The following is a 56,812-nucleotide window of genomic DNA, read 5'->3' on the forward strand; positions in this document are numbered from 1 at the left end:
GCGCGGGGGGCCCCCCCGGCCCCCGTCCGCCCGTTGTCATGCTGCTGTCATGCCCCGCCGGCGGGCCGGCTGGTGCTGGTCAGCGCGCGGCTCAGGCCAGCTTCGCGATGATCGCGTTGAAGGTGACCGACGGCCGCATGATCGCCGAGGTCTTGTCGTCGTCGGGACGGTAGTAGCCGCCCAGGTCGACCGGGTGACCCTGGACCCCGATCAGCTCGGCATCGATCTGGTCGGCCGTGGCCGCCAGCTCCTCGGCGACCGGGGCGAAGGCGGCGGCCAGCTCGGCATCGTCGTCCTGCGCAGCGAGCTCCTGGGCCCAGAAGTTCGCCAGCCAGAAGTGGCTGCCGCGGTTGTCGATCTGGCCGACCTTGCGGGCCGGGCCCTTGTTCTGGTCGAGCAGGGTCTCGGTGGCCCTGTCCAGGGCCGCGGCGAGCACACCGGCCTTGGCATTGCCGTTGGTCGCCTCGTGGCGCAGCGACTCGGCCAGCGCCATGAACTCACCCAGGGAGTCCCAGCGCAGGTAGTTCTCGGTGAGCAGCTGCTGGACGTGCTTCGGGGCGGAGCCGCCGGCACCGGTCTCGAACAGGCCGCCGCCGCTCATCAGCGGGACGACCGAGAGCATCTTGGCCGAGGTGCCGACCTCGAGGATCGGGAACAGGTCGGTGTTGTAGTCACGCAGCACGTTGCCGGTCACCGAGATGGTGTCCTCGCCCTTGCGGATCCGCTCCACCGAGTACTTCGTGGCCTCGATCGGGGACATGATCTCGATCGTCAGGCCGTCGGTGTCGAACTCCGGCAGGTAGGCCTTGACCTTCTCGGCGATGTTGCGGTCGTGCGCGCGGGTCGGGTCGAGCCAGAAGACGGCCGGGGTCTGCGAGGCGCGGGCACGGGTGACGGCCAGCTTGACCCAGTCCTTGATCGGGGCGTCCTTGGCCTGGCAGCCGCGCCAGATGTCGCCGGCCTCGACGGCGTGCTCGATCAGCACGTCACCGGCGGCGTTGACGACCTGGACGGTGCCGGCGGTCGGGATCTCGAAGGTCTTGTCGTGGGAGCCGTACTCCTCGGCCTTCTGCGCCATCAGGCCGACGTTCGGGACCGATCCCATGGTCGTCGGGTCGTACGCACCGTGGGCCTTGCAGTCCTCGATCACGGCCTGGTAGACGCCGGCGTACGAGGAGTCGGGGATCACCGCGAGGGTGTCGGCCTCCTTGCCGTCCGGACCCCACATGTGGCCGCCGATCCGGATCATCGCCGGCATGGAGGCGTCGACGATGACGTCGGAGGGGACGTGCAGGTTGGTGATGCCCTTGTCGGAGTTCACCATGGCCAGGGTCGGGCCGTCGGCCAGCTCGGCGTCGAAGGAGGCCTTGATCTGCGCGCCGTTCGGCAGCGCGTCGAGACCGGCGAGGATCGCGCCCAGGCCGTTGTTGGCGGACAGGCCGGCGGCGGTGAGGTCGGCGCCGTACGTGGCGAAGGTCTTCGGGAAGAACGCCTTGACCACGTGACCGAAGATGATCGGGTCGGAGACCTTCATCATGGTGGCCTTGAGGTGCACCGAGAACAGCACGCCCTCGGCCTTGGCGGCGGCGACCTGGTCGGCCAGGAACGCGTCGAGCTTCGCCGCGCTGAGGAAGGTGCCGTCGACGACCTCACCGGCCAGGACCGGCAGCTTCTCCTTGAGGACGGTCTCGGTGCCGTCCGCCGCGACCAGCTTGATCTGCAGCGTGTCGTCGGCCGGCATGATGACGGACTTCTCGTTGGTCCGGAAGTCGTCGTGGCCCATGGTCGCGACGCGGGTCTTCGACTCCGGCGACCAGGCGCCCATCGAGTGCGGGTGCTTGCGGGCGTAGTTCTTCACCGCCAGCGGGGCACGCCGGTCGGAGTTGCCCTCGCGCAGCACCGGGTTGACCGCAGAACCCTTGATCCTGTCGTAGCGGGCGCGAGCGTCCTTCTCCGCGTCGGTGGCCGGCTCGTCGACGTAGTCGGGCAGACCGTAGCCGAGCGCCTGCAGCTCCTTGACGGCCGCCTTGAGCTGGGGGACCGAAGCCGAGATGTTCGGCAGCTTGATGATGTTGGCCTCGGGGGCCTTCACGAGCTCGCCGAGCTCGGCGAGTGTATCGGCCACCTGCTGGTCCGCGGGCAGCAGGTCGGCGAACGCGGCCAGGATGCGCCCGGCCAGCGAGATGTCACGCGTCTCGACCTCCACACCGGCGGTCGAGGCGAAGGCCTCGATGACCGGGAGGAAGGAGTACGTGGCCATCAAGGGCGCTTCGTCGGTGTGGGTGTAGATGATCTTTGCCATGTGCTGGGCATCTCCCTGGGTCGTACGGCTGCGTTGCGGACGCTCGTCGGCCCGCCCAGATTATCCGAAAGGCCCCGCACCGGCGGCGGCGTTCGGGCCCGGCGTGCCGTTCCTGGGCCGTACAGCGGTGTGACATTGGCGGCATCGGGGCGGCCGCGTCGGGTCAGCCCCGGGGCGCCAGCACCAGGTTGTCGATCAGCCGGGGAGTCCCGACCCGTACGGCCAGGGAGGCCAGCGCACCCACCGCCGGGTCGACGGTCGCCAGCTCGGCCAGGGTGTCGGGGTGGGCGACGCTGACGTAGTCGACCGTCGCCCGCGGCTCGGCGGCGAGGATCTGCCGCATGGTCGCCCGCAGTGCTTCGGCGTCGCGTTCCCCACCGTCCCAGGCCAGCTCGGCCGCGTGCAGGGCGCGGGACAGCACCAGCGCGGCGGGCCGGTCCTCGGCCGACAGGTAGGTGTTGCGGCTGCTCATCGCCAGCCCGTCGGGCTCGCGGATGATCGGGCCGGCGACGATCCCGACCGGCAGGCCCAGATCGCGCACCAGCTGGCGGATCACCGCCACCTGCTGGGCGTCCTTCTGGCCGAAGTACGCCCGCTGCGGGGCGACCAGGTGGAACAGGATGCTGATGATCGTCGCGACACCGCGGAAGTGTCCGGGCCGGCGGGCCCCCTCCAGCACGTCGGCGACGCCGCCGGGGGTGACGTACGTGTCGAAGCCGGCCGGGTAGACGTCCTCGACCCGCGGTGTCCAGACCAGATCCACCCCGGCGTCGGCCAGCAGCGCGAGGTCGTGGTCGAGGTCGCGCGGGTACGCCGCGAGGTCCTCGGTCGGGCCGAACTGGGTCGGGTTGACGAAGATCGACACCGCGGCGGCGTCGTTCTCCTGCTTGGCCCGGCGGACCAGGCTCAGGTGGCCGTCATGGAGGAAGCCCATCGTCGGCACCAGGCCGACCCCACCGCTCAGTCCCGCCCGGGCGACCCGGAGCTCCTCACGCGTGGTGACGACCTTCATCCCTGTGCCTCCTGCTGGTTCACGTGCCTGCTGGTCCGTCGGCCGATCCGGCGGGGTGCTCAGGCCGCCGGGGGCGCTCAGGCCTGGTGCCGGGCGGGCCGGTCCAGGCCGGCGAGGGCCTCGGCCAGCACCTCCGGGTCCATCCCGGCGCTGTTCGCCTCGGTCGGGAACACGCCGGATCGTACGTCCTCGGCGTAGGCCTGCAGGCCACCGACCACTTCCTCGCCGAGCGTGCGGTAGCGGCGGGTGTGCCGCGGGACGAAGTCGGTGAACAACCCGAGCAGGTCATGCCAGACCTGCACCTCACCGGAGCAGCCGGGGCCGGCACCGATCCCGATGGTCGGGATGTCGAGCCGCGCCGTCACCTCGGCGGCGAGCGGAGCGGGGATCAGCTCGAGGACCACGGCCCAGGCCCCGGCGTCCTGCAGGGCGAGCGCGTCCTCGACCAGGCCGCGGGCGGCGAGCGATTCCTTGGCCTGCACCCGCATGCCGATCTGGTTGACCGACTGCGGGGTGAAGCCGAGGTGACCCATCACCGGGAGCCCGGCGGCCACCAGCCGGCGGACCGTCGGGGCGACCGGCCGGCCGCCCTCCAGCTTGACCGAGGTCGCGCCGCCCTCGGCGAGCAGCCGGGCACCGTGGCGCAGCGCATCGGTCTCGGTGGCGTACGTCATGAACGGCAGGTCCGCCACGACCAGCGGCGTCGCGCAGCCCCGGACCACGGCCCGGGTGTGGTAGACCATGTCGTCCACCGTGACCGGCAGGGTCGAGTCGTGGCCCTGGACCACCATGCCGAGGGAGTCACCGACGAGGATCATCGGGACGCCGGCGCGCTCCACCAACTGCGCACTGGTGTAGTCGTACGCGGTGATCATCGGGACGCGCTCACCGCGCCGGTACGCCGCCCGGATGTCGGCGATCGAGGTGCGCATCGGTCAGGCCAGCGTCGCCGGCATCGGGCCGTGCAGGGCCATCGGGTCGTTGACGTCGGTGATGATCCGGGCGATCGAGTTGTCGTTCGCGTCGACCAGGACGACCTTCGGGTGCCAGCCCTCGGGGACGGGGTCGGCCACCTGCGTGTAGGCCATGATGATGACGAGGTCGCCGGGCTGTACGAGCCGGGCCGCCGCGCCGTTGAGCTGGATCTCGCCCGAGCCACGGGCGCCGGCGATGGTGTACGTCTCGAGACGCTCGCCGTTGTTCAGGTCGACGACCTGGACCCGCTCGAAGGGCAGGATGTCCGCTGCGTCGAGGAGATCCTCGTCGACGGTGATGCTGCCGACGTAGTCGAGATCGGCCGCTGTGACCCTCGCTCGGTGGATCTTGCCGCTGACCATCGTCCGGAACCGCACGTGTGTACCTCTCTGCCGTGTGGTGTTCGGCTCAAGTTTAGGTGATCGTCCCGGGGGTATCGAGCAGGTCCCGCTGGGCGGCATCGACAGGGGCTGCGGTGCCGTCACGGAATGCGCCGTCGACAGCGTCGTGGGCCGCGGCGTCGACAGGGACCGCGGGGTCGACGGGGCTGGGGAGCGCGGCGTCGACGGGGTCGAGGAGGGCGGCGTCGAGGGCGTCGGCGGTGGCCGGATCCATCCCGCGGGCGAGCAGCAGGGGGCGGGTCGCCCGGCCGGCCGCGCGGTAGAGGGCGGCGGTGTCCGGGCGGTCGGCGATCGCCTCGAGGTGGCGTCGGATCGTCCCGACGTCCCCGCGCGACAGCGGGCCGGTCAGCCCGGCCGGCAGCCCGGTCCGCTCCAGCCCGTCGAGACTGGTCCGGACCAGGGGGAGGAGGGCGTGCAGCGCGGCGTCCGGTTGCAGACCGCAGTCCTCCAGCAGCAGGGCCGCGTGGTGGATCAGCACGTCGGTGTAGTTGGAGGCCATCGCCGCGGCCGCATGGTAGCGGGCCCGGTCCTCGTCCCGCAGGACGAGTGGGTGCCCGCCGAGCGCGGCGGTCAGCTCGAGCAGCACCGGGGTGAGGGCGGGGTCGGCGGTGATCCCCCAGGTGACCCCGGCCCGGATCGGGGTGTCGGGGGCGGCGAACGCCTGCATCGGGTGCCAGGCTCCGGTGATCCAGCCGCGGTCGGCCAGCGGTGCCAGGACGGCGCGGTCCAGGGCGCCGGAGCAGTGGACGACGCCACGGCCCTGTCCTGTCAGGGCGGTCCCGGCCGCGAGGGCGGCGGCGACCGGCCCGATCGCGTCGTCGCTGACGGCCAGCACGGTCAGGTCGAGCGCCAGGACGTCGACAGCGGCGGAGTCACGGGCCGACATCCGGGTGACCGGCAGGTCCCGGGCGGTGAAGGCCCGCTCCAGGGCGTACGCGACCCGGCCCGACCCCAGGATGCCGAGGGACGTCATCGGGTCACCTCGGGCCGGTCCCACGAGCCGGTGATGGCCTGCCGGATGTACGCCGTCCCCGCGAGGATGTGCAGCAGCACGCCGACCCAGATGATCACCGTGCCCACGACGGCGAACCCGGGAGCGAAGGCCAGCGCGGCCACGAGCACCGCGATGCCGGTGAACAGCACGGCCGTCCGGGTCTTGCCCAGCCGGTGCACCACGATCCGGCCGCGGGCCGCCGCCCGCCCGGCGATCAGTGCGGTGGTCAGGTCGGTCGCCAGGACGATGCCGACCGCCCACCAGGACAGGTGCCCGGCCACCGCCAGGCAGACGACGACGGCCCCGATGCCCACCCGGTCGGCGATCGGGTCGAGCATCTGCCCGACCCGGCTGACCTGGTGCAGGCGCCGGGCCAGGAATCCGTCGATCCAGTCCGTGGATGCCCACAGGGCGAGCAGCACGACCGACAGTGGCCCCACCGAGGCGGATCGGACCAGCAGCCAGCAGACCGGGGCGAGGAGCACCAGCCGCAGCAGGGTGACCGCGTTGGGCACCGTCACCCACCCGGGGCGCCCGCCGGTGACGGGGGCGGGGGCATCCGACGTGGGGGGCAGGGGACGTTCCGGGGCGTTCATGGCACCTTCTCACACGCGTGGCTTGACCACAGTCAACCCAGCGGCACCGGGCGAATCAAGCGGACGGGTCAGGCCTCCGGGCTCACCTGCTCGAAGCGCTGCTGCCATTGCGCGTTCTCCCGCACCCACAGCGCGGTCCGTACGGTCGTGGTGGCCGACGGCTCGGTGGCACGGCTGAGCAGCAGCACCTCGTCCGCGCGCAGCTGGCGGGCCTCGAGGATGTCCAGGGTGCAGACGTCGGGGGAGAGCACCCCGCTGAGGACGTCGCCGCGGTGGTCGAGGGTGCCGTCGGTGCGCACCCGGTACCAGCCCGGATGCAGCAGCCCGGCCCACTGGGTCGGGTCCTCGGCGGGCTCGGGGCTGTGCAGCCAGCGCTCCAGTTCGGCGACCTGGTCGACCTCCGGCAGGTCGAGCTCGGGCTGCGCGCCGGAGAACAGATCGGGCTGCTGGTAGTCCTCGGCGAGCTCGGACTCCTCCACCTCGGGCTCGGCGACCTCGGGCGCTGTCACCGGGGCCTGGGCCGCCGAGCGCCGGCGTCGCGCCGGTCCGGTGGAGGGAGCGGCGGATCCGCCCCGCCGGGCACCGGTGCCGCCGGACGCGGCCGGGGCGGGCGGGCCGTCCGGGGTGTCCATGGCAGTCGTGGCGGGCGGGGTGGTCGGGGCGGGCGAACGCCCGATGGCCAGCGGGAACCCCGGCCCGGCATCCGGTTCGCGGCCCTGTTGGAAGGCCGTGGCGGCGGCCCGGGCGCGGAGGTCGGCCGCCTCGTTCATCGCGTGGCCGTTGTGTCCACGGACCCACTCGAAGGTGACGTCGCGGCCCTGCATCGCCTCGTCGAGGGCCTTGACCAGATCGACGTTCAGCACGGGCTTACCGTCGGACTTCTTCCAGCCCTTCCGCTTCCAGCCCTTGGTCCACTTGGAGATCACGTTGATCGCGTACTGGCTGTCGCACAGCACGTGCAGCGGCTCGCCGATGTGGGCGGTCTGCTGCAGCAGGTCCAGCACCGCCATCAGCTCGCCCATGTTGTTGGTGCCGTGCGGCCAGCCGCCGCTGGCCCAGCAGTCGTCGTCGACGTACCAGGCCCAGCCGGCCGGTCCTGGATTGCCGAGGGATGATCCGTCCGCCGCTGCTGTGATCGTCACGGGCCCGATTCTCACACACCCCACGGACAGTCCGGCCGCTCCGGGCCGCCAGCACGGTTCGGACCGTACGGGCTGTCCGGTGCGCCCGACGTCTGCCCCGCACGCCGGCCATGGGGCGACCCGATGGTCTCAGTCCTGCCCGAGGGTGCGGTGGAGCAGCAGGGCGGTGCCGACCTGGCTGACGGCGATGATGACCACCAGCAGCGGCAGTGCCGTGGCGTACAGACCACCGGCGAGAGCGCCGCCACCGATCGCGGCCGCGCCCTGGATGGCCGCGAACACGCCGTACGCGGTCGCCCGGCGGTCCTTGCCGACGAGGTCGGCCACCAGCGCCTTGACGGTGGAATCCTGCAGGCCGTTCGCCGCGCCCCAGGCGAGGACCCCGAGCACGGCCAGCCAGGCGGTCCGGGCGAAGGCCAGCAGCGGAACGAGTGTCACCAGGATCGGCAGGACGTACAGCACCCGCGCGCCCCACCGGTCGTAGCCATGACCGGTCGCCAGGGCGGCCAGCGCCGAGGCGCCCCGCCCCGCCCCGCCGGCCCCGGCCCGGGGGCCCTGTCCCTGCCCGGCCGGTCCCGCCCCGGTCCCGACCGGCCCTGGTGGCACCGGCCCTGGTCCGGTCCCGCCGAGGCTGACGCCGAGGCCGGTATCGTGAAGGACCGACCCGCGACGATCGGCCGGAGGAGACGTGATGGAGATTTCCAGCATCGCGGCCAGCAGGACCTGGCGCGGCGGGGTGGTCATCGACGACGACGTCCGCCCCGACGAGGTGGCCGAGGAGATCCGCGATCCGGACAACCTGGTCTGGATCGACCTGCTGGCGCCCGATCCCGGCGAGCTGGCCGCACTGATCCGGGAACTGGGGTTGCCGCCGACGGCCGTCGAGGATGCGCTGGCGCCGTTCGAGCGCCCCAAGGTCTCGCGCCACGAGGGCTACCTCTTCTTCACCGTGTACGCCACCCGGCTGCGGCCGCACGACCACCTGGACCCGACCAAGGGCCGGGTGGTCTCCAGCCGGATCTCGGGGATCGTCACGTCGCACGCCCTGGTGACGATCCGCCTGGACGACGACTTCGACATGTCGGCGGTCGAACGGGTCTGGCGCGACGACCCCGATCTGCTGGCGTACGGGGCCGGGGCGCTGGTCCACGGCCTGCTCGACGTCGTTGTCGACGGGCACTTCGGGACCATCCAGGCCCTCGACGACGAGACCGAGCGGCTCGAGGACATGCTCTTCGCCGAGGGACAGCTCAGGGCCGATTTCGTCCGCTTCGTCTACGGGCTGCGCAAGGACCTGGTCGATCTGCGCCGGATCGTCCTGCCGATGCGCGAGGTCGTCAACGGTGTGCTGCGGCACCGCACCGACACCCCGGGCGAGCTCGACTCCTGGTACGACGACCTCTACGACCACGTCCTGCGGGCCGCGGAGTGGACCGAGTCGCTCCGCGACATGGTGTCCACGATGTTCGAGACCCACCTGTCCCTGCAGGACTCCCGCCTCAACCAGATCATGAAGAAGCTCGCCGGCTGGGCCGCCATCATCGCCGTGCCGACCGCCATCACCGGGTGGTTCGGGCAGAACGTCCCGTACTGGGGCTTCGACCAGCCCTGGGGCGTCGGGCTGAGCATCGGGATGATCCTGGTGTCCTCCCTCGGACTGTACGTCCTGTTCCGGATCAACGACTGGGTGTAGCCCCGGGCCACACCGGTCCGGGAGGATGACCCTGTGGCCGGACACTTCTACGCGGACGGGGACATCGTCGACATCTACCGGTGGTTCGCCACCGAGGCGGCCGGCTCGTCCCCCACCTGGCAGGCAGTGTGCAGCTGGGTCGCGGACACCCCGGACGTCGCTGCGCGGCTCGACCGGCTGCCCGGCATGAAGCGCCAGCCCCAGCTGTTCCTCGCTGCGTTGCGCCACCTCGGCGCCCCGCTGGTCCCGGGGCCGGCCCTGGCCGACTGGGTCGACCGGCACTGGGAGCAGACGCAACGGACCATCCTCGGCCACTCCACCCAGACCAACGAGGTGGGCCGGTGCGCCGTGCACCTGCCACTGCTGGCCGGCCTCGGCGCCCAGGCCGGACCACTGGCCCTGGTCGAGGTGGGCTCCTCGGCCGGGCTGTGCCTGCTCCCCGACGCGTACGCCTACCGCTACCGGTTCACGGACCGGCCCGACCTGGTGGTGGGGGAGGGCCGCCCGGAGATCGGCTGCCGGATCGCGGGCGCCACCCCCGCTGAGGCGGCGTACGCCCTGCCCGACATCGCCTGGCGGTGCGGGATCGACACCGCACCGCTGGACCCGACCGATCCCGAGGTGGGCGCCTGGCTGCGGGCCCTGGTCTGGCCCGGTCAGCCCGAGCGGGAGGAACGCCTCGCCCGGGCCCTGGACACCGTCGCCCGGCTGCCCCGGGTGCCGGTGGTCACCGGCGACGCGCTGGAGGCGCTGCCGAGGGTGGTCGCCGAGGCCCGCCGACACGCCGACACCGTGGTGGTGATGCACACCGCGACCCTGTCGTACGTCCCGCGGGAGCGGCGTGCCCGGTTCGGGGACCTGGTCCGCGGCCTCGGGGCGCGCTGGATCTCCTGTGAGGGGGAACGGGTGGTGCCCGAGGTCCGCGACCAGCTGTCCCCGGGCCCGGACGGCGGGCCGGCCCGGTTCGTACTGGCGCTGGACGGCCGGCCGCTGGCCCGGGTCGGCCAGCACGGCGGCTGGATCGACTGGCTCTGATCAGCTGAACCGGCACCGTGACCGGGGCCACACTGGAACCATGACCACTTACGTTGTGAAGCGCATCCATGACTCCCCGGGCCCCGACGACGGGTTCCGGGTGCTCATCGACCGGCTCTGGCCACGGGGCATCTCCAAGGAACGTGCCGCCCTGGACGAGTGGGCCAAGGACCTCGCCCCGTCCCCGGACCTGCGCACCTGGTTCGACCACCGGGCGGACCGGTTCGAGGAGTTCGTCGCCCGGTACCGGGCCGAGCTCGACGCCAATCCGGAGGCCGCCCGCCGGGTGAAGGAGTGGGCCGATCTGCCCGAGGTCACCCTGCTGTACGCGGCGAAGGACCCCGCCCTCAACCAGGCGGTGGTGCTCCAGGAGTGGCTGACCGAGGCGGACACCGACCGCACCGACCCCGCCTGATCGACCGGATCGTCGACACACGGGTCGGTCGGATCAGCCGGACGGTCCGGCCCCCGGTCGGAGCGTCCGGGAGTCCTCGACTGGGTGATCGTCCCGGGGAACCCCTGAGTGCGTGAGCGGCCCCCGGCGGGAATGATGGGGGGCATGATCTGGCGCTGGTTGGTGAACTCTCTTGCCGTCGCTGCCGCGACCTATCTGGTGGCCGGCATCACGGTGACCGCTCCCGACACGACCGGGATGGTGCTCACCGTGGGCCTCGTCGCGTTGCTGCTCGGCGCGGTGAACACCGTCGTCAAGCCCATCCTCCAGACGCTGACCGGCTGCCTGGTGATCCTCACCTTCGGACTGTTCCTGCTGGTGATCAACGCCCTGATGCTGATGCTGACCTCCTGGCTGGCCGCACAGTTCGGGATCGGCTGGCACGTCGACGGGTTCGGCGCCGCCTTCTGGGGTGCGCTCGTCATCTCCATCGTCAGCTTCCTGCTGGGCGCCTCGCCCTGGCGCCGGCAGAACGCATGAACGGCCGACGGATGAATCGCCAACGGGTGAGTCACCGACAGATGAATCGCCGCTGCGTGCACCGCGGTGGCCCCGGCCACGAGCCGGTGGCGATCTGTCACCGGCACCGGCGGATCCTGCGGCGGTGGCCGAGAGCGGACGCCGAGTGGTCAGCGGAGCGCGGACGCCGCTAGGGTCGGTCCTGCCGGCCGCCTGGTCGGTGGGCGCCGAGGGAAGGCGCCGGATCAGCAGGAAGGTGTCGCCAACGTGCTCGTGCTGTTCGATTTCGGGGAAGTCCTCGGGCTGCCCCAGACACCGAAGGACCGGGTCCGCATGGCCGCGGTCGCGGGTGTCGAGCTCGAGGCGTTCAACCATCGCTACTGGGCCAAGCGCCAGGCGTACGACAAGGCCGACCTGTCGGACATCGACTACTGGCAGGCCATCGCCGGCCGCGGGCTGTCCACGGAGACGATCGAGGAACTGGTCCAGCGTGACCGGGCCAGCTGGCTGAACCTCGCCCCCGAGGTCCTCGCCCTGCACGCCGACCTCGTCGCCCGGGGGGTCGCCACCGCACTGTTCTCCAACGCCCCCGAGTCGATCGCCACCGCGATCGACGCGCTCCCCGAGCTGGCCACGATGAAGGGTCGTTTCTTCAGCTGCCGGCTCAAGCAGGCCAAGCCCGACCCCAAGGCCTACCTCACCGTCGCCCGCGAGCTCAAGGCCGACCCGGAGACGGTGATCATGATCGACGATCGTCCGGTCAACTGCGAGGGCGCCCGCAGCACCGGGATGCAGGCCATCCGGTTCCGCAACCCCACTCAGCTGCGCACCGACCTGGAGGCGATGCTCGCCGCCTGACCGCAGCGGGCCACGCGTGGAACACTCGTGGCCATGACCACTGCGGACATCGGCGGGGCACGCGTCCCGACCCGTACGGAGCGGCTCGACCGCCTGCCCTACACCCGGCAACACCATCGGCTGCTGGTCGCTTCGGGGATCGGCTGGGCCCTGGACGCCATGGACGTCGGGCTGATCTCCTTCGTGATGGCGGCTCTGGCCGTCGAATGGCACCTCGGGGCCTCCACCCTCTCGGTGATCGGGTCCATCGGCTTCGTCGGGATGACCATCGGAGCCAGCCTCGGCGGCCTGTTGGCCGACCGGATCGGGCGACGCCAGGTCTTCGCCCTCACCCTGCTGGTCTACGGGGTGGCGACCGGCGCAGCGGCGCTGTCCTGGTCGGTGGCCTCGCTGGTCGTCTTCCGGTTCATCGTCGGCATCGGGCTCGGGGCCGAGCTGCCGGTCGCCTCGACACTGGTCAGTGAGTTCGCGCCGCGCCGGATCCGGGGCCGGATGGTGGTCTTCCTCGAGGCGTTCTGGGCGGTCGGCTGGATCCTCGCCGCGCTGATCGGCTACTTCGTCATCCCGGCCTTCCCGAGCGGGTGGCGGTGGGCACTCGTGGTCGGCATCGTCCCCACCCTGTGGGCCGTCGTGGTACGCCTCGGCCTGCCGGAGTCGGTCCGCTTCCTCGAGCAGCAGGGACGTACGGACCGGGCCGAGGAGGCGGTCCGCAGGTTCGAGTCCTCCCCGCCGATGCTGACCCGGGTCCGGATGCCGCAGGACGTGCCGACCGGGGTCGAGGAGATCACCGCGGGGTCGATCTGGGCCCGCCCACTGGTCCGCCGGACGGTCGCCCTGTGGGTGGTCTGGTTCACCATCAACCTGTCCTACTACGGTGCCTTCACCTGGCTGCCGACGCTGCTGCTCGGCCGCGGCTTCACCCTGACCCGGTCCTTCGAGTACGTCCTGCTGATCACCCTCGCCCAGGTGCCCGGCTACCTCGTCGCGGCGTGGCTGATCGAGCGCTGGGGCCGCCGGCTCACCCTGGCGGTGTTCCTGCTCGGCTCGGCGGCCGGGGCGGTGACGTTCGGGCTCGTCTCCTCCGTTCCCGGCCGGCCCTCGGTCGGCGCGGTGATCGCCGCCGGCGCGATGCTGTCGTTCTTCAATCTGGGTGCCTGGGGAGCCCTCTACGCGATCGGCCCGGAGCTCTATCCCACCCGGCTGCGGGGGACCGGCACCGGGGCCGCGGCCGCCTTCGGGCGGATCGCCTCGATCCTGGCGCCGTTGTCGGTGCCGGTCCTCCTCCGCTGGGGCGGGCAGTCGTACGGCTACATCGTGACCTTCGCCGTGTTCGGCGTGGCCTTCCTGATCGGCGCGGTCGCCGCGTTGCTGCTGCCCGAGCAGCGCGGCCGGACGCTGCTCTAGGGTGGCCGGCCGGGCGGACCCATGCCCATGGGCCGCATCTCTCGAAGGGTTTGCGCGGCGATCGGGTAACGAAACGTGACCGAGGATCACAAGCCCTCGACCTCGGGGGATGGCAACGGTAACCTCCTGCTGGTTCGAGGGGTTCCGGCCGTGTACTACAGTCTGCGTACAGCCCTCGTGCCCGTCCGGTGGTCCATCAGGGAGGACCGTCGGACACGATGCAAGCAGAACGCCCGACCGACGGTCGGGGTGTGCGGACTCGGCGCCAAAGGGGGCGTCGAAACCAAGGAGGAAGTTCATGCGTCGAAATGTCCGTGTGGCCACACTCGCCACCGTGGCGGTCGTGTCCATGTTCGCCGCCGCCTGCAGTGGTGGCGGCACGAGTTCGGCCGGCGGCGGCGCCGGCGGGGCGATCACCGTCCGCGGGTGCACCCCGCAGGAGGCCCTCGTCCCGTCGAACACCACCGAGAGCTGCGGCCACATGGTCCTGCAGACCCTGTCGTCCCAGCTGGTGCACTACAACGTCGACACCGCGGCGCCGGAGATGGACATCGCCCAGTCGATCGAGACGCCTGACAACCAGAACTTCACCATCAAGCTGAAGCACGACCGGACGTTCCACGACGGCACCCCGGTGAAGGCGTCGAACTTCGTCGATGCCTGGAACTACGCGGCGTACGCTCCGAACGGCATGCAGGCGGGCTACTTCTTCGAGCCGGTGCAGGGCTATGACGACCTGCAGTGCCCCGACAAGAAGTGCACCACCAAGCCCAAGGCCGACAAGATGACCGGCCTGGCGGTGGTGGACGACTACACCTTCACCCTCAAGACCACCGCGCCGGTCTCGAACCTGCCGCTGCGGATGGGCTACACCGCGTTCGCGCCGCTGCCCGACTCCTTCTTCAAGGATCCCAAGGCCTACGAGGCCAAGCCGATCGGCGCCGGGCCGTACAAGTTCGTGTCGCAGGACGCCTCGAACATCGTGGTGGAGAAGGACCCGGCCTACAAGGGTCAGTGGCCCGGCCACACCGACAAGATCACCTACCGGATCTACCAGTCGACCGACGCGGCCTACGCCGATGCGGTGGCGAACAACCTGGACGCCACCGATGAGGTGCCGACCGGCATGCTGGTGAACGACCAGTGGAAGAGCGACGCCAACGGTCGCAACGCCGTCGCGAAGGAGGGCGTGATCCAGCTGGTCGCCTTCTCCCCGGTCGACGAGCAGCTGAAGAACCCGACCCTGCGCAAGGCGATCTCGATGGCGATCAACCGTCCGGAGATCACCAAGCAGGTCTTCATGGCGACCCGTACGCCGTCCGATTCCTGGGCCGCTCCGACCGTCGACGGCTACAAGGCCGGCGCCTGCGGCGACACCTGCACCTACAACGCCGAGCAGGCCAAGGCGCTCTACCAGCAGTCCGGTGGCTACAACGGCACCCTGACCCTGGCGATCAACGGTGACGGCAGCCACAAGCCGTGGGCCGACGCCACCTGCAACTCGATCAAGAACACCCTGGGTCTGGACTGCCAGGTCGTCGTGGCCCCGGACTTCAAGACCCTGCTCGACCAGATGAAGAACCGCGAGATCAAGGGCATGTTCCGCTACGGCTGGCAGATGGACTACCCGTCGATCGAGAACTTCCTGACCCCGGTGTACGCCACCGGCGCCTCGTCGAACTACTTCAACTACTCCAGCGCTGAGTTCGACAACCTGCTCAAGGAGGGCAACGCCGCCAAGACGCCGGCCGATGCCAACGCCAAGTACCAGGCGGCCGAGCAGGTGCTGGCGAAGGACCTGCCGACCCTGCCGCTGTGGTCCACCACCCGTCCGGTGATCTGGTCGACCAACGTCACCAACGTCAAGGTCGACCCGTTCGGCGAGATCGACTACGCGTCCATCCAGAAGAAGTGACACCGGGTCCACGGTGATTCCCTGATCGCTGCCCACCGGCCCGCCGGGATCCGTCCCGGCGGGCCGGTGTCGGCCCGCCACCCGAGCCACCGTGCCACTGCGCCACGGCCCGGTCCCGGGCGGCCGATACGGTGGCGTACGCTGCTCAACCGCGGCGGAAACCCAGGGGATCCCGCCGGTTCGAGAGGAGCAACCATGGGAACCTATGTCATCCGCAGACTGCTGCAGATGATCCCGGTCCTGATCGGATCGACGTTCCTGATCTTCCTGATGGTGTTCGCCCTGCCGGGCGATCCGGTCGCCGGACGGTGCGGCGAGCGGGCCTGCCCGCCGTCGTACGTGGCGAAGTTCACCCAGGAGTACCACCTCGACCAGCCGGTCCTGGTGCAGTACGGCTACTACCTCGGCCGGCTGGTCCGCGGCGACCTGGGGACGAACTTCTACGGCAACCCCGTCCTGCACGAGCTCGCCGTCCGCTTCCCGACCACGCTGCGGCTGGCCATCATCGCGATCATCTTCGAGATCGTCGTGGGTATCGCGGCCGGCGTCTGGGCCGGGATGAGACGCGGCCGGTGGCCCGACACCCTGGTGACGATCGGCAGCCTGATGATCATCTCGGTGCCGATCTTCGTCATCGGTGCCCTCTCCCAGCTGGTCTTCGGCATCAAGCTGGGGATCTTCCCGGTCACCTCCACATCGGGCACCTGGTGGCAGTTGATGCTGCCCGGCCTGGTGCTCGGGTCGGTCTCGGTGGCCTATGTCGCGAGGCTGACCCGGACCAACCTGGTGGAGAACCTCCGGTCCGACTACGTCCGGACCGCGAAGGCGAAGGGGCTGGGACGTGGCCGGGCGATCGGCGTGCACACCTTGCGCAACTCGCTGATCCCGGTCGTCACCTATATCGGCTACGACTTCGGTGCGCTGATGGGCGGTGCGATCGTGACCGAGCGGATCTTCAACATCAACGGCATCGGCAGCTTCATCTTCCGGTCCATCTCCCAGCGTGACGGCGTGTCGGTGGTCGGTGCGGTCGTCATGCTGGTCTTCGTCTACCTGCTCATGAACCTGCTCGTCGACCTGTTGTACGGCGTGCTCGACCCGAGGATCAGCCATGAATGACCGTGAGGACAAGGCGCTGGCCGAGCTGGAGGAGGACCGCCGGTCCGCTTTCGCCCCGCAGGACCCGGTCGCGGTGCTGGAGGATGCGATCGTCCCGTCGGCCGGTGACTCCGACCTCGGCCAGGCGCGGTCGCTGTGGTCGGACGCCTGGGTGGAGATGCGCAGTCGGCCGCTGTTCTGGGTGTCCGCCGTGCTGATCGCCCTGGTCGTGGTGATGGCCGCGGTGCCGCAGCTGTTCACCTTCCTCAGCCCGCAGCCCGACCCGTACTTCGCGGACCTCACCAAGGCCCGGCAGTCACCCTCGGCCCACGCCTGGTTCGGCTTCGACGCCCAGGGCTACGACATCTACTCACGGACCATCTGGGGCGCCCGGTCCTCCATCCTGGTCGGCCTGGGTGCCACCCTCGCGACCACCCTGTTCGGCGGCGTCATCGGCGTCTTCTCCGGCTACTTCGGCGGGTGGTGGGACGTCATCATGTCCCGGATCGGTGACGTGTTCTTCGCCATCCCGCTGCTGCTCGGTGGCATCCTGGCCCTCTACACCTTCCCCAACACGCTGGACACCCCCTACCTGGTGATGGTCGGCAAGGTCGTCCTCGCCCTGGGCATCCTCGGCTGGCCCAGCATCGCCCGGTTGATGCGCTCCTCGGTGCTGCAGGTCAAGCCGCACGACTTCGTCCAGGCCGCGCGGGCCCTCGGAGCGAAGCCGGGCCGGATCGTCTTCTCCCACATCCTGCCCAACGCCGTCGCCCCGGTGATCGCGGTCGCCACCATCAACCTCGGCATGTACATCGCCCTGGAGGCGACGCTGTCCTTCCTCGGCATCGGCCTGGCCCCGCCGGCCATCTCCTGGGGCATGGCGATCTCCGAGGCGTCGGGGATCGGCCTGGTGCGGTCCACGCCGCACATGCTGCTGTTCCCCTCCCTGTTCCTGTCCGTCACCGTCCTGGCGTTCATCCTGCTCGGCGAAGTCGTCCGCGACGCCCTCGACCCGAAGCTGCGCTGAGAGGAGCGACCATGACCACCACGAACCCCCCAGCCGCCCCGACGCTCGCGACCCGTGCCTCCCGCCGGCGCCAGCGCTTCGTCCGGACCTGGACGCCGGTGGACCGTACGCTGCTGCAGGTCGACGACCTGCACGTGGAGTTCCGCACCCGCGACGGCATCGCCCGGGCCATCAATGGCGTCAGCTTCGACCTGCACCAGGACGAGACGCTGGCGATCCTCGGTGAGTCCGGCTCCGGCAAGTCCGTCACCGCCCAGGCGGTGATGGGCATCCTGGACACCCCGCCGGCGTTCGTCACCGGCGGCTCGGTGACGTACTGCGGCACCGATCTGCTCACCGTCGACGAGCGGGTGATGCAGACCGTACGGGGCGCCGAGATCTCGATGATCTTCCAGGACGCGCTGAGCTCGCTCAACCCCGTCTTCACCGTCGGCTGGCAGATCGCCGAGATGTTCCGGGTGCACCGCGGGATGAACCGTCGTGACGCCGAGGAGCAGGCGATCCGGCTGATGGAGCGGGTCCGGATCCCGGCGGCCCGCGAGCGGGTGAACAACTACCCGCACCAGTTCTCCGGCGGGATGCGCCAGCGGATCATGATCGCCATGGCGATCGCCCTGGACCCGCACGTGCTGATCGCCGACGAGCCCACGACCGCGCTCGACGTCACCGTCCAGGCCCAGATCATGGACCTGCTCAAGGAGCTGCAGTCCGAGTCGCACATGGGCCTGATCCTGATCACCCACGACCTCGGCGTGGTCGCCGACGTGGCCGATCGGATCGCCGTGATGTACGCCGGCCGGCTGGTCGAGAAGGCCGACGTCTTCGACCTCTACCGCGATCCGGCCCACCCGTACACGCTCGGGCTGCTGGAGTCGATCCCGCGCCTCGACCAGCAGGGCGAACGGCTCAACGCCATCGGCGGCCTGCCGCCGAACCTCACCCGGATCCCGGCCGGCTGCCCGTTCCACCCCCGGTGCCGCTTCGCCACCGACATCTGCCGGACCGGCGAGCCCCCGGCGCTGCTGGAGGTCGCCCCCGGCCGCCGGGTCGCCTGCCACCACTACGACGAGCTCCTCGGTCGGCACCGGCTCGAGGCCGACACGGGCCTGGGCCGCCTGGAGCCCGACACGGGCCTGGGCCAGCGTCTGCTCGAGACCCACGACAACGGCGAGGAGGCTGTCCGATGAGCGCCGAACCGATCCTGCGGGCCGAGGGCCTGGAGAAGTACTACCCGATCCGCAAGGGCGTCACCCGGCGCCGGGTCGGTGCGGTCAAGGCCGTCGACGGTGTCTCGTTCGAGCTGTTCCCCGGCGAGACGCTCGGCGTGGTGGGGGAGTCCGGGTGCGGCAAGTCCACCCTCGGCCGTCTCCTGGTCCAGCTCGAGCCCCCGACGGCGGGGAAGGTGTGGTTCGAGGGCCGGGACATGTTCTCGCTGTCCTCCGACAAGCTCCGCCGGGCCCGCCGCGACATCCAGATCATCTTCCAGGACCCGTACACCTCGCTGAACCCGCGGATGACCGTCGGTGACATCATCGGCGAGCCGCTGGAGATCCACCCCGACGTCGTGCCCAGGGGTGACCGGCGCCGGCGGGTGCAGGAGCTGCTCGACCTGGTCGGGCTCAACCCGGAGCACATCAACCGCTACCCCCACCAGTTCTCCGGCGGCCAGCGCCCGCGCATCGGCATCGCCCGGGGGCTGGCGGTCAACCCCAAGGTGATCGTCTGCGACGAGCCGGTCTCGGCCCTCGACGTGTCGGTCCAGGCACAGGTGGTCAACCTGCTCCAGGATCTGCAGCGCGAGCTGGGGCTGGCGTACGTGTTCATCGCGCACGACCTGTCGGTGGTGCGCCACATCTCCGACCGGGTGGCGGTGATGTACCTCGGCACGATCGTCGAGCTGGGCGACGAGCACGAGATCTACGAGAATCCGACCCACCCGTACACCCAGGCACTGCTGTCGGCGGTCCCGGTGCCCGACCCGGCGGCCCGGGAGACCAAGCAGCCGATCCTGCTCACCGGCGACGTGCCCTCCCCGGCCGATCCGCCGGCCGGCTGCCGGTTCCACACCCGCTGCCCACTGGTGAAGGCCCACCCAGAGTTCCTCGAGCGGTGCAGCACCGAGGTGCCGGCGCTCGCCCTGCACCCCGACGGGGTGGGTGAGCACCTGAGTGCCTGTCACTTCGCCCGCCGGCTCGTCGAGGCCTGACCGCCCGGTACCGGGGGCACCCGCGCGGACCCCGGAGCAGCGCCGCCAGTACGAGCCTGACCGCCGGCATCCCGGAGGGCACCCGCGCGGACCCCGCGCCGGGTGCCCTCGGCGACTCCGCCGTCCGGCTGCGTCGCCGCGCTGAGGGCCCGGATCCGTCCACCCGTCGGGCCGATGGACCTAGGCTGGCCGGGTGACCGACGCGACACAGACCGACCGCAGACTGATGCTCGTCCACGCCCATCCCGACGACGAGACGTTGATGACGGGCGCGACGATGGCGAAGTACGCCGCCGAGGGCGTGGCGGTGACCCTGGTCACCTGCACCCTCGGGGAGGAGGGGGAGATCGTCGCCGACGACCTGACCCACCTGACCGAGGCCGGGGCCGACGAGCTGGGCGGGCACCGGCTCACCGAGCTCACCGCCGCGGCGGCCGAGCTGGGGGTGACGGACGCCGTCCGGCTCGGCGGCGACCACCGGTTCCGGGACTCCGGGATGGCCTGGGCCCCCGATGGCACGGCGACCGTCGCCGACACCACCGACGCGCGATCGTTCCACGCGGCCGACCTGCTGGTGGCCGCCGACGAACTGGTGACGCTGCTGCGGAACCGCCGCCCGCAGGTGGTGATCACCTACGACCAGTTCGGCGGCTACGGCCATCCCGACCACGTCAAGGCGCACCGGGTCGCCACGTACGCCATCGCCCTCGCCGCCGTGCCCAGCTACCGGCCCGAGCTCGGTGAGCCCTGGCAGGTCCGGCGGGTGCTGTGGACCGCGATGAGCAGCTCACAGGTCGCCCACGGGCTGGCCACCCTGGACGAGCGCGGCCTGGCGGACGTGCTGGACGGCATCCCGACCGACCCCTCCTCCCCGATGCTCAGCCGCGACGAGGAGATCGCCGTCGAGGTCGACGCCCGCGACCACGCCGGCGCGAAGCTCGCCGCCCTGCGCGCCTACCGCAGCCAGCTGCGCACGGACCAGGGCTTCCTCAGCCTGCCCGAGGACCTCGCCCGCGAGTTCTGGGGGCGGGAGCACTACCGGTTCGCCGGTGGCGTGCCGCTACCCGCGGGCGGCTGGGCCGACGACGTCTTCGCCGGCCTGGGCTGAGGCTGCGCCGGCCCTGAGACTGCGAGGCCCGGGCTGAGACGGAGCGCGGCAGCCACGGGCCCACCCGGCAGCCATGGGCCCACCCGGCAGCCACGGGCCCTCGGCGGGCATACTCACCTCGCGGGCGCATCGTGCCGTTGGGTGCCGGGAGTCGCAGGCTTTCGTTGCGACTGGGTCACAACCTGGGTCGTGGGTCTCCCGACGACAGGAGACGACGACACAGGTGCTTACGATGGCCGGGCCCTGACCCGCCCGAGAGGATCCGCCCCGCATGACCAACCCCCCGACCACCACCCGTCGAGTGCGCATCGCCGCCATCGTCGCCGGAGGGGCGGTCGTCCTTGCCGGTGGGACGTACGTCGCGGCGTACGCGGCGGCCGGTGACACCGTCCCGCGCTCGGCGTCGGTCGCCGGGGTGGCGATCGGGGGACAGAGCCGCGAGCAGGCCGCCCGGACGCTGGAGGCGGCCCTCGGCCCCCGGGCCACCGCGCCGGTCACCCTCACCGCCGGAGACTTCAGGATCCCGGTCAGCCCGGCCGACGCCGGGCTGACGGTCGACTACGCGGCCTCGGTCACCGCGACCGGTGCGGGGCGCAGCTGGGCGCCCGCACACATCTGGAAGGTGCTCATCGGCGGCGGGCGGACCGCGCCGGTGATCAGCGTGGACCGTACGGCGATGGACCGGACGAATGCGCAGGTCGCCGACGACGGCCGGCTCGATCCGCGCAACGCGAGCCTGTCCTACGACGACAAGGCGCAGGTGCAGATCGAGGCCAGCGTGCCGGGCCGTACGATCGACCCGGCAGCGGTCGAGCGTGCCCTCCGGAGCGCCTTCCCGACCCAGGACACCGCGGCTCTCGACACCCGGCCGGTCGAGGCCGAGGTCACCACCGCCAAGGCCGAGCAGGTCCGCAAGGACTGGGCCGACCCGGCGGTGTCCGGGCCGGTGACGGTCAACGCCGGCGACGCCGGCAGCTTCAAGGTCACCCCGGCGATGATCGCCGCGTCCACCGGCTTCGACGTCACGGACGGCACCCTCGTCCCGCGGATCGACGCCAAGCGGCTGGAGACCGCCGCGAAGCCGGCGATCAAGCAGCTCAAGGGCATCCAGGAGGGGCAGGACGCCACTTGGCAGCTGGGCAGTGGCAAGCCGACGATCGTCCCGTCCAAGGACGGCCGGGGGATCCCCCGCGATGCGTTGGTGACGGCGATCGAGCCGGCTCTCACCAAGCAGGGTGACGAGCGCAAGGTCTCCGTCGCGATCACCGCGGTGCCGGCCTCGTTCACCACCGCCGACGCCCAGAAGGCCGACGTCGCGGGCGTGATCGGGCAGTTCACCACGTACTTCCCGCATGCCGACTACCGCAACACCAACCTCGGGCTGGTCGCCAGCAGGATCAACGGCTACGTCCTGCTGCCGGGGGAGACCTTCTCCCTCAACGACGTGGTGGGGCGTCGGGACGCGGCCTCCGGCTTCGCCGACGGCTGGGTCATCCAGGGCACCCGTGAGGTCAAGGAGGTCGGCGGCGGCGTCTCGCAGAGCGCCACGACGATCTTCAACGCCGCATTCGCCGCGGGCCTGGAGGACGTCGAGCATCACCCGCACACCCTCTGGTTCGACCGCTATCCGCCCGGCCGTGAGGCCACCGTCTACTACGGCTCGCTCGACCTGCGGTTCAGGAACGACACCGACCACGCCGTGGTGATCGAGGCCAACCGGGTGGCCTCCACCCCCGGGAGCCAGGGCTCGCTGACCGTCAAGCTGTGGGGCGCCTCCCCGTACGACAGGGTGGTCACGCCGGACCCGGTGAAGTCGAACTTCGTCACGCCGGGCAGCAGGACCCTGACCGGGGCCGACTGCGTGCCGCAGCCGTCCTTCCAGGGGTTCACCGCCAGCTACTACCGCGCCTTCATCAGGAACGGCGTCGAGGTGAAGCGGCAGAACTACACCTGGAAGTACTCCGCCGGCGACGAGATCAGGTGCGCCTGAGCGGCAGCACCGTGAAGCCCGCCAGCACCCGGTCGGTGCCGCGCAGCTGGACATTGCGAGCGTCCCGGTAGGCGGCCCATCGGGCCAGCGCGGTGACGACCTCGTCGGCCCGGTCACCGTCGGTCAGCCGGACGGTGGCCCACTCACCGACCACCACCGCCCGCCCGGACGCGGTGCCGAGCGCGCAGGCAGCGGTGTCCCCGCCCGTGTCGTACGCCTCCGGGCCCTGCTCCGGGATCGCCGGGCCGAGCAGATCGCACAGCCGGGCCACCTGACAGACCGCGTCGGCGCCCGGTGTGCGATCGGCGTCGGCCTCGGGCCGGGGTACGCCGGCCGGACGGTGATCCGCCGGGTTGTCCTCCGCCGGGCCGTGGTTCGCCGGGTTGTGGTCCATCGGGTCGTGATCCGGCGTGCGGTCGTCCACCAGGCGGTGGTCGGTCGCCATCCGGTCCAGCAGGGCCCGGTCGGCGGCCAGCGGGTCGCGGCCCCGCGGGACCTGCGGCACGCCGCGCCAGGACTCCAGGGTGTCCCAGGCGAGCAGACGTGGGGCCAGCGTACGGTCGAGCATCGCCAGCCCGTCGGGACCCATCCCACAGACGTAGCCGATCAGCTCACGTGGTCCGTCCTGGTCACGCCAGCGCAGTGCGATGCGTTGGCCCGGCAGGGGCAGGTCGCTCATGACACACTCATCTCGTTCTTCCTCGTCGCGGGATACTAATCTCAGCATGACGGCCCTGGACTCCTGCCCAGGACCACCCGAACTGGTCGTGCCCCCGGGTACGCCGAATAGAGGAGCTCATTGTGACGTACATCATTGCGCAGCCTTGTGTCGACGTGAAGGACCGTGCCTGCGTCGACGAGTGTCCGGTCGATTGCATCTACGAGGGCGACCGCATGCTGTACATCCACCCCGAGGAGTGCGTGGACTGCGGCGCCTGCGAGCCCGTCTGCCCGGTCGAGGCCATCTTCTACGAGGACGACCTGCCCGAGGAGTGGAAGGACTACTACGACGTCAACGTCCACTTCTTCGATGGCCTCGGGATGCCCGGCGGCGCCGCCAAGCTCGGCCCGCTGAAGAAGGACCATCCGGCGGTCTCCGCGCTGCCGCCGCAGAACCAGGACTGATCACCCGCCCCCGGGGTGCGCCCCCTGCCGGCGCATCCCTTCGGGGGCGTACGCCCGGGGTCGCGCCCCGGGAGCCTCACCCGGTCGCCGGGCGCTCCGGTCGTATGATCGGGCCTACCGCCGCCCGGGGAACCCCCCGGGCCGGCCCATCCGGGACGCTCACCGCGGTGCGCCGCCCCGTCACCGGCGTGCCCCGGCGTGCGCCCCGAGCCTGAGGACCGAGCTGTGATGACCTCCCGACCGAGCCCCGCGAGCACGTCGACGCCGGAGGCACCGGCGGGCCGCCGCCGGGTGGCCGACCTCCTGCCCGACTTCCCGTGGGACACCATCGCGGGTGCCCGGGCGACCGCCGAGGCCCACCCCGACGGGATCTGCGACCTCTCGGTCGGCACCCCGGTGGATCCCACACCGGAGCTGGCCCGGCGGGCGCTGGCCGAGGCGGCCGACGCCCACGGTTATCCGACCACGATGGGCACCCCGGCGCTGCGCGACGCCATCGTCGAGCACATGACCACCCGGTGGGGGGCCGTCGGCCTCGGCCGGGAGGGTGTCCTGCCGGTGATCGGCACCAAGGAACTGGTCGCCTGGCTGCCGACCCAGCTGGGTCTGGGGCCCGACGATGTCGTGGTCGTGCCCGCCGTCGCCTACCCGACGTACGCCGTCGGCGCCCTGCTCGTCGGCGCCCGGGTCGTCCCGGCGGCCGATCTCGACTCCCTGCGAGCCACCCTCGGGGACGTACGTCCCGCGCTGATCTGGATCAACTCCCCGGCGAACCCGACCGGGGAGATCCTCGACGCGGCGGCGATGCGCGACTGGGTGGCGTACGCGCGTGCGTCCGGGGCCGTGCTGGCCTCGGACGAGTGCTACGGCGAGTTCGGCTGGGACGCCGAGCCCCGGTCGGTCCTGCACCCGCAGATCTGCGGCGAGGACCACACCGGGTTGCTCGCCTGCCACTCGCTGTCCAAGCGGTCCAACCTGGCCGGCTACCGGGCCGGGTTCGTCGCCGGTGACGCGGGGATCGTCCAGGACCTGCTGGCGCTGCGCAAGCACACCGGGATGATCATGCCCGGCCCGGTGCAGGCCGCGATGACGGTCCTGCTGGCCGACCATGCGCACGTCGCCGCCCAGCGCGGGCGCTACCTCGCCCGCCGTGAGGTGCTGCGGCCGGCCCTGGCGGCCGCCGGCTTCCGGATCGACCACTCGGAGGGATCGCTCTACCTGTGGGCGACGCGCGACGAGGACTGCCGCACGACATTGGCGCGGCTGGCGGCGGTGGGCATCCTCGCCGCCCCGGGTGACTTCTACGGCAGCGCCGGGACCCGCCACGTCCGGATCGCCCTGACCGCCACCGACGAGCGGATCGCCGCGGCCGCCCGGCGGCTGGCCGACCTGGTCTGAGCCGCCTGCGGCCACTCGTGTTGCCGGCCCCGAGTCGCTCTGCTGCCGACTATCGGGGCCCGCTGCCGCCGACCCGGCGCCCGCTGTGTCGGCCCCGGCCCCGAGCCGTCTGCTGGCGTCGACTCTGCCGGTGGGCTAGGCGCCGGGGGTCGCCGACCCGGACGCCGTGGGGGTGCGGAACGTCACGGTGACCGTACGAGCACCCGCGGATGTCACTGTGGTCCAGGCCGGCAGCTGACCTGCCGCCCAGCGCCACTCCTGATCACCCACCTGGACCGAGCTGACCCCGGTGGAGCTCGCGTTCACCACCGCGTGGGCACCGATCGCCCAGGCCAGGTCCGCGGAGCCGGCAGTCGCGGTGAGCGTGCTGCCGTCCTGGCTCACCTTCGCGGTGACGCCGAGGGCTTTGCGCATCGAGGTGGCGAGCCCGGTGGGGTCGGCCGCCGACGGGGTCGAGAAGCCACACGTCACGCCGGCGGTCGTCTGGCCCGAGAGCACGCTGGCGATCACCCGGGCGTTCTGCTCGTGCTTGCGGTAGGCCTCCGGGTGGCCCGACTTCTGCACGGCCTGCGCCACCGTGGTGATGTCGGCCGTCTCCCAGCCGTTGACCTTGACCAGTGCCGCGTAGAACGCATCGGTGGCGTAGTACGGGTCGAGGATCTGCGCCTGGGTCCCCCAGCCCTGGGAGGGGCGCTGTTGGAACAGGCCGACGGAGTCCCGGTCGCCGTAGTCCAGATTGCGGATCCCCGACTCCTGGTAGGCCGTCGCCATGGCGATCGACCCGGCCCGGGGCGGCAGCCCCTTCGCCACGGCCCGACCGACGATGATCCCGGCGTAGTGGGCCTGCTCCAGGTCCAGCACGGTCGAGTTGCCGGCGGCGTCGAAGCGGCAGCGGGGCTCGAACGGCGTGGGCTGGATGTACTCGTTCGACCGCAGCCAGACGATGCCGCCGACCAGCGCGACCGCCGCCAGCAGCGCCACGATGCCCGCGGCCAGACCGCACCCACAGCCGGCCCGCCGGGCACGGGCCCGGCGTCGGCGGGCCCGGTGGGGCGGCTCGGGCAGGTCGTCGGGCGACCGATGGCCGCCGGCCGGCTCACCCCAGGCCGGCTCACCCGACGGCTCGCCGGGACCGGGTGGTAGCGGCGGCGTCGGCGGAGGAACGGTGCCCGGGCGACCGGTCGGGGTCGTCCGGTCCGGGTCGGAGGAGTGACCGGGAGCGGGCATCAATTCGCGTGCAGCGCGGCGTTCAGCTCCACGGTGCGGCCCTCCCGGGACCGCACCTGCACGGCGCCGGTGAGCGAGTTGCGGATGAAGAGCAGGCCGTCCTGACCGGACAGCTCGGCCGCCTTGGTGGTGCGGCCGTCGGGAAGCTGGACCTTGGTGCCGGCGGTGACGTACAGGCCGGCCTCGACCACGCAGTTGTCACCCAGCGAGATGCCGATCCCGGAGTTGGCGCCGAGCAGGCAGCCCTTGCCGATGACGACGCGTTCCTTGCCGCCGCCCGACAGGGTGCCCATGATGGACGCGCCGCCGCCGATGTCGGAGCCGTCGTCGACGACAACACCCTGGGAGATGCGCCCCTCCACCATCGAATGGCCCAGCGTGCCGGCGTTGAAGTTCACGAAGCCCTCGTGCATGACGGTGGTGCCCTCGGCCAGATGGGCACCGAGCCGGGCCCGGTCGGCATCGGCGAGGCGTACGCCACGCGGGACGACATAGTCGATCATCCGCGGGAACTTGTCGACCGAGAACACCGTGACGTGACCCTCCCGAGCCCGCAGCCGCGCCCGGGTGGTCTCGAAGTCGTCGACGGCACACGGGCCGGCCGAGGACCACACGACGTTCGGCAGCACGCCGAAGACACCGTCCAGGTTGAGCGTGTTGGGCCGGACCAGGGTGTGACTGAGCAGGTGCAGGCGCAGGTAGGCGTCGGCGGTGTCGGCCGGCGGCGCGTCCAGGTCGATCACGGTGAGCACCGCCTCGGTGCGCACCCGGCGTGCCTCGTCCGTCACCAGGCCCGCCGTCACCGACTCCGGCGCGGCCGAGCCGTCGGGCTCGCCGAGCGCCGGTGCGGGATACCAGGTGTCCAGGACCTGACCGGAGGCGTGGACGGTGGCCAGACCCCACCCGTGGGCCGTACGTACGGTGTCAGTCATGGGCCCGACTCTACCGAGTCCGGCCCAATCCCCCCGGCACCGTGCAGGCCTCCGGACCGGTCCCACCGTCGTCGCCGTCCCTCGCCCGGGCACCCCTCGCGCCGCCCTGTCAGGGCTGCTCACCCAGCCCTGACAGGGCCGCGTCGCAGGGAACCCGGGGCCGCTCCGCCGCTCGTCCGGCGCGCTCTCGCCCGGCGCCACCCCGGGTAGGGTGCAGCCATGGCCCTGGACCTGCGCGCGGACGTCATCGACCTGCTCGGCTCGATCGTGGACATCGAGTCGGTGAGCGGGAACGAGGCGCGCCTCGCCGACCAGGTGGAGGCCGCACTGCGCGGTTGCTCCCACCTCGAGGTGGTGCGGCTGGGCAACAACGTCATCGCCCGCACCCGGCTGGGCCGGCCCGAGCGGGTGATCGTCGCCGGTCACCTGGACACCGTGCCGGTGGCGGACAATCTGCCGTCCCGGATCCGTACGGTCGACGGCGAGGAGCGGATGTACGGCCGCGGCACCTGCGACATGAAGGCCGGTGTGGCGGTGGCGCTGTCCCTGGCCGCCGAGCTCACCCGCCCGTCGCGCGACGTGACCTGGATCTTCTACGACAATGAGGAGGTCGAGGCGTCGCGTAACGGGCTCAACACCGTCGAGCGGGAACGGCCCGACCTGATGGCGGGCGACTTTGCCGTGCTCGGCGAACCTTCCGGGGCCCGGGTCGAGGGCGGCTGCCAGGGGACGATGCGGTTCACCGTCACCCTGACCGGTGTGGCCGCCCACTCGGCCCGCGCCTGGCGCGGGGTCAACGCGATCCACCGGGCCGGTGAGGTGCTGGCGCGGCTGGCGGCGTACGTGCCCCGGACCGTGGTGGTGGACGGCCTGGAGTACATCGAGGGGCTGAACGCGGTGCGGATCGCCGGCGGGGTCGCCGGCAACGTCATCCCGGACCGCTGCACCGTCGAGATCAACTTCCGGTTCGCCCCGGACCGGACGCCGCAGGACGCCGAGCGGTTCGTCCGCGACTACTTCGCTGGTCACGAGATCGTGGTGACCGACCTGGCGCCGGCGGCCCGGCCGGGGCTGGACCTGCCGATCGCCCGGGACTTCCTGCGCGCGGTCGGCTCCGAGCCGGCGCCGAAGTACGGCTGGACCGACGTCGCACGGTTCTCCGCCCGGGGCGTCCCGGCGGTGAACTTCGGCCCGGGTGACGCCCTCAAGGCTCACCAGGACGACGAGTACTGCGCGCTGGCGTCGGTCCGCAGCGTACGGGCCGCGCTCGCCGCGTGGCTGGGGTGAGCGCGATGGTGCCGTGGCTGCTGGTCGGCCTCGCCGCGGTCGTGCTGGCGCTGACCGTGCCGCTCGCCCGGGGTGCCTTCGGGGAGATGCCGGAGCCGCCCGTCCTCGACGATCCGCCGGTCCGCGAGGGCCCCGGGCACCCCGAGGACGACGACCTGTCCGGGCCCGGCGACCTCCCCGGCGACACCCCGGGGCCTGACCCCGACGCCCCGGTCTTGCCCGATGCGGGATAATGGATGTGGTTTGTACGTTCCAACGAGGTGAGGATGGACGATGGCAGCTATGAAGCCCCGGACCGGCGACGGCCCCATGGAGGTCACCAAGGAAGGCCGGGGGATCGTCATGCGGGTCCCGCTGGAGGGCGGCGGCCGGCTGGTCGTCGAGATGAACCCCGCTGAGGCCTCGGAGCTCGCCGGAGCACTCACCGCGGTCGTCGGCTGATCGTTTTCGCGGCGGCCCCGACGGTCCGGTCGGAGCCACCCGACCCTTCTCTCCGAAGGGCCTGAAGGGGCCCCGGGTCGTCGACCCGGGGCCCCTTCGTCATGCCTGCTGGTTCTGCCGGTTGCTGTGCTGCGTGCTGGCGCATACCCGGCCGCTGGTTCTGCCGGTTGCTGCATACCCGGCCGCTGTACTGCCTCTGCTGCGCACCCGGTCGGTCGCTGCGGCCTGCTGCGCTGGCGGCCGGCGTCGCGGTCAGGCCCGGACGGCGCGCAGCTCGGGGTGGGCGGCGTAGTAGTCGACGGCCCTGTGATAGACGTCGACCGTCTCGCGGGCGATCTTCTCCCAGGAGAAGACGTCCACCGCCCGCTGGCGGCCGGCCTTGCCCATCGCCTCGGCGCGGGCGGGGTCCCGCACCAGCTCGTTGAGCTTCGCCGCGAACTCGGTCTCGAAGTTCTTCACGTACGCGGGGTCGTCCGCCTTCGCCGGATCGTACGGCACCAGCAGGCCGGTCCGGCCGTCCTCGACGACCTCCGGGATGCCGCCGACGGCACTGGCCACCACGGCCGTCTCGGAGGCCATCGCCTCGAGGTTCACGATGCCCAGCGGCTCGTAGATCGACGGGCAGGCGAACACGGTGGCGTGCGCCAGCACCTGGCGTACGCTCGGGCGCGGCAGCATCTCCTGCACCCAGGTCACCCCGCCGCCGCGGGACTCCTTGAGGTGGCCGAAGGCCTCGTTGAACTCCGCGGCGATCTCCGGGGTGTCCGGGGCGCCGGCGAGCAGCAGCAGCTGGGTGCCCGGATCGAGCTGCTCCGCCGCCCGGACCAGGTGCACGAGCCCCTTCTGCCGGGTGATCCGGCCGACGAAGGCCACGTACGGGCGGGACAGGTCGATGCCGAGCCCCTCGACGACGTCGGTGTTCGGGTCGGGGGTGAACTCTTCGGGGTCGATGCCGTTGAGCACCACATGGACCTTCTCGGGGTCCAGCTCGGGGTAGGCCTCGAGGATCGACGTCCGCATGCCGTTCGACACGGCGATCACCGCGGCGGCGCCGTTGTAGGCGGTGCGCTCGGCCCAGGACGACAGGTTGTAGCCGCCGCCGAGCTGTTCCTTCTTCCACGGGCGGTCCGGCTCGAGGGAGTGGGCGGAGACGACGTGGGGGATCTCGCGGAAGATGCCGCCCAGGTGGCCGGCCAGGTTCGCGTACCAGGTGTGCGAGTGCACCAGGTCCAGCCCGTCCGGCAGCGCGGCGACCATCGACAGATCGGCGCCGAAGACCCGCAGGGCGGCGTTGGCCCCGGCGGGGTAGTCCTCGGCGTGCGCGGTGGCACCCTCCCGGGGCGCTCCCATGCACTGGACGTCGACGTCGATGAACTTGCGCAGCTGCGGGACGAGCTGTTGGACGTGGACGCCCGCGCCCCCGTAGATGGTCGGCGGATACTCCCGGGTCAGGACCGAAACACTCAGGCTCATGGAAGGATGCTCGCACAATGCTGGCCCGGAGTTCTGCGGGGGTGATACTTCCCTGACAGTCTCGGCAAACCGCTTGTCCGCGGCCTGTCGGGGCCATAGGTTCGGGGCATGACGTCCCGCCCCAAGGTCCTGTCCATCGTCCTTGCCGGTGGTGAGGGCAAACGACTGATGCCCCTCACCCTTGACCGTGCCAAGCCGGCCGTCCCCTTCGGGGGGACGTTGCGACTGATCGACTTCGTGCTGTCGAACATGGTCAACTCGGGCCTGCTCCAGGTCGCGGTGCTGACCCAGTACAAGTCGCACTCGCTGGACCGTCACATCACCTTGACCTGGCGGATGTCCCAGATGCTCGGCAACTTCATCACCCCGGTGCCGGCCCAGCAGCGGCTCGGACCGCACTGGTACCAGGGCAGCGCGGACGCCATCTACCAGTCGATGAACCTGATCAAGGACGCCAAGCCGGACTACGTCGTGGTCTTCGGCGCGGACAACATCTATCGGATGGACATCCGTCAGATGCTCGACGCGCACATCGACTCGGGGCTCGGGGCGACCGTGGCAGGCATCCGCGTCCCCCGGGCGGAGGCGAGCGCGTTCGGCATCATCGATGCCGGGGCGGACAACAAGATCCACCAGTTCCTGGAGAAGCCGGCCGATCCGCCCGGCCTGCCGGACAGCCCCGACGAGTCGTACGCCTCGATGGGCAACTACATCTTCGACAAGGACGCCCTGGTGGCCGCGCTCGAGGCGGACGCGGCCGACGAGAACGCCCGCCACGACATGGGCGGGGACATCATCCCGGCGTTCGTCTCCCGGGGCGAGGCGCAGGTCTACGACTTCACCGACAATGCGGTGCCCGGTGCCACCGAGGAGGACCGCAACTACTGGCGTGACGTGGGCACCATCGACGCGTTCTTCGACGCGCACATGGACCTGGTCGCGGTGAAGCCGAACTTCAACCTCTACAACGACGACTGGCCGATCTTCAGCTTCCAGCGTCAGCTGCCGGGCGCCAAGTTCACCCTGCGCGGCACCGCCGAGGACTCCATCGTGTCGGCCGGCTGCATCATCTCCGGCGGCGACGTCGACTCCTCCGTCCTGTCGCCGAAGGTCAGGGTCGACAAGTGGGCCAAGGTCGAGCAGTCGATCCTGATGGACAACGCCCAGGTCGGCCGCAACGCCGTCGTCCGCCGGGCGATCCTGGACAAGAACGTCATCATCGAGCGCGGCGCCGAGGTCGGTGTCGACCACGAGGCCGACCGGGCGCGCGGCTTCACCGTGTCCGCCGGCGGGATCACCGTCGTGCCGAAGGACTTCGTGGTCAAGGCGGTCTGACCACCGCCGTACGACACTCGGGAGATCCGACACTCGGGACATGCGAAGGCCCCACCCGCACGGGTGGGGCCTTCGCATGTCGTGGCGGGGTCAGGAGGCCCGGCGAGGCCACCGGGTCGGGGTCAGGAGGCCCGGCGGGAGGCCACCAGCAGGCCGTTGCCGACCGGCAGCAGGGCCGGGACCCAGGCGTCCTCCATCGCGGCGACGCCCTCGAGGGCCTCGCGGATGACGATCGTCTCGTTGTCCTCGTTGTCGGGGTCGGCCACGAGGTTGTGCCAGAGGGCGTTGTTGAGGACCAGGACGCCGTCGGGGCGCAGCAGCCGCTGGGCCTGCTCGATGTACTCACCGCAGTCGAGCATGTCGCCGTCGACGAACACCAGGTCGTACGCGGCGTCGGAGAGCTTCGGCATCACGGTCAGGGCGTCCCCGGCGATCAGCCGGAAGCGGTTCGACGGCACGCCGGCCTCGCGGAACACCTCGCGGGCGACCCGCTGCACCTCGCTGTCCGCGTCGATGCTGGTCAGCACGCCCTCGGGCACCATGCCGGCGAACAGCGCCAGTCCGGACACCCCGGTGCCGGAGCCGATCTCCACCACCGAGCGGGCGTGGATCGAGCGGGCGAGGAACGTCAGGGTGGTCGCGACCCCGTGGGTGATCGGCTCGGCGCCCATCCGCTCGGCGGCCTCCCGGGCCCGCCCCGCCTCGTGGCGTTCATGGCGATAGCGCTCGGCGTACGCCCAGGTCCTCTCATCGGGGGCCGGGCGCGGCGCGTCCGGCGACGGCCCGGTGGACGCGGCGGCGGGCGGTGCCGGTTCGACCACCGGCGGGGTGTCCGGTGTCGTGGGGGAGAAGATGTCGTGCATCCGGTCCGAGCTCGCGGTCTTCCGGGCGCCGCCGGCGGCGGCCTTCTTGGCCGTCGGACCCGCGGCGGCAGCCTTCTGGGTGGTCTTGCGAGTGGTCACGGGGTCAGCCTAACCAATGAGTGGCGGCGCGGAAGGGGGACGCGCGCCCCGGTGACGCACCGGTCCGGGCGGGCGGTGTGAGCGCCGGCACCTCTTTCCCCGCCGGTGGTCATAGAATCGCGCCATGACCGACCCCACGCACACTGCCACGGAGCCGCCCTTCGGCCGGCTGCTGACCGCCATGGTGACGCCGTTCGATGAGAAGGGTGAGCTGGACCTGGCGACCGCCCGGGCGCTCGCCGCCCATCTGGTGGACGATCTGCGCCACGACGGTCTGGTCATCAACGGCACCACCGGGGAGGCTCCGACGACCTCCGACGAGGAGAAGGCGGCCCTGGTCGCGGCTGTCGTCGACGAGGTCGGGGACCGGGCGCACATCGTCGCCGGGGTCGGCACCAATTCCACCCGGCACACCTGCGAGCTGGCCCGGCAGGCGGCCGGTGCCGGCGCCGACGGTCTGCTCGTCGTCACCCCGTACTACTCCCGTCCCCCGCAGGAGGGGCTGCTGGCCCATTTCCGGGCTGCGGCCGACGCCACCGACCTGCCGGTGATCGTCTACGACATCCCGAGCCGGGCCGGCATCCCGGTGCAGACCGAGACGATGCTCGCGCTCGCCGAGCACCCGCGCATCGTGGCGGTGAAGGACGCCAAGGGTCAGATCGTCGAGTCGGCGAAGGTCATCGCCGCCACCGACCTGGCCTACTACGCCGGTGACGACGCGATCACCCTCCCGTTGCTGTCGGTCGGTGGCGTGGGCCTGGTCGGGACCTCCACCCACTTCACCGGTCTGCTCGCTCGGCAGATCATCGATGCCTGGGTGGCCGGCGACGCCGCCACCGCGCTGGCGCTCAACCAGCGCGCCCTGCCCGTCTTCACCGGGGTGTTCGCCGCCCAGGGCTGCAGCATGGTCAAGGCGACCCTCGCCCGCCAGGGTCGTCCCGCGGGCGACCTGCGGGCCCCCCAGCTGCTCCCGGCCGACGACGTCGTCGACGCGTACGTCGACAAGCTCCGGGCCGTCGACCTGTTCTGACCCGGGACCGTGACCCCGTCCGAGGCCGGTGGCGGTGTCCCGCCCCTCGAGCCGGCCACCGATCCGGCCCGTGATCCACGCCACGCCGACATCAGTGCTGTCACCGCCGGTGACGCCACGCGCGGTGACGGTGTTCATGGTGGCGAGACGCACGGTGGCGGGCGGGGTGGCACCCGTGCCGGGACCCTTGTCCTCGCCGCGGTGATCGCGGTGGCCGTCGGCGGGCCGGCCGGATACGCCGGGGCCCGGCTCGGCGCGGCGCCGACACCGGTGGCCTCGGCCTCCGCTCCTGCGACCGCGGCGCCGACCGGACGGGTCTCCGCCCTGCCCGGTGTGCCGGGTCCCTCGACCGGCACGACGAGCGACCGGGCCCTCGTCCAGGACACCAGCCCGGGCCCGACGACCCTCGACGTCGCGGCCATCGCCCCCGCGGCGCTGCGGGCCACGGTGGCGATCCGGGCCACCGGCTCGGGTGGGGAGGGGAGCGGCTCCGGGATCGTGCTGCCCGGCGGGCGGGTGGTGACGAACAACCACGTCATCGCCACGGCCGATCCCGGCGGTCGGATCGAGGTCACCATCGGCGACGGTCGGCGGACGACGGCGACCCTCCTCGGCGCCAGCCGTGCGTACGACCTCGCCGTCCTGGGGGTGGATCTCTCCGGGTTCGGCGATGCGGTCGCGCCGGCGCGCCTGGGCACCTCCGCCGGGCTCGGCGTCGGCCGCCCGGTGGTCACCGTCGGCGCTCCGTACGGGCTGCAGGGGACGATCACCGCCGGCATCGTCTCGGCGCTGGACCGGCCGATGCAGGTCACCGGCCACAGCGACACCGCCAACGCGCCGACGGCATACATCAACGCCATCCAGACCGACGCCCCGATCAACCCGGGCAACTCCGGCGGCCCGCTCTATGACGCCGGCGGACGGGTGGTCGGCATCAACTCGGCCATCCTCACCGCCGCCGGTGCGCCGGCGCGCAGCGGGAGCGTGGGCCTGGGGTTCGCCATCCCGCTGGACGAGGCACTGCCGATCATCGAGGCACTCACCACCGAGGGCAAGGTCTCGTATCCGGTCTTCGGTGCCGCGGCCGAGGCGACCGCCGACGGGGTCGGCGTCCGACTCAGCGCCGTGGACACCGGCGGACCGGCCGCGGCCGCCGGGCTGCGGGCCGGGGACGTCGTCACCCGGCTCGGTGGGGTACGGGTGGAGGACGGCACCGGACTGATCGTCCAGGTGCGTCGGCACCGACCCGGCGAGGAGCTCGCGGTGGAGTACCTGCGCGACGGTTCCGTCCGTCAGGCCCTCGTGACCCTTTCAGGCAAGGTCGGATAGGTTAGGGCGCGTGTTCGGTCTGGGTGCAGGTGAGATCGCGATCATCGTCGTCCTGGCGGTGATCCTGTGGGGTCCCGACAAGCTCCCTGAACTCGCCCGCAAGACCGCCCGGCTGGTCCGTTTCTTCCGCCAGGTCGCCAACGACGCCCAGGTCACCGTCCGCAACGAACTGGGGCCCGGTTTCGAGGACTTCGACATCACCGACCCCAAGGGCTCGGTGCGCCGCTACGTGATGAAGCAGGGCGGGCTGGACGGGGTCGACGACCTGGTGAAGACCCTGCGCGACGCGTCCGCCGAGCTCGACGAGGCCGCGTCCGACCTGCGACGCAGCATCGACACCGACGGTGACGGCGTGATCAGCCCGGAGGAGGCCAGCGCCGCCGGGATCCCGATCCCCGCCGCGCCGTTCGACGCCGAGGCCACCTGAATTTACAGTGCAGGACGTTAGTTGTGAGCGGCTGGCGGGTCAGGGGAGCTTTTCCAGGATGCGGCGCAGTGCGGTCGCATCTTCTGGGCCCAAGTACTTGGTCCATGTCTTCTCGATCGCCACATAGATGCGCTGGACTTCGGCCTGCGCCGCTTCTCCGCGTTCCGTCAGCGCAAGAATGCGAGCCCGCTGATCCTGTGGGTCAGGAGCCGATGTGATGTAGCCGCGCTTCTCGAGTTGGGCGATCTGCAGGCTCACCGCCTGTTTGCTGACTCCACAGGAGCCGATGAACTGGCTTGCGCGCTGTGGCCCACCTTGGAGGAAGCGCAGCACGTTGGCCGAGTGTGCGAGGGAGAGATCCGCGAAGTCGGACGTGGCGATGCGCTCCTCGAATTCTGCGACGAACAGCATCTCGGCGTGACGCAGCACTGCAGACAGCGGGCGCTTGCCGGGTACACCTAGGGGCTTCTGCTCGTCAACCACAGGCTCCACCCTACCCATCGGTCGGCGTCTTTCACGCGGCTGATCGGCCACCGCCGGACAGACCGAGGTCACCGTCGGGTGCGGGGCGGTCCAGGCCTCACGAGTCTTCAGCTCGGTCACCTGGAAGAGAAAATTAGTCAATGACTTGACTTACTGGAGGTGTGTGCACATACTGTCAACAGGTTGACTATCAAGGTCCAGCCGAGCAGGCCCTCGATCATCATGAGAGATTCGGAGCACCCATGACCACCACCTCGCCAGTGAAGACCGACGTGAACGATCAGGGCAGAGTCCTGTCGAGACCGATGTCTGCAGCTTTCCTCTTGGTCACCGTGCTCGTCGTTGCCGCTTCGCTTCGGGCAGCGATCACGTCCGTCGGTCCGGTGATGGGTCTCATCGCCGCTGACACCCATCACAGTGCATCGTTGCTGGGCCTGCTCGGGGCGATCCCGCTCGCCGCGTTCGCGATCGTGTCACCGCTCGTGCATCTCCTCGCTCGACGGATGGGGACCGAACGCGCGGTCCTGCTCGCGCTGATCGTGCTCACCGCCGCGACTGTCCTGCGTTCTCTGCCCGGTTGGGATGGCTGGTTGTGGGTCGGGACGGCGATCATCGGCAGTGCGATCGCTGTCGGCAACGTGCTGCTCCCCACGATCGTGAAGCGCGACTTCCCGAATCGTGTCGCCGCGTCCACCGGTGCCTACGTTGCGGTGCTCAGCGGGTTCGCGGCCCTGGCGTCCGGGTTCGCGCTCCCTATCGGCGCGCAGTTCGGTTGGCGGACTGCCGTGGGCGTCGGGGCGGTCCTCTCGCTGATCGGCGCGATCGTCTGGGCGCCCCGCCTGCGACACAAGCACGCCGAGGCGAGTGCGGTGGCGACACCCTCGGCCGGGTCCATGTGGCGGTCAGCGGTCGCCTGGCAGGTTGCCCTGTTCTTCGGAGCCCAGATGGCGAACTTCTACCTGCTGATCACGTGGCTGCCGACGGTGGAGGTGCACACCGGTCAGAGCCCGATCGCCGGGGGGGTGGCATCTGTTCCTGTTCCAAGCGGCGGGGATCGTCTCCGGGCTGTTGATCCCCTTTGCGATGCGGGGGCGCGCGGATCTGCGAGCGGTGTCGACCTGGGTCGCCCTGACCATGATCGTGGCCATGACGGGATTGTTCATCGCCCCCGCGCTGGTGCCGTTGTGGGCGGTCTTCGCCGGAATGAGCGCCGGAGCCGCCCTGGTGGTCGGCCTGACCTTCATCGCGGCACGGGCGAGGAACGGCGCCGACGCGGGCCGTCTTTCCGGGATGGCTCAGTCCGTGGGGTACGCGTTGGCGATGCTGGGGCCGATCCTCGCCGGGTTCCTGCTGGAGCGGACCGGTGCTTGGCAGGCTCCGGTGTTGCTCGTGCTGGCTGTGGCCGTGCTGCAGATGATCGTCGGGTGGTTCGCGGGTCGAGACCGGCACACCCACTCCGCGTAACAGATCTCGCTGACGGCACCGTCCGCGACTGATGAAAGAAGACCCATTGTGACTCGTACGTCACCTCCGGCGACCCGCAGGCCGCCCTTCGACCCCGACCTCGTCACCGCGCTCGGGAACCTCACGGCAACCGAGCCGCGGGTGTCCGCGCAGACGCTCGCGGGGAAGCGTCAGCGCTATGCGGACGCCGAGAGCACCCTCGACCTCACCGCCGGTGGTGCCGTGACGGTGCACGAGCTCGACGTCCCGGGACCCGACGGCGCCCCGGACGTGCATCTGACAGTTCTTCGGCCGTCGGCCGGGTCGCTGCCCCTGCCCGCGATCTACTACATGCACGGCGGCGGCATGGTGATGGGCGACCGGTACGCGGGAATCGACATCCTCGTGCCTCATGCGGCCGATGGATCGGCCGTTGTGGTGTCCGTCGAGTACCGGCTCGCCCCCGAGCACCCCCATCCCGCACCCATCGACGACTGCTATGCAGGCCTCGTCTGGCTCGCCCGGAATGCTCAGGAACTCAGCATCGACCCCCACCGGATCATCGTGATGGGCATCAGCGCGGGAGCAGGGCTCGCCGCAGGAATCGCGCTTCTCGCACGAGATCGTGGGTTCCCCTCCCTCACCCACCAGGTCCTGCTCAGGCCGATGCTGGACGACCGGATGCAGACCCACAGCAGCCGGATGCTCGATGGCGAGGGTGTCTGGGACCGGAACGAGAACGCGTTCGGATGGGCCGCGTTCCTCGGACAGCAGAGCGAGGTGTCGCCCTACGCGGCGCCGTCACGAGCCGTGGATCTCACCGGGCTTCCCCGGACGTATCTCGACACGGGCTCCGTCGACACCTTCCGCGACGAGACTCTCGAATACGCGGGCAGGCTGTCGGCACACGGCGTCAGCGTCGACCTTCATGTGTGGGGCGGTGGATTCCACGGATTCGAGACTCAGGTGCCCGATGCCGCCGTGTCTCGCATCGCCCGCACGGTGCAGGACGAGTTCCTCACCCGCGCTCTCGCACCGATCGATGCGACGAAAGGCTGACCCCTGACGTTGCTCCTCCCGCATCCCCCTTGAGGCACCCAGCCGCAAGGGGGCGAGCGGCGTCACACATCCGTCAGGACCGACTCGACCTGGGGCGGCGCCCGTTACCCGCCACACCACGTTCTGCTCGGACCAGAACGGTCCCCGAGCCGGCCGAGGCCGACCCGGGACCGTCGAGGTACGGGCCGTGGAGACTCAGCCGCGGGTCGGGGTGACCCCCAGCTGGACGCCCGCCAGACCGCGGGACTGCTGGGCCAGCCCGCGGGCCACCTGCTCGATCACCGCGGCCGCCGGGCCGGCCGACTCGGCGCCGACCACCGGGGTGCCCTCGTCGCCGCCGGCGCGCAGTGACAGGTCGAGCGGGATCCGGGCCAGCAGTGGGACGTCGTAGCCGAGGCGGGCGGTCAGTGTCCGGGCCACGGTCTCGCCGCCGCCGGTGCCGAAGACGTCGACCTCGTGCACCTCACCGCAGTGCGGGCAGGTGGCCTCGAGGAAGGACATGTTCTCGATCACGCCGATCACCCGCTGGTGCAGCATGTCGGCCATCGTGCCGGCACGTTCGGCGACCTCGGCGGCAGCGGCCTGCGGGGTGGTCACGACGATCACCTCGGCGTTGGGCACCTTGGCGCCGAGCGACATGGCCACGTCGCCGGTGCCCGGCGGCAGATCGACGACGAGGAAGTCCAGGTCGCCCCAGTAGACGTCGGCGAGCATCTGCTGCAGCGCCCGGTCCAGGATCGGGCCGCGCCAGGCGATCACCTGGTCGCGGCTCTGCTTGAGCATGCCGATCGACATCACCGACATGTCGGCGTAGGGGACCGGCATGATGTACTCCCCGACCATGGTCGGCTGGGCGTCGGCGAGGCCGAGCATCGGCGGGATGGAGTGCCCGTAGATGTCGGCGTCGAGGATGGCGACCTTCTTGCCCGCCCGGGACAGGCCGAGGGCGAGGTTCGCCGTCACCGAGGACTTGCCGACGCCGCCCTTGCCGGAGGAGATCAGCAGCACCCGGGTGAGGTTGCCCGGCTTCGCGAACGGGATCTCGTGCTGCTCCACCCCGCCGCGGAGCTGCACGTTGAGCTGCTTGCGCTGCTCGTCGGTCATCACGCCCAGGTCGACCTTGACGCCGCTGACACCGGGGATGCCGCCGACGGCCTGCTGGACGTCCTTGCTGATGGTGGTGTGCAGCGGGCAGAACTGGACGGTCAGCAGGACGCTGACCGTCACGACGTTGTCGGCGTCGATGCCGATCCGGGGGATCATGCCCAGTTCCATCAGCGGGCGTTTGATCTCGGGGTCCATCACGCGCGACAGCGAGGCCTCGACGGCCGGCATCAGCGGGTGGTCCGGGGGAGTCGTCACGACATCTGGCATGGTCCACAGGCTAACCGCTGGCGCCAACTCGCTCAGCCGCGGTCGGATGCCGTCAGATCCTCCGATCCGGTGCGCTCCTCGTCCAGCTCGGCGAGCAGCTCACGCAGCTCGGAGCGCAGCTCCGAGCGGATGTAGTCGCGGGTCGCCATGTCGCTGACCGAGGAGCGCAGGGCAGCGATCTCGCGGGCCAGGAAGTCCATGTCCGCCCGGCTCTGCGCGGCCTGTTTGCGGTCCTCGGTGAGACGTACGTGGTCCCGGTCGGTCTGCCGGTTCTCGGCCAGCAGGATCAGCGGGGCCGAGTACGAGGCCTGGGTGGAGAAGAACAGATTCAGCAGGATGAACGGGTACGGGTCCCACCGCAGGCCGAAGATGCCCACCACGTTGAGGGCGCACCACACCACCACGAAGACGCTCATCCAGCCGAGGAAGGCGGGGGTGCCCATCCACCGGGCGAAGGTCTCGGCGAACCGGCCGAAGGCGTCGCTGTCCTGGTCGGAGCTGCGCAGCCAGCGGGACTGCCGTCCGGGCGTGTTCAGACGGTCATCGGCCATCGGTGGGCCCCTTTCCCTGGCGCCGGGAGCGCCGCAGCTCGAGGTCGCGGGTGACCCGCTCCGCCGCCCAGTGGGCCTCGCTCGGCGCGAGGCCGTCCATCTGGTCGCTGCGCCAGTCGTCGGGCAGCATCGCGTCCAGCACGTCGTCCACGGTGACCGCGCCGAGCAACTGGCGGTCCTCGTTCACCACCGGGGCAGAGACCAGGTTGTACGTGGCGAAGTACCGGCTGACGGTGGAGATGTGGGCGCCCGGCTGCAGCGGCTCGAGGTCGGTGTCGACCAGCCCCGACACGTACACCGACGGCGGCTCGCGGAGCAGCCGCTGGACGTGCACCGCGCCGAGGAACCGGCCGGTGGGGGCCTCCAGCGGCGACCGGCAGACGTACACCATCGCGGCCAGCGCGGGGGTGATGTCCTCGACCCGCACCCGTGCCAGCGCGATGGCGACGGTGTCGTCGGGGGCCAGGATCACCGGCTCGGGGGTCATCAGGCCACCGGCGGTGAACTCGCCGTACGTCATCAGCCGGCGGACGTCCTGGGCGTCCTCGGGCTCCATCCGGTCGAGCAGCTGCTCGGCCACCTCGGGGGTGAGCTCGGCGACCAGGTCGGCCGCGTCGTCGGGGTTCATCTCCTCCAGGATGTCGGCGGCCCGCTCGACCTCCAGCGCCTGGATCAGCTCGACCTGGACGTCCTCGGGCAGCTCCTCCAGCGCGTCGGCCAGCGACTCGTCGTCCAGGGCGGCGGCGATCTCGCCGCGCCGCTGCGGGGTCATGTCGTGCAGTTCGCGGGCGACGTCGGCGGCCTTCATGTCCTCCAGCCGGGCCAGCACCTCGCGGGTGGAACGGCCGGTCCCGACGACGAAGACGTCGACGTCGCTCCAGTCGACGATGGTGTCGTACGTCCGCCGGGCGAACGGCCCGGTGGAGGCGCGCAGTGCCACCTCGTCGATCTCCCAGTCGTGCGACCGGGCCTGGCGGATCGACACGTCGTACACCCACGACGGCCGGTCCGCGTCGCGGCGGCGGACCTGGGAGTCGAAGAGGTCCTGCAGGATGAGGATCTCCGACTCACGCCGCTCGAACCGCCGGGTATTGAGCACCCCGGAGATGGTCACCTGGAGGGCGGAGATCGTCCGGACCCGCACCATCGGGACGAAGACACGGTGCTGGGCGAACAGCTCGACCACCAACCCCTTGGCCCGCGGGGCGCGTCCGGCGGACCGCACCTGGACGACGACGTCGCGGACCGTCCCGAGCTTGTCGCCGGCAGTGTCCATCACGGGCATCCGGCGCAGTCGGGAGACGAAGATGGAGGTGCTGCTGGGGCTCACGTGGGGGAGAGTATCGTGCTGCTCCGCCCGGGGCCTAGGGTTGGGGTGTGACAACCGCCGACAGCCCTGCCATCCGCCGCACCGTCCTCGCGGTGCCCGGTTCCAGCGACCGCTTCCTCACCAAGGCCCTCGGGATCGGGGTCGACGCGGTCTTCCTCGACCTGGAGGACGCGGTGGCCCCCGCGGCCAAGGCCGAGGCCCGCGGCCGGGTGATCGAGTACCTGCACCGCGACTGGACGGCCCCGACCGTCACCGTCCGGGTCAACGACTGGACCACCGAGTGGACGTACAACGACGTGATCGAGGTCGTCGGCGGCGCCGGCGACCGGATCGACGCGCTGGTGCTGCCAAAGGTCCAGGGCCCCGACCACATCCGCGCCCTCGACCTGCTGCTGACCCAGGTGGAGCGGACCCACGGGCTGCCGGTCGGCCGGATCGGGATCGAGGCCCAGATCGAGGACGCCCGTGGCCTGCTCAACGCCGAGGCGATCGCCGGGGCCTCGCCGCGGATGCAGTCGCTGGTCTACGGGCCGGGTGACTTCGCCGCCTCGATGGGCATGCCGAGTCTCAACGTCGGTGCCCAGCCCGCCGGCTATGAGCTCGCCGACGCCTACCACCACGTGCTGATGTCGATCCTGGTCGCCGCTCGGGCCCACGGTATCGCGGCGATCGACGGGCCGTACGTCGCGATCCGTGACGTGGAGGGCTTCACCGCGGCCGCCCGTCGGTCCGCGGCGCTGGGCTATGACGGCAAGTGGGTGTTGCACCCGGCCCAGGTCGCGGCCGGCAACGACGTCTTCTCCCCGGACCAGGCGGCGTACGACCGGGCGGAGCGGATCATGGCCCGCTACGCGGCGGCCACCTCCGCGGCCGGTGGCGCGGTCGGGGCGATCGGGGTGGACGACGAGATGGTCGACGAGGCGGGGATGAAGCTCGCCGCCGTGGTCGCGGCGCGGGGCCGCGCGGCCGGTCTCACCGTGACCCCCGCCGATGAGGAGGTCTGAGATGTCCCTGCCCGATCCGTCCGGCCGGCTCGGCTCGCCCTTCGAGTTGCAGTTCCCCCAGTTGTTGGGGACGTACGGCACCTACGAGGAGGCCCAGCGGGCCGTCGACTACCTGTCCGACCACCATTTTCCGGTGCAGAACCTGGCGATCGTGGGCACCGACCTGCGGTCCGTCGAGCGGGTCACCGGCCGCCGCGACTGGGCCACGGTGGTGAACCGGGGCCTGGCCAACGGCCTGTCGATCGGCCTGCTGTTCGGCATCATGGCGATGATCTTCTACCCTCCCCAGTCGAACCCGTACATGCTGGCCGCGATCGGCGTCGGGGTCGGGGTGGTGATCAGCGTCGTCTTCGCCCTGATCGGTTATGCCTTCACCCGGGGCAGACGGGACTTCACCTCGATCACCCAGACCTTCGCCACCCGCTACGAGGTGCTGTGTGAGCACAAGGTGGTGATGAAGGCCCGCGAGCTGCTGGCCGAGATGCCCGCCGGACGTCGCCAGGAGTTCCGCGGGCCGTTCGCCTGACGGGTCGTCCGTCTGTCGGGTCGTCCGTCTGTCGGCCCGGGACCCGGCCTCCGGTCCTGGTCGGTGGGCGAGGTCACCCAACGTCCGCCCGGCTCACGCACCCAGGACGCGGCCTGTCGGCTGTCCTGCTGAGCACCGGTCTTGACTGAATCGAACACCCGTTCGATCATGGAGGAGTGTCCTCTCGTCCTGCGGCCGCTGCCTCGCCGACCCCGGAACTGATCCGGCAGCTGCGCGCCCAGGTGGACACCCGGGTCGAACGGCCCCGACAGCGGGTGTTCGCCGCGCCCCCTGAACTCGCCCGCCTGCTGCCGGATGCCGGGCTGCGGGCGGGATCCGCCTACACCCTGGACGATGCCGGCGCCCTGTTGCTCGCCCTGCTGGCCGAGCCGTCACGGGCCGGGGTCTGGTGCGGGATGGTGGGCCTGCCGGAGGTAGGGGTGGAAGCGGCCGGCCAGGCCGGTGTGGTGCTGGACCGGCTGGCATTGGTCCCCCGGCCCGGGGACCGGTGGCTGGCGGTGGTCGCCGCGCTGGCCGAGGTGCTGGGCGTGATCGCCGTACGTCCCGGCGGGGCGGTGCGTCCGGCGGACGCCGCCCGGCTGGCGGCGCGACTGTGGGACCGGGAGGCGACGCTGCTGGTGGTCGGGGAGTGGCCGCGGGCCGAGGCAGCGCTGCGGGTGGAGACGCCGCACTGGTCAGGGGTGGGGGTCGGCCACGGCTACCTGACCGGACGGGACGTGACCCTGACCGTCACCTCCCGGCGCATCCCCGGGCTGCACAGTGCCCGGCTGCTGCTGCCCGGCCCCGACGGCAGGCTGGGGACGGCGCCGCCGGTTCCCGCCGCCGGACAGCCGACGACCACCGGGCAGGCGACGACCAAGGGGTCGCTGACGGCCGTCGGGCAGGCCACCGGGCAGGCACCCAGCACCGGGCAGCTGAAGGCGGTGGGGTGATGGCGGCACCGGGTGAGCCTGCGACGGATCGGGCCGCGGCCGCGACGGATCGGGCCGCGACGGGCCGGGCCGCGGAGGATCGGCCGATCCGCTGCTGCGTGCTGTGGTTCCCCGAGTGGCCGGTGACCGCTTGGGCCTGGGCCGAGGGGGGCAGCACCGACGACCCGGTCGCCGTGGTCGAGGCCCACCACGTGGTCTCCTGCTCCGCGGCCGCCCATGCCGACGGAGTACGCCGGGGCCAGCGACGCCGGGAGGCCCAGGCGTGTTGCCCGACGCTGCGGGTGGTGTCGGCCGACGCCGACCGGGACCATCGACTGTTCGCGCCGTTGGTGGACCGGTTGGAACAGGTCAGTCCGGGTGTCCAGGTGATCCGCGCCGGGCTGGTGGCGCTCCGGATGCGGGGCCCGGCCCGGTACTACGGCGGTGAGCAACCGGCCGTTGCCGCTCTGCTGGCCGCCATGGCGGCGGCCGGGGTGGCCGCAGTGCAGGCCGGGATCGCCGACGGGATGTTCACCGCCGAGCAGGCCGCCTACGACCCCGAGCCGATCCGCATCGTCCCCCCGGGGCAAGCGGCTGACTTCCTCGCGTCCCTGCCGGTGAACCGGCTCGGCGACGCCGAGCTGGCCGGCCTGTTGCCGAGGCTCGGCGTCCGCCGGCTGGGGGAGTTCGCCGCGCTCGACGTGCGGATGGTGCGGGATCGCTTCGGCGAGCGCGGCGCCAGGCTGCATGCCCTGGCCGGTGGCCGCGACCCCCGTGCCGTGCAGCCGCGCATCCCGCCGGTCGATCTGACCCGGACGGTCGAGTTCTCCCCACCTCTGGAGCTGATCGACCAGGTCGCCTTCGCCGTCCGGGGGACCGCCGAGGAGTTCGTCGCCGGACTGGCGGGGCACCACCTGGTGTGCACCGAGCTGCGGGTGGAGCTGACGGCCGAGGAGGGCGAGCACGCCGACCGGGTGTGGGGACATCCGGGGGCGTTCGACCCGGCAGCCGTGGTCGACCGGGTCCGCTGGCAGGTGCAGGCCGCCGCGGGCGGCCGGATCGGCAGCCGCCTGGTGCGGGTCCGACTGGAACCGGTCGCGGTGGACGACAGCGCCCATCACGCCCCGGGGCTGCTCGGCACCGGCCCGGACGAACGGGTGCACCACGCCCTGTCCCGGGTGCAGGCGATGCTGGGGGCGGGCGGCGTGGTCACCGCAGTGATCGGCGGGGGTCGTCGGCTGGCCGACCGGCAGGTGTTCGTCCCCTGGGGCGACCGGGTGGTGCCGACGTTGCCGCCGGATCGCCCGTGGCCCGGTCACCTGCCGGCACCGCTGCCGGCGACCGTGTTCGAGGATCCCCGCGGCATGGCCGTCCTCGCCGCGGACGGGTCCGGGGTCGGCGTGGACGGGCGGGGTGCCCTCTCGGCACCGCCCGCTGTGCTGATCGACGCCGGTCGGCGGCGGTCGATCACCGCCTGGGCCGGCCCGTGGCCGCTGGACGAACACCCCTGGGATCCCGCCCGCCGGCGCCGGGCCCACCGGTTCCAGATGGTCGACGACACCCGGACCGCCTGGCTGCTGCTGTGCGACGACGACGGCCAGTGGTGGGCCGAGGGGAGGTACGACTGATGGGGAGGCACGACTGATGGGCTTCCACAACCCGCCGATGCCCTGGACCGACCTCGAACGGACGCTGAGCGACCCCGGCCCGTCCTCGCCGACCGGGGTGGACGCCCCGGTCTCCCACAAGCGCGGCCGCTACCGCCCGCCCCCGGTCGTCCGACCCCCGGATGCCGTCCCGTACGCCGAACGGCACGCCCATTCGTCGTTCTCCTTCCTCGACGGGGCCTCCGCACCGGCCGACCTGGTCGTCGAGGCCGAGCGGCTCGGACTGTCCGCGCTGGCGCTCACCGACCACGACGGGCTCTACGGGATCACCCGGTTCGCCGAGGCCGCTGAACCCACCGGGGTGAGGACCGTCTTCGGTGCCGAGCTGTCGCTGGACCTGCCCGCCCCGCAGGCCGGCCGACCCGACCCGGCCGGCAGCCATCTGCTGGTGCTGGCCGCCGGTGAGGCGGGCTACCACCGGCTGGCCGGGGCGATCACCGACGCCCAGCTCGCCGGAGCCGAGAAGGGCCGGCCGACCTACGACCTGGCCGGGCTGGCCGCGGCCGCGGACGGGCACTGGGCGGTGCTGACCGGCTGCCGCAAGGGGGCCGTACGCCAAGGGCTGGTCGCCGGCGGGCCCGACGCGGCCGGTCGGGAGCTGGACGCCCTGGTCGAGCTCTTCGGCCACCGGCGGGTGTACGTCGAGCTGACCGACCACGGTCACCCGCTGGACTCGACCCACAACGACACGCTGGCCGGGCTCGCCGCCGCTCGCGGGCTGCCCACCCTGGCGACCGGGAACGTCCACTACGCCACCCCCGCCCAGCACCTGCTCGCCCGGACCGTCGCGGCGATCCGGGCGAATCGGAGCCTGGACGATCTGGACGGCTGGCTGCCGGCCGCCGGGACGGCCTTCCTGCGTTCCGGCGCCGAGATGAGCCGGTTGTTCGCCCGCTACCCCGGAGCCGTGGAGCGCACCGTGGAGCTCGCCGACGAACTGGCCTTCCCGCTGGGCCGGGCCAAGCCCGCACTGCCGAAGCAGCAGGTGCCGGAGGGCCACACCCAGATGTCCTGGCTGCGGGAACTGGTCCGGCGGGCGGTCCCGGAGAAATACCCCCGACTGGACGACGCCGGCCGGGCCCGGATCGAGCGGGAGCTGGCGGTGATCGAGGCCAAGGACTTCCCCGGCTACTTCCTGATCGTGCACGACATCGTCGCCGAGGCCCAGCGCCGCGGCATCCTCTGCCAGGGCCGCGGATCGGCCGCCAATTCCGCGATCTGCTACCTGCTGGGCATCACCGCAGTGGACTCCATCCGCTACGACCTGCCCTTCGAACGCTTCCTGTCGGCGCTGCGGGACGAGGAACCCGACATCGACGTGGACTTCGACTCCGACCGCCGCGAGGAGATCATCCAATGGGTGTACGAACGCTACGGTCGGGAACGTGCCGCCCAGGTCTGCAATGTCATCCAGTACCGGCCGAAGAACGCCATCCGGGATGTCGCCAGGGCACTCGGCTACTCACCGGGCCAGCAGGACGCCTTCGCCCGCCAGGTCGACCACTGGTCACTGCCGGGCCCCTCGGACGAGTCCGCCGAGCAGCCGACCGGCGTCCCGCAACGCGTCCTCGACCTGGCCGGCCAGCTGCTGACGGCCCCCCGCCACCTGGGCATCCACTCCGGGGGAATGGTGCTCACCGAGCGCCCGGTGGGCGAGGTGGTGCCGATCGAGCACGCCCGGATGGCCGGCCGAACGGTGATCCAGTGGGACAAGGACGATGCCGCCTGGATGGGGTTGGTGAAGTTCGACCTGCTCGGCCTGGGCATGCTCGCCGCGCTGCAGCACTGCTTCACCATCATCGCCGCCGGCACCGGCGAGACCTGGCGGCTGGCGACCATCCCCAAGGAGGAGCAGGAGGTCTACGACATGCTCTGCCGGGCCGACGCGATCGGGGTGTTCCAGGTGGAGTCCCGCGCCCAGATGGGGCTGCTGCCCCGGCTACGGCCCCGCAGGTTCTACGACCTGGTGATCGAGATCGCCCTGATCCGGCCGGGCCCCATCCAGGGCGGGGCGGTGCACCCGTTCGTCCGCCGCAAGCTCGGCCAGGAGCCGATCACGTACGCCCATCCCAAGCTCGAGCCGGTGCTGAAGCGCACCCTCGGGGTGCCTATCTTCCAGGAACAGCTGATGCAGATGGCGATGGCGGTCGGGGAGTGCAGCGGTGAGGACGCCGACCTGCTGCGCCGGGCGATGGGCTCCAAACGGGGGATCGAGCGGATCGAGTCGCTGGAGCGGAAGCTCTATGCCGGGATGGCCCGCAACGGGCTGACCGGCCCGGCCGCCGACCACCTCTACGCCCAGATCAAGGCGTTCGCGAACTTCGGCTTCGCCGAGTCCCACTCGCTGAGTTTCGCGCTGCTGGTGTACGCCAGCTCCTGGCTCAAGCTGCACTACCCGGCCGCCTTCCTGGCCGGGCTGCTGCGGGCCCAGCCGATGGGGTTCTACTCACCGGCCACCCTGACGGCCGACGCCCGCCGCCACGGGGTCGAGGTACGCCGGCCCGACCTGCAGTGCTCGGGGGTCGACGCCGATCTGGAGCCCCTCGACGGGGCGGGGCTGATCGGCGGGCCGGGGCCGTCCGATGGGTCGGGGCAAGTCGACGAGTCAGGGTCACTCGACGGGTCGGGGCCGCCCGACAGGGGGCGGGCCGCCGGTCCGGCCGGGCGCCGGGCCCCCACCGGGCTCGACTCCTGCCTCGACCCCGAGCAACCGCCGGTGGGGGCGTACGACCCGGCCGCCCCTGATGTCGGTGCCCGGCATCGCCGGGACGGCAATTTCGCTGTCCGGCTCGGCCTGGCGGCGGTCCGGGGGATCGGTCGGAAGGTGGCCGAGCGCATCGTCGCCGAACGTGACGCCGACGGGCCGTACGTCTCCCCGGAGGACCTCGCCCGGAGGGCCGGCCTGACCGAGGAGCAGCTGTCGGCGCTGGCCACCGCCGGGGCCTTCGACGGTCTCGGCCTGAGCCGCCGGCAGGCACTGTGGCGGGCCGGCACCGCCGCGCTGGACCAGGCCGGGACCCTGCCGGGCATGGTGGCGCCGCTGCAGCCGCCACTGTTCGACGACCCGTCCGGTCTGGAGGTGCTCAACGACGACCTCTGGGCGACCGGGCTGTCGACGTCCGATCACCTGCTCGCCCATCTCCGGGCACGCCTCGACGAGCACGGCGTGCTGACCTCGGCCGCGGTCCGGACCGCCGAGCCCGGTCGCCGGATCCGGGTCGCCGGGCTGGTCACCCACCGGCAACGACCGTCCAGCGCCTCGGGAGTCACCTTCGTCAACCTCGAGGACGAGCACGGCCTGGTCAACGTCATCTGCTCCGCCGGGGTCTGGGCCCGCTACCGGCGGCTCATCCGCGAGGCCCCGGGCCTGATCGTCCGCGGCATCCTCGAACGGTCACCCGAGGGGGTCACCAACCTGGTCGCCGACCACCTCGAGCCACTGCCGGTCACCGTCCGCCACACCTCCCGCGACTTCCACTGACCGGTTCCTGACCGCTCCCGACCGGTTCCCGACCGCTCCCGACCGGTTCCCGACCGGTTCCCGACCGGCTCCTCCGGTTCTCTCCCGGCCCGGTCCTCACAGCCAGTTGTTGCGCCGGAACAGTACGAACAGGGTGGTCATCAGGGCGAGGATGACACCACAGACGACGAAGTAGCCGTACGGGGAGTGCAGCTCCGGCATGTTGTCGAAGTTCATCCCGTAGATGCCGGCGATCAGGGTGGGGACCGCCGCGATCGCGACGAACGCCGAGATCTTGCGCATGTCCTCGTTCTGCCCGACCGACAGCCGGTTGAGCGAGGCGGCGAGGATCGTCGACAGCACCTCGTCATAGGACTGGATCGCCTCACGGGCCTCGGTGTGGTGGTCGGCGACCTCGCGGAAGTACGCCTGCGCCTCCGTCGGGATCGCCCGGTAGGGGCGGGTGGCGAGGTTGTGCAGCGGCACGCCGAGCGGGGCGACCGCCCGCTTGAACTCGATCAGCTCACGCTTGACCTGGTAGATCTGCTCCACCTCGTGGGCGCCCTCCGAGGAGAAGACCGCCGCCTCCACCTCGTCGATGTCCTCCTCGAAGTCATTGACGACCTGCTGGTAGTCGTCGACCACGGTGTCGAGCACCCCGTACAGCACCGACGCCGGCCCGTGGAGCAGCCGGTCCGGATGCTTCTCGAGCGCCTTCCGCAGCCGCTTCAGCGAGGTCTGCGACCCACGGCGCACCGTCATCACGAAACCGGTGCCGACGAAGACCATGATCTGGCCGGTGGTGACGATCTCCGAGGTCTCCGGTGGCTGGCGTTGCGGCACGTACGCCACCGTGGAGACCACCAGGAACAGGGTCCGGCCGAACTGCTCCAGCTTGGAGCGGGTGTGGCCCTCCACCGCGTCCTCGATGGCCAGTGGGTGCAGGTTGAACCGGCGGGCCAGACCCGCCATGTCCTCGTCGTCGGGGTCGTGCAGGCCGAGCCAGACGAATCCCTCGTCGGCCAGCGCGTGCGCGGTGGCCTCCGCCAGGCTCTCGCAGTCCTGCCGGGTCCCGTCGACGTACCAGCCCCAGTTCACCACCGAGTCGGGGATGTCGGCGGGGAAGTCGTCGCCGTCCCAGTCGCTGCGCGGGCGTTCCGGAGGCGTACGCGGCGGGTCCATCGGCCCGGGGACCGGCAGACCGGGAGTGGCGGGGCGGCGGGCGGGGAACAACGACCGGGCCATCAGCTATCCCTTCAACAGTGGGGCCATCCAGGCTTCGACGTCCTCGGGTCTGCGCGGCAGCTTGTCCGACAGCACCCGGGGCCCGTCCGTGGTGATCAGGACGTCGTCCTCGATCCGTACGCCGATGCCCCGCAGTTCCTCGGGGACCAGCAGGTCGGTCGACTTGAAGTACAGCCCGGGCTCGACGGTGATGATCATCCCCTCGCGCAGCGTGCCGAGCCGGTAGTTCTCGTTGCGGGCCAGGGCACAGTCGTGCACGTCGATGCCGAGGTGGTGCGAGGTGCCGTGCACCATCCAGCGGCGGTGCTGGCCGCCCTCGGGGGAGACCGACACCTCGGGTGTCACCGGCAGCAGGCCCCACTCGTGCAGGCGCCGGGCCAGCACGGTGACGGCCGTCCGATGCACGTCCTGGAAGGTGGTGCCGGGGCGGCAGACGGCGATCGCCGCATCCGCCGCCTCCAGCACGGCCCGGTAGACCCTGCGCTGGGGCTCGGTGAACCGGCCGTTGACCGGCAGGGTCCGGGTGATGTCGGCGGTGTAGAGGGTGTCCAGCTCGATGCCGGCGTCGATCAGGATCAGATCCCCGTCGCGCACCTCGCCGTCGTTGCGGATCCAGTGCAGGGTGCAGGCGTGGTCACCGGCGGCGGCGATGGTGTCGTACCCGACGGCGTTGCCCTCGTGGCGGGCGTACAGCCCGAACACCCCCTCGACCCAGCGTTCGCCGCGGCCCTTGGCGACCGCGTCCGGGAAGGAGCGGACGACCTCGGTGAAGGCCTCGGCGGTGCGGTCGCAGGCGTCCTGCATCTGGTCGATCTCGAAGGCGTCCTTGGTCAGCCGCAGCTCCGACAGTGCGGTGGCGAACTCGTCGTCCGGGCTCGGCAGGTCGGCGTCATCACCGGCCAGCAGGCCGTACTGTTCGCGCAGACCGTCGACCCGGAGGGTGACCTCGGCGTCCGCCTCCCGGACGATCCGGATCCGGGTGGAGCCGGCGTTCTTGGCCAGCGCGACCGGCAGCTGGTCGATCGGCGCGCAGTCGATCCCCGTCATCGCGGCCATCTCGTCCAGTGATTCGCGCTGGCCGACCCACATCTCGCCGTAGCGGGAGCTGGCGTAGAACTCTTCGTCGGTCCGTGGCGCCCGGGGCTTGAAGTAGAGCGTGGCCTGGTGGCCGTCGTCGGTGGGCTCCAGCACCAGCACGGCGTTCGGCTCCCGGTCGGTGCCCAGCCCCGACAGGTGGGCGAAGGCCGAGTGCGGCCGGAAGCGGTAGTCGCAGTCGTTGTTGCGGACCTTCAGCCCGCCGGCCGGGATGACCAGCCGCTCGCCGGGGAACGCGGCGCCGATGCCGGCGCGGCGCAGCTGCGCCGGGTCGGCGGCGGGCAAGCGGGCCGGCAGGTCGGAGGAGTACGGGGCCCACCCGTCGACGATGAATGTGCGGAACGCGTCGGAGAACGGGCTCTGACGGTTCGGCAGCTTCTCGGTGGTGGTTCCCTCGTCTTCAGCCATGGCCCCCATTCTGGCACCGGTCCCGGACCGGGCCACCGGGCCCGAGGGGGGCATTGGGATCGAGGGGCGGCGGGGCCGGGTCAGCCCAGGTACGTCGCGAGGCGGGGGCGTACGGCCAGGAACGCGGTCATCCCCACCAGGCTGGTCGCCAGCAGGATCAGCGCCAGCGGGGTGGGGCTGTCGCGGGTGACCAGGCCGACGACCGGGGCGAGGGCGCCGCCGACGCAGAACCGGACCGCGCCGAGCAGCGCGGCGGCGGTGCCGGCCGACCGTCCCTGATGGTGCAGCGCGATCGCCGTGAGGTTCGCGTTGTGGATCGCCACGAGCGCCATCGCGAAGGGCAGCGGGGCGACGAAGCCGACCACCCCGCCGGCCCCGGTCCCGACCAGCAGGACCATCACGCCGGCCACCACGACCGAGGCCACGGCGGCGCCCAGCTCGGTCCTGATCAGGCCGTACCGACGCAGCAGCACCGGGTTCAGCTGCCCGCCGATGACCATCGACAGGCCGATGGTGCCGAAGACCAGCGCAAAGACCCCCGGGGTGAGGCCGTACCGCACCTGGAGGATGAACGACGAGCCGGAGATGTAGCTGAACAGGGTGCCCGCGCTCGCGGCGGCGCCGATCACCATCGCGATCACCACCGGATCGCGGAACAGCCGGAGGTAGGCGCTGATCGTCGCCGCCGGGTGCAGCTCCATCCGGCGTTCGGCCGGGAGCGTGTCGGGCAGGAAGAACAGCGCGGCCAGCAACAGCACCAGGCCGGCGACGGCGAGGAAGACGAAGGTGCCCTGCCACGACATCACCCGCAGCATCACCCCGCCGATCGACGGGGCGAGCACCGGGGCCAGGCCCATCACCAGCATCAGGCGCGACATCAGGGTCGCCGCCCGGGCACCGGTGAACAGGTCGCGGACAACCGCCATCGCGGTGATCGCCGACGCCGTGCCGGCCAGCCCCTGGAGCACCCGCAGCACGATCAGGACCCGGATGTCGCCGGTCATCGCGCAGCCGATGGACAGCAGCACGTGCGCCGCCAGCCCCGTGATGACGGGCAGCCGGCGGCCCAGCGCGTCGGACAGCGGACCGGTCACCAGCTGCCCGAGGCCGAGCCCGATCAGTGAACCGGCCAGGGTGGCCTGGATCTGGCTGTGCGTGGCGCCGAGCTCGCGGGCCATCTCGGGGAAGGCCGGTAGGTAGACGTCGGTGGACAACGGCCCGATGGCCGCCAACAGTCCGAGGACGACGACCAGCCGGGCGTAGGTGGCACGGCCGATCGGCTCGCCGGACGTCAGGGCGTCGGCCATGGGACCTCCAGAGGTGGTGTGCTGCGGGGCACGTCGATGGGACCAGACCGGCAGCCCACTGGCCAGCGCGGCGTTCCGCTGATCGGGATTGGGCCGGGTCATCGGGCTCCCGGGCCCCGGTCATCGGGACCCGCGCATCGGGCCCGGGAGTCGGCGCGGGCGTACGGATGCGCCGCAGACGGGCGGCGGGTCGATAGAGTGGGGGACCACACCGGAACAGCGGAGGACGAATGGCGATGAAGGCCCCGGCGAGCGTGCAACGCAGGCTCCTTGACCTGAACAAGGTCGACACCACTCTCGTACGGCTCTCCCATCGCCGGAAGAACCTGCCCGAGCATGCGGAGGTGCTGCGGATCCAGGCCGAGCTCGCCACCATCGACGACGAGCTGACCGCGGCCGAGACCGCGGTGTCCGACGGCGAGCTGGAGCAGCGCCGGGCCGAGACGGATCTTGAGCCGGTGCGGGAGCGCCGGCGCCGCGACCAGGCCAGGATCGATGCCGGCGACGTGGACGCCAAGGCGCTGCGCGGACTGGTCGACGAGGTCGCCCACCTGGATCGGCGGATCGGTGAGCTGGAGGACGCCCAGCTCGAGGCGATGGAACGGCTGGAGGAGGCCACCACGGCGCGCGACCGGGTCGCCGGCCGCCGTGCCGACCTGGATGCGGCGCTCAGGGCCGCCGTCGCCGCCCGGACCAAGGTCGCCCAGGAGATCGACACCGAGGCCAAGGGCCAGCTCGCGGTCCGGGCGGAGATCCTCCAGGACCTCCCGCAGGACCTGTTCGCCCTGTACGAGAAGACCCGCCAGCACGTCGGGTCCGGAGCCGCCGCCCTGGTGGCCCGCCGCTGTGAGGGGTGCGGCCTGGAGGCCAACGCGGCCGACCTGCGGGCGTACGCGGCGGCGGGGCCCGACGACGTGCTCCGGTGCGCCGAATGCGGCCGGATCCTGGTCCGGACGGCCGAATCGGGGCTCTGAGGGGCCGCCTCTGCGGATCCCCACGCGTAGGGTGGGGACATGCCCGCGCGCCATCTCAATGTGCATGGCGTCCTCCCGTCCGCGCTCGTCGAGGGTGTCGCCCGCCTGCAGGCTCGGCTCAACATCCCCGACGGGTTCCCCGCCGAGGTGCTGGCCGCTGCCGACCACGCGGCCCGCTCGCCCCGGCTTCCGCCACTCGACCGTACCGACCTCGATCTGGTCACCATCGACCCGCCCGGGTCGCGCGACCTCGACCAGGCGGTGCACATCGCCCGCGACGGGGCCGGCTACCTCGTCTCGTACGCCATCGCCGACATCGCCGCCTTCGTCGCGCCCGGTGACGCCGTCGATCTCGAGGCGCATCGGCGCGGCCAGACCTTCTACGCCCCGCACCGGCGGTTCCCGCTGCACCCGCCGGTACTGTCAGAGGGGGCCGCGAGCCTGCTGCCGGGGGAGGCCCGGCCGGCCCTGCTGTGGCAGATCCGGCTCGACCACGACGGGGCCACGGTGGAGAAGGGCGTCCGCCGGGCGCTGGTGCGGTCCCGGGCCCAGCTCAGCTACGACGAGGTCCAGATGGACCTGGACACCGACCGTGCGGACGACTCGCTCGACCTGCTGCGCGAGGTGGGGCTGCTGCGTGAGGAACGCGAGGCGGCCCGCGGCGGGGTGAGCCTGACCATTCCCGAGCAGGAGATCGAGGTCCGCTCCCCGGGCCGGTGGCGGTTGAAGTTCCGCCGACCGGTGCGGATCGAGGACTGGAACGCGCAGATCTCGCTGCTCACCGGCATGTCCGCGGCCCGGATCATGCTCGACCACAATGTCGGCATCCTGCGCACCCTGCCGCACGCCGAACCGACCGCGTTGGCCAAGCTGCGGCGTACGGCCGCCGCTCTGGAGATCCCCTGGCCGACCGAGCAGGCCTACCCGGACTTCATCCGCACCCTCGACATGAACCTCCCCGAGGCCGCCGCGATGGGCTACGCGGCGACGATGCTGTTCCGCGGTGCCGACTACGACGCGTTCGTGGGGACCCATCCGCTGCTGGACGTGCACGCGGCGCTGGCGACCGAGTACTCCCACGTCACCGCGCCGCTGCGCCGGCTCGTCGACCGCTATGCCGAGGAGACCTGTGTCGCGCTGTGCGCCGGCCGGCCGGTGCCGGAGTGGGTGCTGGCGGCGTACGAACGGCTGCCGGAGGAGATGAACGCCTCGAACAACCGCGCCGCGACGTTCGAGCACACGATCATCGACATGACCGAAGCGCTGACGCTGTCCGGCCGGGTGGGCCAGGAGTTCGTCGGCACGGTGATCGAGCGGCGCGGGAAGGCGCCGGAACGGGCCCGGGTGATGATCAGCAAGCCGGCCGTCGAGGCCGACGTGGTCGGCACCCCACCGCTGGGGGAGCGGCTGCGCGTACGCCTCGACCGGGTCGACATCGCCGCCGGACGTACGGAGTTCAGCCTGGTCGGATGATCGACGGGCGCGCAGGAATGGGCACCCGTGCTCAGGGGTTGATACCCGAGCTCACGGGTGATCGGCCGGGGCGGCGGGCGATGGTGGCGGTACGGCCGCAGTGGCGTAGAGTGGTCCGTCGGACGAGTCGAGCGGACGGCCGCGGCACGCGAGTGCTGAGGAAAGTCCGGGCTCCGCAGAGCAGGGTGGTGGGTAACGCCCACCCGGGGTGACCCGCGGGACAGTGCCACAGAAAGCAGACCGCCCGCCTTCACGGGCGGGTAAGGGTGAAACGGTGGTGCAAGAGACCACCAGCACCCCAGGTGACTGGGGTGGCTCGGTAAACCCCACCCGGAGCAAGACCAGACAGGGAGCGTCCGAGGGCTGCTCGCCCGAGCTCCCGGGTAGGTCGCGCGAGGCCGTTGGCAACAGCGGTCCAAGATAGATGGTCGTCGGCGCCTTCGGGCGTCACAGAACCCGGCTTACAGCTCGACTCGTCCCCCACCTCCGGCCGGATGGTGCCCTGTGGGTGTCGATCGGCGGAACGACGCCGAACGGTGCGTGTAGTGACGTGGTGAAGTGTGTGAACACCTGTATGAACAAAGAGCGTCCACGAGCGTCCAGAGGTCAGGACGGGCGATCACGCGATGCTCTGAGCGTCCACAGGTCCCGCGAGGTCGTGCGCCACCTCCGCGAGGCCGGTCACTCGGTGACCGACTCCGCTGCGATCCTCGGTGTCTCCCGCGGCCGGATCTCCCAGCTCGTGAGACCCGCCGGCCGCTGAACGTACGATGCCCCCCAACCCTCACGCCGCGGCTATCGCTGAGGGAGCTCTCGGGATGCTCGGGGCAGGTGGGCTCGGCAGGT

At 71.5% G+C, this 56,812-nt stretch carries 50 protein-coding genes, 1 other RNA gene and 2 pseudogenes; 33 read left to right on the top strand and 20 right to left on the bottom strand.

What is annotated here, in order from left to right; genetic code table 11:
- Positions 1 to 91: 91 nt before the first annotated feature.
- The 8 genes and pseudogenes from VB059_RS08175 to VB059_RS08210 all read right to left on the bottom strand — a co-directional run bounded on the left by VB059_RS08175 (position 92) and on the right by VB059_RS08210 (position 8,028).
- Positions 92 to 2,302 (bottom strand): NADP-dependent isocitrate dehydrogenase, encoded by a 2,211-nt coding sequence (locus VB059_RS08175; protein WP_323421525.1) that lies wholly within the window; start codon positions 2,300 to 2,302, stop codon positions 92 to 94.
- 163 nt (positions 2,303 to 2,465) lie between these two features.
- Positions 2,466 to 3,314 carry a pantoate--beta-alanine ligase gene (gene panC / locus VB059_RS08180; protein WP_323421526.1) on the bottom strand — a complete coding sequence of 283 codons (849 nt, stop codon included), beginning with the start codon at positions 3,312 to 3,314 and terminating at the stop codon, positions 2,466 to 2,468.
- Positions 3,315 to 3,391: 77 nt separating this feature from the next.
- Positions 3,392 to 4,246: a 3-methyl-2-oxobutanoate hydroxymethyltransferase gene (gene panB, locus VB059_RS08185; protein ID WP_323421527.1), complete on the bottom strand. Its 855-nt coding sequence runs from the start codon at positions 4,244 to 4,246 to the stop codon at positions 3,392 to 3,394.
- 3 nt (positions 4,247 to 4,249) lie between these two features.
- Positions 4,250 to 4,651 carry an aspartate 1-decarboxylase gene (gene panD, locus VB059_RS08190; RefSeq protein ID WP_323421602.1) on the bottom strand — a complete coding sequence of 134 codons (402 nt, stop codon included), beginning with the start codon at positions 4,649 to 4,651 and terminating at the stop codon, positions 4,250 to 4,252.
- Between the two features lie 52 nt (positions 4,652 to 4,703).
- Positions 4,704 to 5,663 (bottom strand): DUF2520 domain-containing protein, encoded by a 960-nt coding sequence (locus VB059_RS08195; RefSeq protein ID WP_323421528.1) that lies wholly within the window; start codon positions 5,661 to 5,663, stop codon positions 4,704 to 4,706.
- A complete protein-coding gene (locus tag VB059_RS08200; RefSeq protein ID WP_323421529.1) occupies positions 5,660 to 6,280 on the bottom strand; it encodes a CDP-alcohol phosphatidyltransferase family protein in 621 nt (206 codons plus the stop codon). Before VB059_RS08200 ends, VB059_RS08195 begins: the two co-directional genes overlap by 4 nt.
- A 656-nt stretch (positions 6,281 to 6,936) precedes the next feature.
- A pseudogene (locus VB059_RS08205) lies at positions 6,937 to 7,422 on the bottom strand (RNase H family protein); the annotation flags it as partial.
- A 129-nt stretch (positions 7,423 to 7,551) separates the two neighbouring features.
- Entirely contained in the window at positions 7,552 to 8,028 is a 477-nt protein-coding gene (locus tag VB059_RS08210; protein WP_323421530.1) for an MFS transporter, read from the bottom strand.
- Between the two features lie 85 nt (positions 8,029 to 8,113).
- Here VB059_RS08210 and VB059_RS08215 point away from each other — a divergent pair, with 85 nt between their 5' ends.
- The 13 genes from VB059_RS08215 to VB059_RS08275 all read left to right on the top strand — a co-directional run bounded on the left by VB059_RS08215 (position 8,114) and on the right by VB059_RS08275 (position 22,669).
- Positions 8,114 to 9,115 (top strand): magnesium transporter CorA family protein, encoded by a 1,002-nt coding sequence (locus tag VB059_RS08215; RefSeq protein WP_323421531.1) that lies wholly within the window; start codon positions 8,114 to 8,116, stop codon positions 9,113 to 9,115.
- 33 nt (positions 9,116 to 9,148) lie between these two features.
- Positions 9,149 to 10,150 (top strand): DUF2332 domain-containing protein, encoded by a 1,002-nt coding sequence (locus VB059_RS08220; RefSeq protein WP_323421532.1) that lies wholly within the window; start codon positions 9,149 to 9,151, stop codon positions 10,148 to 10,150.
- Positions 10,151 to 10,190: 40 nt separating this feature from the next.
- Entirely contained in the window at positions 10,191 to 10,565 is a 375-nt protein-coding gene (locus VB059_RS08225; protein ID WP_323421533.1) for a DUF488 domain-containing protein, read from the top strand.
- A 144-nt stretch (positions 10,566 to 10,709) separates the two neighbouring features.
- Positions 10,710 to 11,084 carry a phage holin family protein gene (locus tag VB059_RS08230; protein ID WP_323421534.1) on the top strand — a complete coding sequence of 125 codons (375 nt, stop codon included), beginning with the start codon at positions 10,710 to 10,712 and terminating at the stop codon, positions 11,082 to 11,084.
- Between the two features lie 246 nt (positions 11,085 to 11,330).
- A complete protein-coding gene (locus tag VB059_RS08235; protein WP_323421535.1) occupies positions 11,331 to 11,921 on the top strand; it encodes an HAD family phosphatase in 591 nt (196 codons plus the stop codon).
- A 33-nt stretch (positions 11,922 to 11,954) separates the two neighbouring features.
- On the top strand, positions 11,955 to 13,325 hold the full coding sequence (locus VB059_RS08240; RefSeq protein ID WP_323421536.1) for an MFS transporter: 1,371 nt from the start codon (positions 11,955 to 11,957) through the stop codon (positions 13,323 to 13,325).
- Positions 13,326 to 13,623: 298 nt separating this feature from the next.
- Positions 13,624 to 15,240 carry an ABC transporter substrate-binding protein gene (locus VB059_RS08245; RefSeq protein WP_323421537.1) on the top strand — a complete coding sequence of 539 codons (1,617 nt, stop codon included), beginning with the start codon at positions 13,624 to 13,626 and terminating at the stop codon, positions 15,238 to 15,240.
- 195 nt (positions 15,241 to 15,435) lie between these two features.
- Entirely contained in the window at positions 15,436 to 16,359 is a 924-nt protein-coding gene (locus VB059_RS08250; protein WP_323421538.1) for an ABC transporter permease, read from the top strand.
- Positions 16,352 to 17,365 carry an ABC transporter permease gene (locus tag VB059_RS08255; RefSeq protein ID WP_323421539.1) on the top strand — a complete coding sequence of 338 codons (1,014 nt, stop codon included), beginning with the start codon at positions 16,352 to 16,354 and terminating at the stop codon, positions 17,363 to 17,365. The genes VB059_RS08250 and VB059_RS08255 overlap by 8 nt, the downstream gene beginning before the upstream one ends.
- 134 nt (positions 17,366 to 17,499) lie before the next feature.
- A complete protein-coding gene (locus tag VB059_RS08260) occupies positions 17,500 to 18,552 on the top strand; it encodes an ABC transporter ATP-binding protein (RefSeq protein ID WP_323421603.1) in 1,053 nt (350 codons plus the stop codon).
- Positions 18,549 to 19,571, top strand: a complete 1,023-nt coding sequence (locus VB059_RS08265; RefSeq protein ID WP_323421540.1) for a dipeptide ABC transporter ATP-binding protein — start codon at positions 18,549 to 18,551, stop codon at positions 19,569 to 19,571. Before VB059_RS08260 ends, VB059_RS08265 begins: the two co-directional genes overlap by 4 nt.
- Before the next feature lie 193 nt (positions 19,572 to 19,764).
- On the top strand, positions 19,765 to 20,679 hold the full coding sequence (gene mshB, locus VB059_RS08270) for an N-acetyl-1-D-myo-inositol-2-amino-2-deoxy-alpha-D-glucopyranoside deacetylase (RefSeq protein ID WP_323421541.1): 915 nt from the start codon (positions 19,765 to 19,767) through the stop codon (positions 20,677 to 20,679).
- 271 nt (positions 20,680 to 20,950) lie between these two features.
- The gene (locus tag VB059_RS08275) at positions 20,951 to 22,669 is read left to right on the top strand and encodes a VanW family protein (protein ID WP_323421542.1); all 1,719 of its coding nucleotides are present in this window, start codon (positions 20,951 to 20,953) and stop codon (positions 22,667 to 22,669) included.
- Here VB059_RS08275 and VB059_RS08280 read toward each other — a convergent pair.
- Positions 22,656 to 23,348 (bottom strand): hypothetical protein, encoded by a 693-nt coding sequence (locus tag VB059_RS08280; protein ID WP_323421543.1) that lies wholly within the window; start codon positions 23,346 to 23,348, stop codon positions 22,656 to 22,658. The genes VB059_RS08275 and VB059_RS08280 overlap by 14 nt on opposite strands.
- Before the next feature lie 122 nt (positions 23,349 to 23,470).
- Here VB059_RS08280 and fdxA point away from each other — a divergent pair, with 122 nt between their 5' ends.
- Both fdxA and dapC read left to right on the top strand, forming a co-directional pair.
- Positions 23,471 to 23,794 carry a ferredoxin gene (gene fdxA / locus VB059_RS08285; protein WP_323421544.1) on the top strand — a complete coding sequence of 108 codons (324 nt, stop codon included), beginning with the start codon at positions 23,471 to 23,473 and terminating at the stop codon, positions 23,792 to 23,794.
- A gap of 228 nt (positions 23,795 to 24,022) precedes the next feature.
- Positions 24,023 to 25,192 carry a succinyldiaminopimelate transaminase gene (dapC, locus tag VB059_RS08290; protein WP_323421545.1) on the top strand — a complete coding sequence of 390 codons (1,170 nt, stop codon included), beginning with the start codon at positions 24,023 to 24,025 and terminating at the stop codon, positions 25,190 to 25,192.
- 135 nt (positions 25,193 to 25,327) lie between these two features.
- On the opposite strand, the gene VB059_RS08295 is transcribed toward dapC, so the two are convergent.
- Together VB059_RS08295 and dapD are read right to left on the bottom strand one after the other, a co-directional pair.
- Positions 25,328 to 26,419: a hypothetical protein gene (locus VB059_RS08295; RefSeq protein WP_323421546.1), complete on the bottom strand. Its 1,092-nt coding sequence runs from the start codon at positions 26,417 to 26,419 to the stop codon at positions 25,328 to 25,330.
- On the bottom strand, positions 26,419 to 27,351 hold the full coding sequence (dapD, locus tag VB059_RS08300) for a 2,3,4,5-tetrahydropyridine-2,6-dicarboxylate N-succinyltransferase (RefSeq protein ID WP_323421547.1): 933 nt from the start codon (positions 27,349 to 27,351) through the stop codon (positions 26,419 to 26,421). The genes VB059_RS08295 and dapD overlap by 1 nt, the downstream gene beginning before the upstream one ends.
- 219 nt (positions 27,352 to 27,570) lie before the next feature.
- Between dapD and dapE the strand changes: the two genes are divergently transcribed.
- The 3 genes from dapE to VB059_RS08315 are packed head-to-tail and all read left to right on the top strand — an operon-like array spanning position 27,571 to position 29,079.
- The gene (gene dapE / locus VB059_RS08305) at positions 27,571 to 28,638 is read left to right on the top strand and encodes a succinyl-diaminopimelate desuccinylase (protein ID WP_323421548.1); all 1,068 of its coding nucleotides are present in this window, start codon (positions 27,571 to 27,573) and stop codon (positions 28,636 to 28,638) included.
- Positions 28,635 to 28,871, top strand: a complete 237-nt coding sequence (locus VB059_RS08310) for a hypothetical protein (protein ID WP_323421549.1) — start codon at positions 28,635 to 28,637, stop codon at positions 28,869 to 28,871. The genes dapE and VB059_RS08310 overlap by 4 nt, the downstream gene beginning before the upstream one ends.
- Positions 28,872 to 28,911: 40 nt before the next feature.
- Complete coding sequence (locus tag VB059_RS08315; protein ID WP_153572689.1) at positions 28,912 to 29,079, top strand: DUF3117 domain-containing protein; 168 nt, start codon at positions 28,912 to 28,914, stop codon at positions 29,077 to 29,079.
- 252 nt (positions 29,080 to 29,331) lie between these two features.
- Here the strand turns inward: VB059_RS08315 and glgA are convergent, their stop codons facing one another.
- The gene (gene glgA / locus VB059_RS08320; RefSeq protein WP_323421604.1) at positions 29,332 to 30,546 is read right to left on the bottom strand and encodes a glycogen synthase; all 1,215 of its coding nucleotides are present in this window, start codon (positions 30,544 to 30,546) and stop codon (positions 29,332 to 29,334) included.
- Between the two features lie 114 nt (positions 30,547 to 30,660).
- Here glgA and glgC point away from each other — a divergent pair, with 114 nt between their 5' ends.
- Positions 30,661 to 31,887, top strand: a complete 1,227-nt coding sequence (gene glgC / locus VB059_RS08325; protein WP_323421550.1) for a glucose-1-phosphate adenylyltransferase — start codon at positions 30,661 to 30,663, stop codon at positions 31,885 to 31,887.
- Between the two features lie 122 nt (positions 31,888 to 32,009).
- On the opposite strand, the gene VB059_RS08330 is transcribed toward glgC, so the two are convergent.
- Positions 32,010 to 32,708: an O-methyltransferase gene (locus VB059_RS08330; RefSeq protein ID WP_416339530.1), complete on the bottom strand. Its 699-nt coding sequence runs from the start codon at positions 32,706 to 32,708 to the stop codon at positions 32,010 to 32,012.
- 265 nt (positions 32,709 to 32,973) lie between these two features.
- On the opposite strand from VB059_RS08330, the gene dapA reads away from it, so the two are divergent.
- Genes dapA through VB059_RS08345 form a run of 3 tightly spaced genes read left to right on the top strand, consistent with a single transcriptional unit; the run spans position 32,974 to position 35,635 of the window.
- Positions 32,974 to 33,879 (top strand): 4-hydroxy-tetrahydrodipicolinate synthase, encoded by a 906-nt coding sequence (dapA, locus tag VB059_RS08335; protein ID WP_323421552.1) that lies wholly within the window; start codon positions 32,974 to 32,976, stop codon positions 33,877 to 33,879.
- A 9-nt stretch (positions 33,880 to 33,888) separates the two neighbouring features.
- Positions 33,889 to 35,208, top strand: coding sequence for a S1C family serine protease (locus VB059_RS08340; RefSeq protein ID WP_323421553.1), 1,320 nt, complete (start codon positions 33,889 to 33,891; stop codon positions 35,206 to 35,208).
- Positions 35,209 to 35,218: 10 nt separating this feature from the next.
- Positions 35,219 to 35,635: a Sec-independent protein translocase subunit TatB gene (locus tag VB059_RS08345; RefSeq protein ID WP_323421554.1), complete on the top strand. Its 417-nt coding sequence runs from the start codon at positions 35,219 to 35,221 to the stop codon at positions 35,633 to 35,635.
- Positions 35,636 to 35,674: 39 nt separating this feature from the next.
- Here the strand turns inward: VB059_RS08345 and VB059_RS08350 are convergent, their stop codons facing one another.
- Positions 35,675 to 36,238, bottom strand: coding sequence for a MarR family winged helix-turn-helix transcriptional regulator (locus tag VB059_RS08350; RefSeq protein ID WP_323421555.1), 564 nt, complete (start codon positions 36,236 to 36,238; stop codon positions 35,675 to 35,677).
- 185 nt (positions 36,239 to 36,423) lie between these two features.
- On the opposite strand from VB059_RS08350, the pseudogene VB059_RS14550 reads away from it, so the two are divergent.
- The 3 genes and pseudogenes from VB059_RS14550 to VB059_RS08360 all read left to right on the top strand — a co-directional run.
- Positions 36,424 to 37,125 (top strand): annotated as a pseudogene (locus VB059_RS14550) (MFS transporter); the annotation flags it as partial.
- A gap of 139 nt (positions 37,126 to 37,264) precedes the next feature.
- Positions 37,265 to 37,582, top strand: coding sequence for a hypothetical protein (locus VB059_RS08355; RefSeq protein ID WP_323421556.1), 318 nt, complete (start codon positions 37,265 to 37,267; stop codon positions 37,580 to 37,582).
- Positions 37,583 to 37,723: 141 nt separating this feature from the next.
- A complete protein-coding gene (locus VB059_RS08360; RefSeq protein WP_323421557.1) occupies positions 37,724 to 38,620 on the top strand; it encodes an alpha/beta hydrolase in 897 nt (298 codons plus the stop codon).
- A 195-nt stretch (positions 38,621 to 38,815) separates the two neighbouring features.
- On the opposite strand, the gene VB059_RS08365 is transcribed toward VB059_RS08360, so the two are convergent.
- The 3 genes from VB059_RS08365 to VB059_RS08375 are packed head-to-tail and all read right to left on the bottom strand — an operon-like array spanning position 38,816 to position 41,875.
- On the bottom strand, positions 38,816 to 39,994 hold the full coding sequence (locus tag VB059_RS08365; RefSeq protein ID WP_323421558.1) for a P-loop NTPase: 1,179 nt from the start codon (positions 39,992 to 39,994) through the stop codon (positions 38,816 to 38,818).
- A 32-nt stretch (positions 39,995 to 40,026) separates the two neighbouring features.
- Positions 40,027 to 40,545 (bottom strand): DUF1003 domain-containing protein, encoded by a 519-nt coding sequence (locus VB059_RS08370; RefSeq protein ID WP_323421559.1) that lies wholly within the window; start codon positions 40,543 to 40,545, stop codon positions 40,027 to 40,029.
- Entirely contained in the window at positions 40,535 to 41,875 is a 1,341-nt protein-coding gene (locus VB059_RS08375) for a magnesium transporter MgtE N-terminal domain-containing protein (protein WP_323421560.1), read from the bottom strand. Before VB059_RS08375 ends, VB059_RS08370 begins: the two co-directional genes overlap by 11 nt.
- A gap of 47 nt (positions 41,876 to 41,922) precedes the next feature.
- Between VB059_RS08375 and VB059_RS08380 the strand changes: the two genes are divergently transcribed.
- The 5 genes from VB059_RS08380 (at position 41,923) to VB059_RS08400 (ending at position 49,485) form a co-directional block, all read left to right on the top strand.
- Positions 41,923 to 42,879: a CoA ester lyase gene (locus VB059_RS08380; RefSeq protein WP_323421561.1), complete on the top strand. Its 957-nt coding sequence runs from the start codon at positions 41,923 to 41,925 to the stop codon at positions 42,877 to 42,879.
- 1 nt (position 42,880) lies between these two features.
- Complete coding sequence (locus tag VB059_RS08385; RefSeq protein WP_323421562.1) at positions 42,881 to 43,405, top strand: general stress protein; 525 nt, start codon at positions 42,881 to 42,883, stop codon at positions 43,403 to 43,405.
- Positions 43,406 to 43,581: 176 nt separating this feature from the next.
- On the top strand, positions 43,582 to 44,358 hold the full coding sequence (locus VB059_RS08390) for a hypothetical protein (RefSeq protein ID WP_323421563.1): 777 nt from the start codon (positions 43,582 to 43,584) through the stop codon (positions 44,356 to 44,358).
- Positions 44,358 to 45,965 carry a DNA polymerase Y family protein gene (locus VB059_RS08395; protein ID WP_323421564.1) on the top strand — a complete coding sequence of 536 codons (1,608 nt, stop codon included), beginning with the start codon at positions 44,358 to 44,360 and terminating at the stop codon, positions 45,963 to 45,965. Before VB059_RS08390 ends, VB059_RS08395 begins: the two co-directional genes overlap by 1 nt.
- 16 nt (positions 45,966 to 45,981) lie before the next feature.
- Positions 45,982 to 49,485 carry an error-prone DNA polymerase gene (locus tag VB059_RS08400; protein WP_323421565.1) on the top strand — a complete coding sequence of 1,168 codons (3,504 nt, stop codon included), beginning with the start codon at positions 45,982 to 45,984 and terminating at the stop codon, positions 49,483 to 49,485.
- Positions 49,486 to 49,581: 96 nt separating this feature from the next.
- On the opposite strand, the gene VB059_RS08405 is transcribed toward VB059_RS08400, so the two are convergent.
- The 3 genes from VB059_RS08405 to VB059_RS08415 form a co-directional block, all read right to left on the bottom strand.
- Positions 49,582 to 50,709, bottom strand: coding sequence for a magnesium and cobalt transport protein CorA (locus VB059_RS08405; protein WP_323421566.1), 1,128 nt, complete (start codon positions 50,707 to 50,709; stop codon positions 49,582 to 49,584).
- 3 nt (positions 50,710 to 50,712) lie between these two features.
- Positions 50,713 to 52,221 carry an aminopeptidase P family protein gene (locus VB059_RS08410; protein WP_416339527.1) on the bottom strand — a complete coding sequence of 503 codons (1,509 nt, stop codon included), beginning with the start codon at positions 52,219 to 52,221 and terminating at the stop codon, positions 50,713 to 50,715.
- A gap of 71 nt (positions 52,222 to 52,292) precedes the next feature.
- Positions 52,293 to 53,519 carry a multidrug effflux MFS transporter gene (locus VB059_RS08415; RefSeq protein ID WP_323421568.1) on the bottom strand — a complete coding sequence of 409 codons (1,227 nt, stop codon included), beginning with the start codon at positions 53,517 to 53,519 and terminating at the stop codon, positions 52,293 to 52,295.
- A gap of 236 nt (positions 53,520 to 53,755) precedes the next feature.
- On the opposite strand from VB059_RS08415, the gene VB059_RS08420 reads away from it, so the two are divergent.
- From VB059_RS08420 to rnpB, 3 genes are all read left to right on the top strand, one after another.
- Complete coding sequence (locus VB059_RS08420) at positions 53,756 to 54,493, top strand: zinc ribbon domain-containing protein (protein ID WP_323421569.1); 738 nt, start codon at positions 53,756 to 53,758, stop codon at positions 54,491 to 54,493.
- 39 nt (positions 54,494 to 54,532) lie between these two features.
- Positions 54,533 to 55,966 (top strand): RNB domain-containing ribonuclease, encoded by a 1,434-nt coding sequence (locus VB059_RS08425; RefSeq protein ID WP_323421570.1) that lies wholly within the window; start codon positions 54,533 to 54,535, stop codon positions 55,964 to 55,966.
- Between the two features lie 123 nt (positions 55,967 to 56,089).
- Positions 56,090 to 56,446: RNase P RNA component class A (gene rnpB / locus VB059_RS08430), an RNA gene on the top strand.
- Positions 56,447 to 56,812 lie beyond the last annotated feature (366 nt).

It is taken from the genome of Raineyella sp. (assembly GCF_034933565.1).
In the GTDB taxonomy this organism is placed as follows: domain Bacteria; phylum Actinomycetota; class Actinomycetes; order Propionibacteriales; family Propionibacteriaceae; genus Raineyella.

Excerpts from the sequence above, each read along its gene's own strand:
- panB (WP_323421527.1), bottom strand. The coding sequence starts at position 4,246 with ATGCGCACCTCGATCGCCGACATCCGGGCGGCGTACCGGCGCGGTGAG.
- VB059_RS08200 (WP_323421529.1), bottom strand. The coding sequence starts at position 6,280 with ATGAACGCCCCGGAACGTCCCCTGCCCCCCACGTCGGATGCCCCCGCC.
- dapD (WP_323421547.1), bottom strand. The coding sequence starts at position 27,351 with ATGACTGACACCGTACGTACGGCCCACGGGTGGGGTCTGGCCACCGTC.
- VB059_RS08255 (WP_323421539.1), top strand. The coding sequence starts at position 16,352 with ATGAATGACCGTGAGGACAAGGCGCTGGCCGAGCTGGAGGAGGACCGC.
- VB059_RS08385 (WP_323421562.1), top strand. The coding sequence starts at position 42,881 with ATGTCCCTGCCCGATCCGTCCGGCCGGCTCGGCTCGCCCTTCGAGTTG.
- dapC (WP_323421545.1), top strand. The coding sequence starts at position 24,023 with ATGACCTCCCGACCGAGCCCCGCGAGCACGTCGACGCCGGAGGCACCG.
- VB059_RS08225 (WP_323421533.1), top strand. The coding sequence starts at position 10,191 with ATGACCACTTACGTTGTGAAGCGCATCCATGACTCCCCGGGCCCCGAC.
- VB059_RS08215 (WP_323421531.1), top strand. The coding sequence starts at position 8,114 with ATGGAGATTTCCAGCATCGCGGCCAGCAGGACCTGGCGCGGCGGGGTG.
- dapA (WP_323421552.1), top strand. The coding sequence starts at position 32,974 with ATGACCGACCCCACGCACACTGCCACGGAGCCGCCCTTCGGCCGGCTG.
- VB059_RS08420 (WP_323421569.1), top strand. The coding sequence starts at position 53,756 with ATGAAGGCCCCGGCGAGCGTGCAACGCAGGCTCCTTGACCTGAACAAG.
- dapE (WP_323421548.1), top strand. The coding sequence starts at position 27,571 with ATGGCCCTGGACCTGCGCGCGGACGTCATCGACCTGCTCGGCTCGATC.
- VB059_RS08175 (WP_323421525.1), bottom strand. The coding sequence starts at position 2,302 with ATGGCAAAGATCATCTACACCCACACCGACGAAGCGCCCTTGATGGCC.
- VB059_RS08425 (WP_323421570.1), top strand. The coding sequence starts at position 54,533 with ATGCCCGCGCGCCATCTCAATGTGCATGGCGTCCTCCCGTCCGCGCTC.
- VB059_RS08355 (WP_323421556.1), top strand. The coding sequence starts at position 37,265 with ATGACGGGATTGTTCATCGCCCCCGCGCTGGTGCCGTTGTGGGCGGTC.
- VB059_RS08415 (WP_323421568.1), bottom strand. The coding sequence starts at position 53,519 with ATGGCCGACGCCCTGACGTCCGGCGAGCCGATCGGCCGTGCCACCTAC.
- VB059_RS08250 (WP_323421538.1), top strand. The coding sequence starts at position 15,436 with ATGGGAACCTATGTCATCCGCAGACTGCTGCAGATGATCCCGGTCCTG.
- VB059_RS08405 (WP_323421566.1), bottom strand. The coding sequence starts at position 50,709 with ATGGCCCGGTCGTTGTTCCCCGCCCGCCGCCCCGCCACTCCCGGTCTG.
- VB059_RS08365 (WP_323421558.1), bottom strand. The coding sequence starts at position 39,994 with ATGCCAGATGTCGTGACGACTCCCCCGGACCACCCGCTGATGCCGGCC.
- VB059_RS08195 (WP_323421528.1), bottom strand. The coding sequence starts at position 5,663 with ATGACGTCCCTCGGCATCCTGGGGTCGGGCCGGGTCGCGTACGCCCTG.
- panD (WP_323421602.1), bottom strand. The coding sequence starts at position 4,651 with ATGGTCAGCGGCAAGATCCACCGAGCGAGGGTCACAGCGGCCGATCTC.
- VB059_RS08315 (WP_153572689.1), top strand. The coding sequence starts at position 28,912 with ATGGCAGCTATGAAGCCCCGGACCGGCGACGGCCCCATGGAGGTCACC.
- VB059_RS08410 (WP_416339527.1), bottom strand. The coding sequence starts at position 52,221 with ATGGGGGCCATGGCTGAAGACGAGGGAACCACCACCGAGAAGCTGCCG.
- VB059_RS08240 (WP_323421536.1), top strand. The coding sequence starts at position 11,955 with ATGACCACTGCGGACATCGGCGGGGCACGCGTCCCGACCCGTACGGAG.
- VB059_RS08280 (WP_323421543.1), bottom strand. The coding sequence starts at position 23,348 with ATGAGCGACCTGCCCCTGCCGGGCCAACGCATCGCACTGCGCTGGCGT.
- glgC (WP_323421550.1), top strand. The coding sequence starts at position 30,661 with ATGACGTCCCGCCCCAAGGTCCTGTCCATCGTCCTTGCCGGTGGTGAG.
- VB059_RS08400 (WP_323421565.1), top strand. The coding sequence starts at position 45,982 with ATGGGCTTCCACAACCCGCCGATGCCCTGGACCGACCTCGAACGGACG.
- VB059_RS08370 (WP_323421559.1), bottom strand. The coding sequence starts at position 40,545 with ATGGCCGATGACCGTCTGAACACGCCCGGACGGCAGTCCCGCTGGCTG.
- VB059_RS08230 (WP_323421534.1), top strand. The coding sequence starts at position 10,710 with ATGATCTGGCGCTGGTTGGTGAACTCTCTTGCCGTCGCTGCCGCGACC.
- VB059_RS08245 (WP_323421537.1), top strand. The coding sequence starts at position 13,624 with ATGCGTCGAAATGTCCGTGTGGCCACACTCGCCACCGTGGCGGTCGTG.
- panC (WP_323421526.1), bottom strand. The coding sequence starts at position 3,314 with ATGAAGGTCGTCACCACGCGTGAGGAGCTCCGGGTCGCCCGGGCGGGA.
- VB059_RS08265 (WP_323421540.1), top strand. The coding sequence starts at position 18,549 with ATGAGCGCCGAACCGATCCTGCGGGCCGAGGGCCTGGAGAAGTACTAC.
- VB059_RS08275 (WP_323421542.1), top strand. The coding sequence starts at position 20,951 with ATGACCAACCCCCCGACCACCACCCGTCGAGTGCGCATCGCCGCCATC.
- VB059_RS08295 (WP_323421546.1), bottom strand. The coding sequence starts at position 26,419 with ATGCCCGCTCCCGGTCACTCCTCCGACCCGGACCGGACGACCCCGACC.
- VB059_RS08395 (WP_323421564.1), top strand. The coding sequence starts at position 44,358 with ATGGCGGCACCGGGTGAGCCTGCGACGGATCGGGCCGCGGCCGCGACG.